This is a genomic window from Aliiruegeria lutimaris (genome assembly GCF_900099935.1).
Lineage (GTDB): Bacteria > Pseudomonadota > Alphaproteobacteria > Rhodobacterales > Rhodobacteraceae > Tropicimonas > Tropicimonas lutimaris.
In genome coordinates, this window is record NZ_FNEK01000008.1 from 55,036 (window position 1) to 110,103 (window position 55,068).

The following is a 55,068-nucleotide window of genomic DNA, read 5'->3' on the forward strand; positions in this document are numbered from 1 at the left end:
CGGGCCGGGCCTTCGAGGTCGTTGCGCTGGGTCTTCAGCCAGCCGGCGATGCGCTCCGGAGTGTCCATGTTGCAGGGGATCTCGGACATTTCCGGATTGTCCCTGCGGGACAACCTGCGGAAAACCTCGGGCGTGGAGACCTCCACTCCGGGATTGACCAGAACCGCCGGCAGGGGCGGCAAGCTGTCGATCGGCTCCAGCCGTTCGCCAATCCCACGCATGCGCACGGAGCGGCCTTCGAGACAGGCCGGGATATCGGCGCCAAGCCGCGCCACGGCTTCGAAGTCTGGGAGAGGACGCCGGAGCAGCCTTGCCAGCGCGCGCAGGCAAGCCGCGGCATCGGCGGAGCCGCCGCCAATGCCGGAAGCGGCGGGCAGATGCTTGTCGAGCGTGATGGTGGCCCGGGGCGCACCCATCAATGCCGCTGCTTTCAACACGAGGTTGCTGGCGTCGGTCGGAATGCCGGCGGCCCGCGGGCCGGTGACGGCGAAGGCGCATGCCTCCGAATCCTCTACAAGGATCCGGTCCCCTGTATCGGCAAAGACGACCATGGAATCGAGCAGGTGATAGCCGTCTTCGCGCCGTCCGGTAACATGCAGGGTCAGGTTGACCTTGGCCGGGGCGAACTCCTCAATGGGCGCCATTGGCCACGGCGAGAGGTTCGGACCCTTCTTCTTTCAGAACCCGGTCGAGACCGACTTCCAGCTTGCGGCGGATGCGTTCAGCATCTTCCGATTCGGGGTCGAAAGACAGCGCGCGGTGCCACTGGAACTCGGCTTCGATGTGCCGACCGACGGCCCAATAGGCATCGCCCAGGTGATCGTTCACGATCGGGTCCACGGCCATCAACTCGGTGGCCCGCTCAAGATGCTCCACGGCCTCTTCATAGCGGCCGAGGCGGTAGAAGACCCATCCCAGCGAATCGATGATGTACCCGCTGCCGGGAGAGGCGGCGACCGCCTCCTCGATCATCGCCAGCGCCTCGTCGAGATTGGTCTGCATCTCGACATAGGAGTAGCCGAGATAGTTCAGCACTTGCGGCTGACCCGGATTGAGCTCAAGCGCCTTGCGGAAATCGGGCTCGGCCAGCTCCCAACGCTTCTCGCGCTCGTGGGCGATCGCGCGTGCGTAATAGACGATCCACTGCCCGCGCTCCTCCTTGTCGAACAGTTCGATGGCGGCGTCATAGGCCTTGGAGGCGTCGTCATAGCGTTCCTCGGCGCGCAGGTTGTCGCCCAGCGTGACCTGCACGATAGGAATATTGCTATGCGTTTCGGCAAGCTGCTCCAGCACCTCGATGGCGGCCTCGTTCCGGCCGGAGGCGCGCAGGGCCGCGGCACGGCCGATCTCGGCAATATGGAAGCCTGCATCGTCGCGGGGTACCGCGTTGTAGGCCTGCGTGGCCAGCTCGTACTGTTCCTGTGCTTCCAGCAGATTGGCGCTGAGCAGGATGGCATCCACGTGATCGGGGCGCAGATACTCCGCGAGGCGGGTGTAGAGCAGCGTGTAGCTATCTGCGGCCTCCCCTTCGAGCGCGCCCGCGACGGTATAGAAGACCTCGGCCAGACCATCCTGAACGTTGCGGATCTGCGTGAAGGGCACGGTATCGCCGGCTTCGAGCTGGGCCATCAATTCCTCCAGGCCCGGGTCCAGATCCTGGTCCCAGCCAAGGCGAATCAACTGGATGGCGGCGCTGTTTCGGCCAAGCTGGCTGAGCACCTGCGCATGGGCGATGGCGCCCCGGCGTGTCAGCGGCAGAGGTTGCCCCTCGCGGCCCCCGAACACGTTGTCGGCGGCTTCGAAATCGCCTGCCAGCGCCAGGGCCAGCGCCTTGTGATAGAGTCCGAAGGCCGCCAGGCCGGTTGTCTCGGCGGCCTCGTCAAAGGCGGCAATCGCCTCGTCGACCTTGCCCAGCCCCATAAGGCCCCAACCACGCACCAGCCCGTCAACCAGCGGCCCGACGGTCAGCGGGCCGTCAAGGCCGGAGATCACGCCGTCGAAATTCTTGGCCTTCAGCTCGTGGCCCATCAGCACCATGTTCGCCATCTGGCTTTGGTAACCGAGGCTCTGCATGCGGCGTGCGATCGGCACGGCCTTTTCGATTTCGCCAATCCCGGTAAAGGCGAGCAGCGCGTTTTCCTGAAGTTCGGGATTGTCCCTGTCGCGGGCGAGGGCCCGGGTGAAATACTCGGCGGCTGCCCGGTAGTCGCTTTGGAAGCTCGCGTGGCGCGCCGCGAGATAGGCGCCGGAGAAGCCACGCTCCGGCTCTTGTGCGGAAACGGAAAGGGCCGTGCCGAAGGACAGGACCAATGCGAGCGGGAGGGTGCGGATTAGGGGCAAAGCTCGGCCTCGATTAAATCTCATGCCGGACAACCTAGCTTCGCAATCCAAATGAAACAATAAGGGGCGGCAAGCGCCGCCCCATTCTCCGCCTGTTATGACGGAAGTTTTACATGTTCGGGTAGTTCGGCCCGTCGCCGCCCTGCGGGCATGTCCAGGTGATGTTCTGCGTCGGATCCTTGATGTCGCAGGTCTTGCAGTGCACGCAGTTGGAGAAGTTGATGACGAATTTCGCCTCCGACCCCGCTTCTTCGACAAATTCGTAGACGCCCGCCGGGCAATAGCGCGCCGACGGGCCGCCGAACTTGGCGAGTTCGACCTTCACCGGCATTTCCGGATCGGCGAGCTTCAAATGGCAGGGCTGGCTTTCCTCGTGGCTGGTCATCGCGAAGGAGACGTTGGTCAGCCGGTCGAAGGAGAGCTTGCCATCGGGCTTGGGATAGTCGATCGGCTTGAACTTCGCCGCCTCGCCGGTGGCCTGCGCGTCGCTCTTGCCGTGCTTCATGGTGCCGAACGGGTTCCAGCCGACCATCGAGCCGAGCCACATGTCGAGCCCGCCGAAGCTGAGCCCGCCCAGCAGGCCGAACTTGGACCAGAGCGGTTTCACGTTGCGCACCGGCTTGAGATCCTTGCCGACCGGTCCGGTCCGAAGGCCCACGTTGTAATCGGTCAGCTCGTCGCCAGCGCGACCCGCTGCAATAGCGGCATGAGCGGCTTCGGCGGCCTCCTTGCCCGAATACATCGCGTTGTGGATGCCCTTGATCCGCGGCACGTTGATCAGGCCCGAGGAGCAGCCCAGCAGCGCCCCGCCGGGGAAACAGCTCTTCGGGATCGACTGGTAGCCGCCTTCGGAAATGGCGCGGGCGCCGTAGGCCACGCGCTTGCCGCCTTCCAGAAGCTCCTTGAGCATCGGGTGATGCTTGAAGCGCTGGAACTCCATGTAGGGGAAGAGATGCGGGTTGGCGTAGTTCAGGTGCACCACGAAACCGACGCAGACCTGATTGTTCTCCATGTGATAGATGAAGGAGCCGCCGCCTGCGTTCGAACCCAGCGGCCAGCCCATCGTGTGCGTCACCGTGCCCTCGCGGTGCTTGGCCGGGTCGATCTCCCAGATCTCCTTCATGCCGAGGCCGAACTTGGCTACGTCGCAATCGGCATCAAGCGCGTATTTGGCGATGATTTCCTTGGCCAGCGAGCCGCGCACGCCCTCGGAGATGAAGACGTATTTGCCGTTGAGTACCATGCCCGGCTCATAGGCCGGCCCCGGCGTGCCGTCGGCTTGCTTGCCAAACTCGCCGGCAACCACGCCCTTCACTTCGCCATTCTCGCCATAGACCAGTTCGGAGGCAGCCATGCCGGCGAAAATCTCGACGCCCAACTCCTCGGCCTGTTCCGCCATCCAGCGGCAGACATTGCCGAGACTGACGATGTAGCAGTGATGGTTGTTCATCAGCGGCGGCATCATCATGTTGGGCAGCCGGATCTCGCCCGCCTCGCCCAGCATGTAGAACTCGTCCTTCTTGACCTTTGTCGTGATCGGCGCGTCCCGGTCTCGCCAGTCCGGGATCAGCGCGTCGAGCCCGCCGGGGTCCATGACCGCGCCCGAAACGATATGCGCACCGACCTCGGAGCCTTTCTCCAGCACAACCACTTCCAGATCGGGATCGAGCTGCTTGAGCCGGATGGCCGCCGACAGGCCGGACGGACCTGCTCCGACGATGACGACGTCGCAATCCATCTCTTCGCGTTCGATTTCGCTCATGGCTCTCCCCGATTCTTGCTCTTTTGCGCTGCAAAACTTGCTGTCGGCCTTGCCTAACGGAGAAAAAATATGGGCGTCAATCCAAACAGAGCAGCATGAATGACGCAGCGCGGCGCTACGCTGCGTACAAAAGTCGTCCGGCCTTTCGAGTCGCGCGAAACCCCGCCGCGCCGCATCTCGCTCAAAAGTGCGTGCAAATCGGGCGATCTTTCGGTGAATCTCCTGTAAACGCGGCGAAGCCGAACCGTTCCGCACCGTCGCCGGCTGGCGCAATCTGCCCGGCGCCAGTCTGAAAATTGGCTTCCTTGCTTGTTTCCCGGGCACTTTGGCGGCATTGGAGAGGGCAATTCGCCAAAACAGCAGAGTCAACCGATCATGCCTCATTATCGTTCCAGAAAATCCACCCATGGGCGCAACATGGCCGGAGCACGTGGCCTTTGGCGCGCGACCGGCATGCAGGATGGTGATTTCGGCAAGCCGATCATTGCCGTGGTCAACAGCTTCACCCAGTTCGTTCCGGGCCATGTGCACCTGAAGGATCTCGGCCAGATGGTCGCGCGGGAAATCGAGGCCGCGGGCGGTGTCGCCAAGGAATTCAACACGATTGCCGTCGATGACGGCATCGCCATGGGCCATGACGGGATGCTCTACTCGCTTCCCTCGCGCGAGCTGATCGCGGATTCGGTCGAGTACATGGTCAACGCGCATTGCGCTGATGCGATGGTCTGCATCTCCAACTGCGACAAGATCACCCCGGGCATGCTGATGGCGGCGATGCGGCTCAACATCCCGGCGATCTTCGTCTCGGGCGGCCCGATGGAGGCCGGCAAAATCGACATTGCCGATCTGGACATGACCAAGATCGACCTCGTGGACGCGATGGTTGCCGCGGCGGACGACAAGTTCACCGACGAGCAGGTCCAGCATATCGAGGAAAACGCCTGCCCGACCTGCGGTTCCTGCTCGGGCATGTTCACCGCCAACTCGATGAACTGTCTCGCCGAGGCGCTTGGCCTCGCGCTGCCGGGCAACGGCTCGACGCTGGCCACCCATGCAGACCGCAAGGGGCTGTTCCTCGAGGCGGGTCGCAAGATCGTCGATATCACCAAGCGCCATTACGAGGGCGAGGAGAAGGGCCTGCTGCCGCGCGAGATCGCGACCTTCGACGCCTTCGAGAACGCCATGGCGCTCGATATCGCCATGGGCGGCTCGACCAACACGGTGCTGCACCTGCTGGCCATCGCCTATGAGGGCAAGGTCGATTTCACCATGGCCGACATGGACCGCCTGTCGCGCAAGGTGCCATGCCTGTGCAAGGTCGCGCCCAATATCCACAACGTCCACATGGAGGACGTGCACCGCGCCGGCGGCATCTTCTCGATCCTCGGCGAGTTGCATCGCGGCGGGCTGCTGCACACGGACGTACCGACCGTGCATTCCTCCACCATGGGCGAGGCCATCGCCAAATGGGACATCAAGATCGCCAACAACCCGGAGGCGGAGCAGCTCTTCCGCGCGGCCCCCGGCGGCGTGCGCACCACGGTCGCCTTCAGCCAGTCCAACCGCTTCAAGGAACTGGATACGGACCGCGAGGGTGGTGTGATCCGCTCGGTCGAGCATGCCTTCACCAAGGAGGGCGGCCTGGCGGTGCTCTCCGGCAATATCGCCGAGAATGGCTGCATCGTGAAAACCGCGGGGGTGGATGCGAACATCCTGAAATTCTCCGGCCCGGCTCGTGTCTTCGAGAGCCAGGACGCGGCGGTCAACGGCATCCTCACCAAGCAGGTCCAGGAGGGGGAAGTCGTGGTCATCCGCTACGAAGGCCCGCAAGGAGGCCCCGGGATGCAGGAGATGCTCTATCCGACCTCCTACCTGAAATCCAAAGGGCTGGGGAAGAAATGCGCCCTGCTGACCGATGGTCGCTTCTCGGGCGGCACCTCGGGGCTCTCCATCGGCCATGTCTCTCCGGAGGCCGCCGAGGGTGGGCTGATCGGGCTGGTGGAAACCGGCGACCTGATCGAGATCGACATTCCGAACCGCGGCATCAACCTCGCCGTCTCTGACGAGGTGCTGGCCGAACGCCGCGCGGCCAAGGGCGCGCTGCCCTGGACGCCGGCCGAACCGCGCACGCGGGCCGTGTCCACCGCGCTCAAGGCCTATGCGATGCTGGCCAGCTCGGCGGCCAAGGGCGGGGTGCGTATCCTGCCGGACTGACCGGTGCGTGCCTCTTCACAGATCGGCGGCCGTCCCTCGGGGCGGCCGTTTTTCTTTCTGAAGAGGCCGCTGGATTCCATGCAATGGCGTGACAGTCCCGGCAAGGCGTGGCCGGGATTTCCGTCTGATGTTGCCTTGCCCTTGACATTCGGTCGCACGCTTGGGTTAAGGGCGTTCAACCCAATCCCCACAATCCAGACCGTGCAGGGACAGCAATGGAAAAGATACCGATGACCCGCGCGGGCTTTGCCGCGCTGGACGCAGAACTGAAATCGCTGAAGACGACAGATCGCCCGGCCATCATCCGGGCCATCGCGGAAGCGCGTGAACATGGCGATCTGTCCGAGAACGCCGAGTACCATTCCGCGCGCGAGAAGCAGAGCTTCATCGAGGGCCGGATCAAGGAACTCGAATCGGTGATTTCGCGCGCCAATGTCATCGACCCGAAGACGCTGTCCGGATCCATCAAGTTCGGCGCCACCGTGACCATCGTCGACGAGGACACGGACGAGGAAAAGACCTACCAGATCGTGGGCGAACCCGAGGCAGACCTCGAAAGGGGCCTTCTGAACATCAAGTCGCCCATCGCGCGGGCCCTGATCGGAAAAGATGAGGGTGACAGCATCGAAGTGCGGACACCGGGCGGTGAAAAGAGTTATGAGGTTCTCAGCATCAAGTATGTCTGAGCAAGGGGCCGTGCCCATATGAGTAACCCTTCGCGCAAGCCCAATATTGGCGATGCAACGCGACCGCCTCCCGAAAAGGGAGGTCTCCAGGCTGCCGACTGGATCGCGCTGATTCTCAGCATGGTCTGGTTCGCCGGTGTCGCCGTGTTCTTTCTCGTGCTGCCCGAGCCGCAGGCGGATGGCGGGCTGGATCCGGCGCGCCTTGTCATGACCATCCTGGCGATCGTCATGCCGGTGGCGCTGATCTGGGTCGGGGCGATGGCGGTGCGTTCCGCCCGATTGATGCGCCAGGAAAGCAACCGGCTGCAGGCGGCAATCGACGCGATGCGCCATGCCTATGTCAGCCAGGCGCCGCAGGGCGCCAGCGGCGTGCGCCTGCCGTTGGAGCAGAAGCTGGACGAGATTGCCCGCGCGCAGAAAAAGACCGAGGCAGCGCTGGCCCACCTGACGTCGGTGAATACGCGGGCGGCGGCAGCCATGGCCAAGGACCCGGAACGCGCGGCTCTCACCGCACCGAAGAAGACTGAAACGGCGCAGGACAGCGCCCAGCCGGCGCTTGCGCTCGGAACCCCGGTCGAGGCGCTGGTGGAGCCGATCTCCTCGGAGGATTTCATCCGGGCGCTGAATTTCCCCGATGACGAACGCGACAAGGAAGGTTTCCGGGCACTGCGCCTGGCGCTCAAGGACCGCTCCTCCTCGGCCCTAATCCGCTCGGCGCAGGATATCCTGACGCTGCTGGCAGAGGACGGGATCTACATGGACGACCTGACCCCCGATCGCGCCCGGCCCGAGATCTGGCGCCGTTTTGCCGAGGGCGAACGCGGCCGGACCATTGCCAGCCTTGGCGGCATCCGGGACCGCTCCAGCCTTGCCCTGACGGCGGGACGGATGCGTCAGGATCCGGTGTTCCGCGACTGCGCGCACCATTTCCTGCGCAAGTTCGACACCACGTTTTCGTCCTTCGGCAAGGACGCCAGTGACGCGGAGATCGCGGCCTTCGCCGATACCCGCAGCGCGCGGGCCTTTATGCTGATCGGGCGGGTCTCGGGAACCTTCGACTGAGCCTAGCGAAGCGTCAGGCACATCGTCGTGGCGTGATGAAACCCGAAAATCCGCGAAAGCCAGCCCAATTCGATCCGTTCCGTCGGTGAGAAGCCGTAGCGCTCGTAAAGCGCACGGGCGCGGATATTGGCGTCGATCACGTCGAGGCGGATCTCAGCCATGTCGTTCCACCGCGCCTGCGCCACGACAGCGTCGATCAGGCTGCTTCCGACACCCTGACCTCGCGCCTCGGCGGCAACGAAGAGCCCGTCCAGAAGCATCTGCTTTTCGGAAATCGGGCGCTCCAGCATATCCAGCAGGCTACCGCGCCAGGCCGCGCCGAGCAGGCCATAGACCCTTGCCATGTCCTGAAATCCGGCGGTCAAAAGCCCACCCCGATAGGTCTTGAAGCCGGCGATTCCGAGCAGCTCCCCCTGTTCCGACAGGGCGCTGAGCGCATGGGAGGGGTCGAGCGCGTGCTCGATGAAGGCAAGTGCCTTTCGCTCTGGCGCGAGCACCCGTCCGAGCTTGCCCGAGAACGCCTCCCAGAACAGGTAGGCGACCCTGTCTCTTTGGTCCTCAGGAAACCCGGTTTCTATTCGCATCAACAGCTCCGCTGACGGTCACAGCTTTCAGGAGCGAGACTGGCCCGCCAGCTTTTCAGGTGCAACCTCCGGAATTCCGGACGGTGCCCGGAACCCGGCGATCAGCAGCCCGCCGCGATCGGACTCGAAACCGGTGATTTCGACCAGTTTCTCTTGCTCCGCGTAACAATGACCCCGACAGAAAGCCTGTCGCAGCGAACGATACGGTGCATCCGAATGAACCCGTGTCAGTTTCCGGCGCCGCCGACGATACCGGCGGGATGGTTGGCTGAGCGCGAATCCGGTCCGTGCAGGACCACGATATCCTTGCGCGCCTCGGGCGAGTCCACAATGTCGGAGCGGTCATCCGCACTGTCGTCGTAGTAACGCCGGATGGTCACGCCGGGATACTCATCAAAGAAGCGCATGGTCGATTTCGGAAAAGGAGACCGCGGCGCATTCTCGAAGCCCGGAACGTCGCGCAGGATGGTACCGATCGAGGTGGTGCAGAGCGCATTTGGAACGGCTCCGCGCGACTGCACGCGGGCGAGGATCATCTCCGCCTGTTGAGGTGTCACCTGAATATCGTGGCGGATCACGCGATAGGTTTCCCGGGCGTGATAATCGATGAAGAAATCCACCATGTTGTCCGTGATGCCGTAATGCACGTCGGCACGTTGCGGCGCGTAGGGATGGTGGAAGGTGCCCGCGGGGTTGAAGATCACCCGTTGCGAGGCGTTCACCATGAGGGCGCTATGGGCACCCTCGTTGGAGCGGTTGTTGACCATGGTAAACAGCGTCACCGTCGGCGGCTCGTCGGCACGATAGGCCGCTTTCGCCACTGCTTCGTCGCTGGCCCAGGGGCCGGGGTCGCCACAGGCGGCCAAGATCAAGGGCAGGCAGAGTGCCAGCATAAATCGCTTCATGGGGCGGCCCCCGGAATTTGTTGTGAGAATGTGCTCGGCGTCAGCCGTTGACCAGACCGATAAAGAGCAGCAGCAGAATGCTGATGATCGCGCCCTTGGTCACCATGCTGATGAACCCGTCGAAGGTCTTTTCCTGCACGGAAATATCCATGCTGCCCTGCTTGTGCGTCTCTTCCGACATCGATTTGTCTCCCTGTCACTGTCCTGTCGCCCGATCTGCATAACCCAGTTTCCGGAACGTGTTAAGGCCGTCCAAAACGATTGTGAAGGGGCAGGCGGCATGCCGTTGCCGCCCTGCCGCTTGGCCCTTGCGCGTTTGCGTCAGTCTTCCGTGTCGAGTTCCTGGGCCAGGCGGAAACCGATCCGTCGTGCCTCTACAACTTCCGGCTGCTTGCGCAGCGCGCGCAGGATCACGTTGAGCTGGCTGACATGCTGGATGAGCTGGGTGCGGGTGCCGTCGGCGTCCGCGCCGTAGAAGGTGACGATGTCCGGGTCGAAATAGCCGATCCCCTCGATGCGCAGCACCCCTGCGCTGGCACCGGTGAAGCCCATGGCGATCTCGTGGTCGCTGTCCAGATGTTCCTCGAAATTCTTGATATAGAGGATCAGCCGCTCATAAGCCCATTTGGCCGGGCTTTTCTGTGCCACCGCCTTGCGGACATTCTCCGGGATCGGTTCGATCTCGACACTACGGGTGTTCGGGTCTGCGTGCACCGCGCGGGCGCAGGGCGTGTCCTGCTCGTGTTCCGTCATCTCCGCTCCTCCTGTGCGGCGTTGCGCTCAGAGGCGTCGCCACAGCCAGGCGCCATCCTCCCGGCGCTCCCGCGTGACCAGCCTCTCGTTCAGCAGATGATTGAGGTGCCCGACGGATTCCACAAGGGCCAGCCCGTATTCTGTCAGGCCAATCTCCCGCTTGAAGAGCGGTTTGAAGCAGTCATGCGCGGTACGCGGCTCCGAAAGATGCTCCAAAAGCCGCTCCAAGGCGCCGTGGTGATTCTGGATCAACTGCACCATGCGCGCCGGCAGGCCGGTATAGGGCAGCTTGTGGCCGGGCAGTACGAAATGGTCTTCGCGGGCGAAAGCGGCGAGCCGTTCACAGCTTTCCAGCCAGTCGCCCACCGGGTCCGCTGCCGGCTCGGTCGGGTAGACGCCGAGATTGGGCGATATCGAGGGCAGGAGCTGGTCGCCGCACAGGACGAGATTGTCGTCCCTGCTCCAGAAGGTCGCGTGCTCGGCGGCATGTCCGTTGCCCATATGGATGTCCCAGTCCCGACCACCGATACGAATCGTGTCGCCTTCGACCAGCCGGGTGAAACCGAGCGGTATCGGGTAGACGCAATCGGAAAAGTTGAAAGGCCGGTCGGCAACGCGGCTCTCATAGATGAGTGGGTCCATCCCGGCCGCGCGATAAAAGGCCAGTGTCTCCTCCGGCCAGGTTTCCTGAACATCCAGCGTCAGCATCCGGGCATAGAGCCAGGTCGTGCGGCTCGTGGCCAGTTCTGCGCCGTGCTCGGACTGAAACCACCCCGCGAGCCCCACATGGTCCGGGTGGTGATGGGTCACGATCACCCGATTGACCGGCTTGCCGCCAAGCGGGCCGGCCATCAAGTCTCGCCAGATCGCGCGAATGGGCGCGCTGGACCAGCCGGTATCGACAACAGTCCAGCCATCGCCATCATCGAGCGCGAAGATATTGACGTGATCGAGGGCCATCGGCAGCGGCAGGCGCATCCAGAGCACGCCCTCGGCGATCTCGATTGCCTCGCCCGTTCCCGGCGCGGTGTCGTGCGGATAGCGCAAAGGGGCGTGGTTCCGTTTCAGCATCGATCAGACCGCTTCCAGTTCTTCGACGCTCATCGCGTAGAGCCCGTCGGCGCCGTCGCGCTGCTGGGCGATCAGCGATTCATGCTCCGGCAGGATGCGCTTGATGAAGAAGCGTGCGAGCTTGGTGCGCGGCCCTGCGCCGCCCTCGGCCATGGCCGCCATCAGGTGGTAATGCGCGCCGAGCACGCGGGCGAAGGCGCGCAGATAGGCAACACAGCCGGCAAAACGGTCCTGCATCTCCTGCTCCACCAGCCATTCCGTTGCCTCGCGGAAATTCTCGGCGGCGTTGAAGACCGGCTTGGCAAGCTCGGGCAGCGTGCCGCGCGCGGTTTCGGCGAAGGCCTCAACCTCGTCGAGCAGCGCATAGGCGGCGGCGCCGCCATCCATCATCTTGCGCGCCACGAGATCCATCGCCTGGATGCCGTTCGTGCCTTCGTAGATCTGGGCAACGCGGACATCGCGGGCGAACTGGGCCGCGCCGGTCTCCTCGATGCACCCCATTCCGCCATGGACCTGTACGCCCAACTGCGCGACCTCGTGGCCGATATCGGTGCCGTGCGCCTTGGAGATCGGGGTGAGCAGCGCAGCGCGCGCAGTCCATTCCTCGTCGCCGGTCGCGTGACCCATGTCGATGGCAACGGCATTGGCCAGCGCGATGGCGCGGGCGGCAAAGGTTTCGGCCTTCATCGTCATCAACATGCGGCGCACATCGGGGAACTCGATGATCATGCCGGTGCCGCCGACCCGGCCCTGCTTGCGCTCCCGCGCGTATTCGATGGCCTTCTGGGTCGCCGCTTCCGCGATACCGATGCCCTGCGCGGCCACGCCGAGCCGGGCGTTGTTCATCATCGTGAACATCGCTGCCATGCCACCATGCTCCTCGCCCACGAGCCAGCCCTTGGCGCCGTTGAACTCCATGACACAGGTGGGCGAGCCGTGAATGCCGAGCTTGTGCTCGACGGAGACGACCTTGAGGCTGTTGGCGACGCCCGGAACGCCGGTCTCGTCCGGCAGATCGCGCGGCACCATGAAGAGCGAGATGCCCTTGGTGCCGGGCTTGCCATCGGGCAGGCGGGCGAGAACGAGGTGGCAGACATTGCTGACGAAATCGCAATCGCCCCAGGTGATGAAGATCTTCTGTCCGGTAATCGCGTAAGTGCCGTCCTCGTTGCGCTCGGCCCGGCTGACAAGCGCGCCCACATCCGAGCCCGCACCGCTCTCGGTCAGGTTCATCGTGCCGGACCACTCGCCGGAGATCAGCTTGGGCAGGTAGAGTTCCTTGAGCTCGTCGCTGGCATGGGCCGCGAGCGCCTCGATCTGGCCCTGCGTCAGCAGCGGGTTGAGTTGCAACGAAAGGTTGGCGGAGGACATCATGTCGTTGATCGCCGTTTGCAGTGCCACCGGCAGCCCCATGCCGCCATGCTCCACCGGCGCCGACACACAGACCCAGCCGCCTTCCGCGATCGCCCGGTAGGCTTCGGCGAAACCCGGCGCAGCGCGCACGCGGCCGTTCTCCAGCACCGAGTGGTGCTCGTCCCCGGCGCGGTTACCCGGGGCGATGATCTCGGCACAGAGCTTGCCGGCCTCCGACAGGATGGCCTCGGTCATGTCCCGGTCGGCATCGGCGAACAGCTCCGTCGCGCGGAGCTGGTCAAGGCCGACGATTTTTTCGAGGAGGAACTGGATATCGGACAGGGGTGCTTTGAATGGCATTGGGGTCTCCTCACACTTGCAGCCTTGGCACGGCGCGGCCGAGGGCGTATCACCCGTGGCTCAGAATTCAGGTTAGCCGGTGCTGCATTGCGGCACAAAGACGGACGCAGCGTCACGAGATCGTATGAGCAAAGAAACCGAACGTCTCAAGCCCGATCCGGAGGGGATAGCACGTGCTTGCACGCTGCTGGAAGCCGGAGAACTGGTCGCCTTTCCGACGGAAACGGTCTACGGGCTGGGCGCCGATGCTCGGCAGGGCGAAGCGGTGGCACGGATTTTCGACGCCAAGGGGCGACCGCGTTTCAACCCGCTGATCGTGCATGTGGCAGATCTGGAGATGGCACGCCGATACGGTGCGTTCGGCACGGACGCGTTGGCGCTGGCCGACGCGTTCTGGCCCGGGCCGCTGACGCTGGTCGTTCCGATTCGGCCGGAGGCGGGCTTGTCCGAACTGGTGTCTGCCGGTCTGGACACTGTCGGCATCCGGGTGCCGCGCGGCGAGGTGGCCCAGGCGCTGCTGCGCCGGTTCGACGGGCCGGTGGCCGCGCCCTCGGCGAATCTTTCTGGCAAGATCAGCCCTACCCGCGCGGAACATGTGCTGGACGGGCTGGACGGCCGGATCGCGGCGGTGCTCGACGGCGGGCCCGCCGAAGTAGGCGTGGAGTCGACGATCATCGGGTGTTTCGATCATCCCCGCATGCTGCGTCCGGGCGGGCTTCCGGCCGAGATCGCAGAGCAGGCGCTCGGCCGCCCGCTGGCACATGCGCCTGTGGGCGATACGCCGAATGCGCCCGGCCAGTTAAGCTCCCACTACGCGCCCGACGCGGCGGTGCGGCTGGATGCGCGCGCGGCGCATCCGGGGGAGACGCTTATCGGCTTCGGGCCGGGATGCGATGGGGCGGCGCTGAACCTGTCGCGCTCCGCTGACCTCGTGGAGGCCGCTGCGAACCTGTTCCAATATCTGCGGGAGGCCGACAAACTCGGCCAGCCGATCGCTGTCGCCCCGATTCCGCATCACGGTCTCGGGGTTGCGATCAATGACCGGCTGAAACGCGCAGCCCATCCGAGATAATTCCGGGGCGGGGGCGCTCCCGCCCACGACCTGCGCGCTGCCGCGCTTGTCCGCGGTTGGGGGTGGCCGCGCCTGCGGCGCGGTGATCTGGATGGAAACCGGGTCCGGCCGGGAGAAGGCGCCGTGCCAGTGCCGATGATAGCTCAGGTGGCGCTTCGTTTGTCCATGTCCAGAGAGACGTCGTTGGGCTCAGAACCCTGCAGGAGTTCCGAGGCCAGGGACGTTTTCTCCAAACCAAGAAAGCCGAGCGCTTCGGAAAGCGATCCGAACAGACATACGTTCATCCTGTCGCTTTGAGAGCAAACGGTCTCGAATATCCTGGCGATACCGAAAGCCGTCTCATCATCGGCGTAGAGCGCGATTTTGAAAGGACTGTCCTGCGTGCTGTGGCGCTCGATCAGGCGGTCGCGCAGGGCCATGATATCGGCCAGCCCCATCCCCGTCCCGGTCAGGCCACGAAAATCCAACAGGGTCGGGATGCCGTGATAGAACCCGCTCACCAAAGGCCCCTTCGTATACTGCTCCCGGGCGTCCTCCAGAGAGAGGTATCCGTAGAAACGAACATGCTGGAGGTCCGGAGATTGATAGATCACAGAAGAAGCGGTCATGGGCACCAGGGCGTAATGGGCGGTTTCCCGCCGACTACATCCGATCTCGCGTGGAGAGGTAACTACGCCGATAACAGTTCTGCGCCGGTGTTGCCCGAAGGACAGCAATTCCAGCTCCACAGAATTATTTGTTAAGCTTTATTAATGACTTGTTGTCCGGATTCCGGTTATGAGCCTTCGCCTGCGAGCCGATTCAGGATGGCGAGGGCGCTCTCGCTGTCCCAATGCGCGTCCCCGATGAGCCGGCCGACCTCCGCACCTTCCGGATTCACGATCACCGTCACTGGCAGGCCCATCACGCCCATCTGGCGGGCGAGTTGCTGCTGCGGATCGCGGTAGAGAGGAAGGTTGTCCACGCCGATCTCGTCAAAGAATTTCCGGATCGCGGGGACATGGTTGCGCCCCGTGGCAACGGTGACCACTTCGACCGGTTTGCCCTCCATCGCGGTCTGGAGGTTGGCCAGCGTCGGCATTTCCTTGCGGCAGGGGGCACACCAGGTGGCCCAGAAATTCACCACCAGCCAGTTGCCTGCGTGATCGGAGAGGCTCTTGGGCGCATCGGAGAGGTCGACGATCCCGACATCCGGAATCGGGCGCGGCTCCTCGTGCAACACAAGCTTTTTCATGTCGCCTTCGCGCAACGCGGCCACGTCCGCCATGTCGGCCAGCGCCGGATTTGCCAAGAGCGCGAGGCCCGTATAGACCATCGCGGCCAACAAGTTCTTCATAGACTATCCTTTCGGGGTCCAGATCATGACCGATGCCAAACAACAGGCCGCCAACCAGATGTGGGGCGGACGCTTTTCCACCGGGGTCGATGCTATCATGGAGGCGATCAACGCCTCGATCGATTTCGACCGCCGACTGGCCCGACAGGATGTCGAGGGCTCCCGCGCCCACGCCGCGATGCTGGCAGCGCAGGGCATCATCTCGGATATAGACGCGGAGGCCATTCGGGAAGGCCTTCTCACGGTCTTGTCAGAAATCGAAAGCGGCAATTTCGAATTTTCCAAGGCGCTGGAGGACATTCACATGAATGTCGAGGCGCGCTTGAAAGCGCTGATCGGCGAACCAGCCGGGCGTCTGCACACGGCGCGGAGCCGCAACGATCAAGTCGCGACCGATTTCAAGCTTTGGGTGCGGGACCAGTATGATGCCGCGATATCCGGGGTGGAGGCGCTGCAAAAGGCGCTGGTCGGGCAGGCCGAGGCCGGGGCCGACTGGGTCATGCCCGGCTTCACGCACCTGCAGGTGGCGCAGCCGGTGACATGGGGCCACCACATGCTGGCTTATGTCGAGATGCTGGGCCGCGACGCGAGCCGCCTGCGCGATGCGCGCGCGCGGATGAACGAATGTCCCTTGGGGGCGGCTGCGCTGGCAGGCACCTCCTTCCCGATCGACCGCCACATGACGGCGGAAGCGCTCGGCTTCGACCGGCCGGCGGCGAATTCGCTCGACGCGGTGGCGGACCGGGATTTCGCGCTGGAATTCCTCTCCTGCGCCTCGATCTGTGCGATGCATCTGAGCCGGCTGGCCGAAGAGCTGGTGATCTGGTCCTCGGCTCAGTTCCGTTTCGTGACGCTCTCGGACGCCTTCTCTACCGGCTCTTCGATCATGCCGCAGAAGAAGAACCCCGATGCCGCCGAGCTGATCCGGGCCAAGATCGGCCGGATCATGGGCGCAATGGTGGGGCTTTTCACGGTGATGAAGGGGCTGCCGCTGACCTATTCCAAGGACATGCAGGAGGACAAGGAACAGGTTTTCGACGCGGCTGACAGCCTGATGCTGGCGCTGGCGGCGATGACCGGGATGGTGACGGATATGTCCGCCAACCGGGCCGAGCTGGAAGTGGCGGCGGCGAGCGGTTTTTCAACCGCGACCGATCTGGCCGACTGGCTTGTTCGCGAGTTGGGCTTGCCGTTCCGCGATGCGCATCACGTGACCGGTTCGCTGGTTGCCATGGCCGAGGGGCAGGGCTGTGACCTTCCTGAGCTGACACTGGAGCAGATGAAGTCGGTGCATGAGGGCATTACAGAGGGCGTTTTCTCCGTTCTCGGCGTGCAGAACTCGGTTGCCAGCCGCAAATCCTATGGTGGGACCTCGCCTAAGCGGGTGCGCGAGCAGGTTGCGCTTTGGCAGGAGCGTCTTGGGTGAAGGCGGTCGCCGCGATTTTCCTGCTGGTGGTGCTGGCCGGTTGTGCGCCGCCGCGCGCGTATCCAACGGGTGGTGTCGCGGTGAACACTGCCGGAAATACCTCGGCCGTTGCCGGCGTGAATACCGGTCGGGTGGCCGTCGGGGCGAATACGAATGGCGATGTCGGCGTTGCCGTCAACGTCGTGGACCGGCCGAATGTGGACGTGACGGTTGGAACCGGAGGGTCTTCGGTGGCGGTGGGCAATGGGCCGGTTCGTGTCGGGGTCGGCACCGGTGGCAGAAGAGGATTGGCATTATGGTTCTGACTAGATTGGTTGTTGGGCTGGTCCTGCTGGGATTCGTGGCGGGGTGCGGCGCGGATGGAGCGCCTTTGCCGCCCGATGATCGGGAACGACCGCAGTCGGGGATAACCCTCTCTGGCAAGATGCAAGTCGGCGTGGCTAGCGGACCGGACGGCACGCGCACCGTGAGCCGAATCACCAACTGAGCATCGGGCGCGTGGTGGCGGTCTAGTTGATCAGGCCGTCATGTCCCATGAGCAGGTCGGCTTCGAGCGTGAGCGCGTCGAGATCGGCCTGAAGCTTCAGGCGCATCGCTTCGCGGGTCTCGGGATCGATTCTCTTGGGGATCTCCACGTCCCATTTGCGATACATCATCACCCCGCGCCCGCCGGGTTTCGGCAGCATCAGGTCGTCCCAGCTGTTGATGGTGCGGTATTTCTCGACCGAGTTTGTATAGAGCCAGATCGGCGCGCCGGTGAGCCGGGCCCAGTCGATCGGCATCGCCTTGGCGATGCGCTTGGGGCCCTCGGGGCCGTCGATGGCAAATCCGATGGTGGTGCCGGCGCGCATCATGCGCGCGACTTGCAGCGAGGCGCCGGTGTTGTTCTTGCGGTCCTTCATCGGCATCGTGTCGAGGCCGAAATTGCGCATAATCCGGCCAACGATGCGGCCGGGAATGGCGGCGGAGGTGATGACGCAATAGGGCGACCAGGCCGGGTCCCAGCCGCGGGCGGCCATGGCTAGCCGGCCGTGCCAGAGCGCGAAGATGATCGGCTTGCCGCCGGCGACGGCCTCGATCACGTCGTCGCGGCCGTGAAATTCCCAGTCCGTACGCTGATAGACCTTTTCGAGATGGCGCGAGATCAGCCGGGCAGCCGTGCCGGAGACGGCGTCGCTCATGGCCGCCGTTTCGAGCTTCTTGCGGATTTTCTTCTCGATGGACGCCATCAGGCCAGCTCCCCGTTCTCCGGATGATTGTCTGGCAGCGGCAGGCGGTTGCGACAAGGCTTTCGGGCGGCCACCGCCGGCACCTGTTACCAAAATGCGGCGCGTTCCGCGCCACGCCTTCTGCCTCGCCCCTTGCGGGGCTCAGGCGGTGCTGGTGGAGGGGACTGCCGGATTGCCCTGCGCTGCGGCTGTGGTAAGAGCGTCGCTTGACTCAACTGGCCCGGAGTGTGGCGCATGGATCATTTTCTGTATCGCGACGGTGCGCTATTCGCCGAGGACGTGCCGGTCAGCGAGATCGCGGCCAGCGTGGGTACGCCGTTCTACTGCTATTCAACCGCCACGCTGACGCGGCATTTCCGGCTGTTCGACGAGGCGCTGGAGCCGCTCGATCACCTCGTATGTTTCGCGATGAAATCCAATTCCAACCAGGCGATCCTGAAGACACTTGCCGAACTGGGTGCAGGCATGGACGTGGTCTCGGGCGGGGAATATGCGCGGGCGAAGGCGGCGGGCGTGCCGGGCGACAAGATCGTGTTTTCCGGGGTCGGCAAGACCGCGACGGAGATGCGCGCCGCGCTTGAAGGCGGCATCCGGCAGTTCAACGTCGAGAGCGAGCCGGAGATGGAGTTGCTCAACGCTGTGGCGCTTTCCATGGGCGTGGTGGCGCCGGTGGCGATCCGGATCAACCCGGACGTCGATGCCCGCACCCATGCCAAGATCGCGACCGGCAAGTCCGAAAACAAGTTCGGTATTCCGATCGCGCGCGCCAGGAAGGTTTACGCCCGTGCCGCGTCCCTGCCCGGTCTGGAGGTGACGGGGATCGATGTGCATATCGGCTCGCAACTGACCGAGCTGGAGCCGTTCGAGCAGGCCTACAAGAAGGTGGCCGAGCTGACGGAGGCGCTGCGGGACGAGGGGCACGAAATCCGGCGGCTCGATCTGGGCGGCGGGCTTGGCATTCCCTATACGCGCAGCAACGAGGCGCCGCCGCTTCCGAGCGAATATGGCGACTTGATCAAGCGCACGCTCGGCCATCTGGGCTGCGAGGTGGAGATCGAGCCGGGGCGGCTGATCTCCGGCAATGCGGGGATCATGGTCAGTGCGGTGATCTATGTGAAAAACGGCGAAGGGCGGGATTTCCTGATCGTCGACGGGGCGATGAACGATCTCGTGCGCCCCTCCATGTACGATGCTCACCACGATATCATCCCGGTGAAGGAGCCCGAGCCGGGCACTGCACAGGCGCCCATCGATATCGTCGGCCCGGTCTGCGAGAGCGGTGATACCTTTGCGAAACAACGCCATATGCCGCCGCTGGTCTCGGGCGACCTGGTGGCCTTCCGCTCTGCCGGGGCCTATGGCGCGGTGATGTCCTCGGAATACAATTCGCGTCCGCTGATTCCCGAAGTTTTGGTGAACGGGGATCAATTCGCCGTCATCCGGCCACGTCCGACCTTTGACGAAATGATCTCGCGCGATAACATTCCCGAGTGGCTCTTGTAACAAAGCCACCCTCTGGCCTGCGGAGTGCGGGCTGCCGAAAGGATCGGGATGGCCCGGGAAACGGCCCGAAACGAAGCGCTTGAGAGGCTCAACCGCCCGCTGCGCCTGACCCGGTTGGGGATGGCGGCAGAGCGATTCACCCGGTGTTTCTGGCCGGTCTGGTCGATCCTGTTTGCTGTCTTTGCTGTGCTCATGCTCGGCCTGCACGAGACCGCGCCGGTGGAGGCCGTCTGGATCGGGGCGCTTCTGTCGGGCTCCGCGCTGCTGGTTTTCCTGTTTCGTGGGCTGCGCTGGTTCCGCTGGCCGAGCCGTGCGGAAGCCTGGGAACGGCTGGACTCGACGCTGCCGGGGCGCCCGCTTCAGGCGCTCAGCGACGACCAGGCGATAGGTTCGGGTGATGCGGCCTCCGAAGCCGTCTGGGCCGCGCACCTGGAACGTATGGCGGCGCGGGCGGCCAAGGCGCGTCGGGTCGCGCCCGATCTGCGGATTTCTGGCCGCGACCCTTATGCGCTACGCTACGTGGCCCTGACCGCGCTGGTGACGGCGCTTCTTTTCGGCTCTGTCTGGAAGATTTCCACCGTCGGGCAGGCCGTGGCGCCGGGCGCTGGCGGTAGTGTCGCGGCTGGCCCGTCCTGGGAAGGGTGGATCGAGCCGCCCGCCTATACCGGCAAGCCGAGCCTCTATCTCGCCGATATCGCGCCGGGGCCGCTGGACGTGCCGCGCGGTAGTCGCGTGTCGCTGCGCCTTTACGGCGAAGTTGGCGCGCTGTCGGTGGACGAGACGATTTCGGGGCGCGCTGGCAATGAGATCGAGCCGGCGACGGCCGCGGCGCAGGGCTTTGACGTGATGCAAGGCGGGCGGCTGGCGATCAACGGGCCGGGCGGGCGCGAATGGGCGGTGTCCATCGCGCCGGACAGGCCTCCGAGCGTGGAGCCTGATGGCGAGGTCGAACGCGAAGCCAGCGGGCGCATGAGCCAGAAATTCCGCGCGCGCGACGATTACGGCGTGACGGCCGGGCGCGGCGTGATTGCGCTCGACACGGCCGAAGTGGTGCGCCGCTTCGGCCTTGTGGTCGATCCAGATCCCCGCGAGCCGATCGAGATCGATCTGCCGATGACGATCAGCGGCGACCGGAGCGATTTCACCGAGACGCTGGTGGAGGATTTCTCCAAGCATCCCTGGGTTGGGTTGCCCGTCACGCTGACGCTCATGGTCTCCGATGCCTCCGGGCAGGAGGGCAGCTCCGTACCGATGCAGATGGCACTGCCGGGCAAGCGCTTTTTCGATCCGCTGGCGGCGGCGATCATCGAACAGCGGCGGGACCTGCTCTGGTCGCGCAGCAATGGCAAGCGGGTGGCGCAGGTGATCCGGGCCGTGACCCACCGCCCGGACGAGATCATCCGAGATGGCAGCACCTATCTGCCGTTGCGGGTTGCGCTGCGGCGGCTCGAGGCGGGCGTTGCGGCGGCCGGAGGGCTCTCAACGGAGATTCAAGAAGAGATCGCCGAGGCGCTCTGGGACATCGCGGTGAAGCTGGAGGACGGCAATCTCGCGGATGCCGCCGAACGGCTGCGGCGAGCACAGGACCGGCTGGCCGAGGCGATGCGGAATGGCGCGACGAACGAGGAGATTGCGGAGCTGATGGATGAGCTGCGCCAGGCCATGCAGGACTACATGCGCCAGCTCGCGCAGCAGCAGGACCCGAACCAGCAGCCGCAGATGTCGGAGAACACGCAGACGATCACCGGCGACCAGCTGCAGCAGCTTCTCGACCGGCTCCAGCAGTTGATGGAGGAGGGGCGCACCGCCGAGGCGATGCAGCTTCTCGAACAACTCCGCCAGATGATGGAGAACATGCAGGTCACGCAGGGTCAGCAAGGCCAGCAGGGGCAGAACCCGGGCGATCAGGCGATGCAGGGCCTCTCTGAAACCTTGCGCGACCAGCAGGGCCTTTCGGACGAAGCCTTCCGCGACCTTCAGGAGCAGTTCAATCCCGGTCAGCAGCCCCAGACGGGCGAGAGCGGCCAGAACCAGGGCAGCCAGGGCGATATGGGCCAGGGCCGCGATCACGAGGGCCAGCAGGGTCAGGGTCAAGCGCAGGGGCAGCAGGATCCCGAAGGCCAGCCGCGGGCCGGAGAGAATGGGCAGCCCGATGCCCGGACGCTGGCCGAGCGTCAGCGGCAGTTGCAGCGTCGGTTGGACGATCTGCGCCAGAACCTGCCCGGGGCCGGTACCGAGCCGGGCGACGCCGCACGCGAGGCGCTGCGGCGGGGGAGCGATGAAATGGGCCGCGCCGAGGAGTCGCTCGAGAACAACCAGTTGGCGGAAGCGCTCGACAGCCAGGCCCGCGCCATGGAAGCGATCCGCGACGGCATGCGCAGCCTTGGCGAGGCGATGGCGCAGCAACAGCAGAGCGGCCAGGGCCAGCAGACCGGGCAAGCCAACAGCAATAGCCAGCGCGACCCGCTCGGGCGCGAGGCGGGCACCTCCGGCAGCTTCGGCAGCGAGGACAGCCTGTTGCAGGGCGATGACATCTATCGCAAAGCGCGGGATTTGCTCGACGAAATCCGACGCCGGTCCGGGGAGCGGGAGCGGCCGCAACTGGAGCTGGATTACCTGCGGCGGTTGCTGGATCGGTTCTAATCCCATTTCACGACGCTATCACAGTGTGGTGACAGGTGGCCGCAATTTCACGGAAGACTTGGTATGTTCCTCTGCATGGAGGAGGACACCCAATGATGACACGACGCGCCACACTCGCGCTATTTGCCGCCGCGCCCCTAGCCGGCGCTCTGATTCCGCGTGCGGCACTGGCCCGCGAACCCGAGATTTTCCAGAACCCGATTGCAATCAATGGCACGGACCCCGTGGGGTATTTCCAAGAAGGCAAGCCGGTGGCGGGATCACCTGCGCACAAGGCAATGCGGCGAGGGGCGGACTGGCATTTCTCGAATGCCGGGAACGCAGAGGCTTTCTTGGCTGATCCGGAAAGATATACCCCGGTTTTCGGTGGGTACTGCGCCTATGCGGCGTCGCTCGGCTATCTCGCACCGACTATCCCGGAGGCCTGGACGATTCATGACGGAAAGCTCTATCTGAACGCCTCGTTGCGGGCGCGTGAGCTGTGGATGCAGGATATTCCTGGAAATATCGCCGCCGGTCTCAAGAACTGGCCGGGTATTCTTGGCTAGTGAAAGATATGCGGTCTCGCGTTACCGCACCCGCGCGACCACGTAATCGGCCAGATCCGTGAGCATCCCGCGGATGTCGCTCTCCGGTAGCGTCGCGAGCGCGGATTTGGCCCGGTCGGCCCAGACAAGCGCTTGCTGTCGCGTGGCTTCCATCGTGCCGTGATGGGAAATGAGGGCGAGCGCGTGGTCGAGGTCGCCGTCATTCTGGTCACCCTTCTCGATCACACGCCTCCAGAAGGCGCGCTGTTCGGCGTCGGCGGCCGCCACCGCCTTGATCACCGGCATGGTCAGTTTGCGTTCGCGGAAATCGTCGCCGACATTCTTGCCCGTCGCAGAGGAATCTCCACCATAATCCAGCAGGTCATCCACGATCTGGAAACTGATGCCGAGCGCATCGCCATAATCGCGCAGCGCCTGAACCTGCGCCTCCTCGGCGCGGGCGACAACGCCGCCGACCTCGCAGGCCGCGGCAAAGAGCGCGGCGGTCTTGCCGCGGATCACCTGCAGGTAGATCTCCTCGGTGGTCGCCAGGTCCTGCGCCGCCGTCATCTGCAGCACCTCGCCCTCGGCGATCACCGCGGAGGCATTGGCGAGGATGTCCATCACTCGCAGGCTGTCCGTCTCCACCATCAACTGGAAGGAGCGGGCAAAGAGGTAGTCGCCCACCAGCACCGAGGACTTGTTGTCCCAAAGCAGGTTCGCCGTGGGGCGCCCACGCCGCTGTCCGCTTTCGTCGACCACGTCGTCATGCAGCAGCGTGGCCGTGTGGATGAACTCCACCGTTGCGGCCAGCTTGACGTGATTGTCGCCCTCGTAGCCACACATCCGCGCCGCCGCGAGCGTCAGCATTGGCCGCAGCCGCTTGCCGCCGGCCTCGACGAGATGCGCCGTCACTTCCGGAATGCGCGGCGCATGTTCGGACGCCATCCGCGTGCGGATCAGGTCGTTTACGCGCCCCATATCTCCCGCCAGAACGGCGGCGAGGCGGTCATGTGGTTTCTGGCTGGCGTCGTCCAGGCTCATCACGGTCTCGTAACCCTGCTCGACAAGGCGGTGGGCCTTCTCGTAAGTCTGCTGCATGAAAGAGGTTCTGCGCACAAACGACCCCACCGTGATCGCCTTCGCGAAATCCCTCTTGGATGGCGAGGATATAGACTGCTTCGAAATGGACGTCCATATGAGCGTCCTCGAAGGTTCGATCGGGATCCTGCCACGCCGCCTGATGGTGCGCGACGAGGACCTGTTCCTCGCCCGCGCGGCCTTGCGGGACAATGATATCCACGTAACGGAGGACAGGTGAGGTGACCGACCCGGCTCTCCGGCGTGACGACTACCTCGGCGGACGCCTTTCGTTATGGCAACCGGCCAAGGGGTACCGCGCGGGGATCGATCCGGTGTTGCTGGCCTCCGCCTGTCCCGCGAAGCCGGGACAGAGCGTGCTTGAGCTTGGCTGCGGCGTCGGAACCGCCGCGCTCTGCCTGGCGACGCGCGTTCCCGACCTCGTTCTCGTGGGAGTCGAACGTCAGCCCGAGATGGCTTCTCTCGCCCGGCGAAACGCCGCCGAATGTGGCGCGCACCTGGAAATTGTCGAGGCAGACCTCACGCAACTGCCGCCGGAGCTTCGCCAACGTAGTTTCGATCACGTGATCGCCAACCCGCCCTATTTCCAGCGCGACCGCTCGCACAGCTCGCCCCACGGCGCGCGCGAAGCTGCCATGGGCGAGGAAACCGCGCTGGCCGACTGGGTTGCCGTGGCTGCCCGGCGGCTTGCGCCCAAGGGCTGGCTGACCATGATCCACCGACCGGAGCGACTTGGCGATATCCTTTGCTGTCTCGCGGGGCTTGGCTCGGTCCAGATCCAGCCGTTGTTGCCACGGGAAGGCCGGGACGCGAACCTGATTCTCCTGCGGGCACGCAAGGGCGGCAAGGCACCGCTACGGCTGCATGCGCCGGTCATCCTCCACCAGGGACGGATGCATGAATTCGACGGGGAGGATTATCGGCCGGAGATTTCACGCCTGTTGCGCGATGGCGCCCCATTTCCCGGCCTTGGCGCGGCTATATAGGTAATTTTGGGAATGTTTTACAGGGCGGATGTAAAATATTCATCAGCGAGGTCGGTTCGACGTGACAACACCGAAAAATCGTGGTGCACTTGAGTCGTACACAGACCTTGAGAGGAGAAGTAGGCCATGTCCGAGTCCGCCCGCGTTGAAGAGCTCCGCAAGAAGCACGCCTCGCTTTCGGCTAAAGTGGAAGAGATTCAAGCTGCCCCCGGCTCCGACGACCTCGAGATTGTAGAACTCAAGAAGCAGAAACTTCGAATAAAAGAGGAAATCACGCGTCTTACGACCGCGTAACGTTTCGGGGGCGGGTGCTGGCCCAAGCAGCCAGCGCAGCGCCCCCGGTAATAAGCGCCGCCGCCAGCAAGAGCTTGGGCGTCGGCGCCGCCAGACCGGCGAGAATGAGCGCCAGGGTCGACAGCAATGGCGCCGCGTAGCTTGCTACACCCAGAAGCTGGATATCTCCCTGCTTCACCCCGATATCCCAGACATAGAATGCCAGTCCGACCGGCCCCAGCCCGAGCGCCATGACGCTTGCCCAGCCGAGTACCGTCGCGGGCAACACGGTTTGTTCCATGGCGAAATGGGCGAGCGCGGAGAGGGCCGCCGTTGCGAGGCAAAAGATCGCCACCGTTTCGGTCGGCGCATGCCCGAGACGGCGAGAAATGACCGAGTAGCCTGACCAGAAGAACGCGCAGGCGAGTGCCAGCGCGTAGCCGGCCCAGGCGTTGCCGCCGAAGCTCTGCCCGTCGCCCAGGATGATGAGCGCGGCGCCGGCAAAGCCGAGAGCCCCTCCCGCGAGGTGGCCGGCTCTGAGCCGTTCCCCCGGCAGAAGTCCGGACATCAGCACGATCAGTAGCGGCCAGAGATAGGCAATAAGGCTGGCCTGTGCGGGGGGCGCGAGGCGCAGTGCCGAGAAATAGAAGAAATGGTAGCCGAACAGGCCGACCGTGCCGAAAGCATAGATTTTCCAGCTAATTCCGCGCAGGCGATGGGCGCCCCCGCCGACGATTGTCCAGATGATTCCGATTGCGCCGCCAATGGCGAAGCTCATTGCGGTCAATTGCAATGGCGGCACCGGGACGCTGCCGACGGTGAACAGTGCCAGCAGAGCCCAGAGGAGGACGGCGACGAAGCCGATGGCGGTTGCGCGCGAACGTGTCATGGCGAGCGATGTGTTCGAAGCGCGCGATAGTGTCAATCTTAGACATTTCCTTCGGTTCAAATCCGGCCTTGGGGAGCCTTGGAAAGGAAATCTGAACCGGTATTGCCGACATTTCCGGCAATGCGGTGCTCTCAGAACGAGGCGTGAATGTTCCCTGTTGCCCTAATCCCCGCTTTGGCGCTTGTGCTGGCTTTCTGCGTTCCGCAAGGCGTATTGGCCGAGGCGATGCCCAGACAGCGCGCGGGATCGGTCTTCGGCGGGGCGGGCGCCATTGTTCCGGTCGTCCATCGGCAAGCTTCCGGCAATGCGGGCCAGAACGCCGCGTCCCTGTTTTCCGGGCGCGATGGAACCAGCTTGTTCGCATTGGTACCAAAACCCGCGGGAAGCCCGGTGGCGCGCGGGTTGGTCGTACCCCTGGGCGGCTGGGACGCGCTGCGGAAATCATCGGCAGGCAAGGTTCTGCAGCTGATTGCCCAGGCGGAGGCCGGGGCCGCAGGTTATGACGCTGTCCAACTCGCCGCCAAGATCCGCCCGCCACGGCGTCCGACCCGGATGACGATCGGAGAAATCTATGCCTGGATCGAGCAGACCCCTGGCCAGCAACACGCGATCGGCCGCTACCAGTTCATTCCCAAGACGCTCCGTCGGCTGGTCCGCGAATTGGGTGTCGGAGAGGACAAGCTGTTCTCACCGAACCTGCAGGATGCCCTTGCCATGAAGCTTCTGGAGGAGGCCGGTTTTGGCGAGTTCCAGCAAAGCGAGATCTCCCGGCACCAGTTCATGAACAATCTTGCCCGGATCTGGGCCGGCCTGCCGACCTCGTCGGGCAAGTCGCATTACCACGGGCTTTCCGGAAACCGGGCCACGATGAGCTGGGCACGTTTCGACGCCCAGATGGCGAAGATCTTTCCAGGATGAAATTTGGGAAGGGCGGGGCACTTGCCGCCCGTTGTCGCGACCAGGCAATCCCCGGTTGGACAGGGTCTACTTTCGTTCAGGGGCAAGGAATGCCTTGCCGAATGGAGATGGGTCAGGTTTGAAGGAGACATTGCGGATGCCGCCAGTTCCAAACCTGCCGGCATCGCTTTGAAATGAATGACGAGGACGATGGTTGATATGGCGCGGAAGGCTCTCATTACCGGCGTAACGGGGCAGGATGGCTCTTACCTGGCAGAATTCCTTCTGGAGAAAGGCTACGAGGTTCATGGCATCAAGCGGCGGGCCTCGCTCTTCAACACCCAGCGGGTCGATCACATCTACCAGGATCCGCATGTCAACAATGCGAATTTCATCCTGCATTACGGGGATCTGACCGACACCTCAAACCTGACCCGGATCATTTCGGAGGTTAAGCCCGACGAGATCTACAATCTCGGGGCGCAAAGCCATGTGGCGGTGAGCTTCGAGGCGCCCGAATATACCGCCGATGTTGACGCCATCGGCACGTTGCGCCTGCTGGAAGCGATCCGCTTCCTCGGGCTGGAGAAGAAGACGCGTTTCTACCAGGCTTCGACCTCGGAGCTCTACGGCCTCGTGCAGGAGACGCCGCAGCGCGAGACGACGCCCTTCTATCCGCGCTCGCCCTACGCGGTGGCCAAGATGTATGCCTACTGGATCACGGTGAACTACCGCGAGGCCTACGGGATGTATGCCTGCAACGGGATCCTGTTCAACCACGAGTCCCCGCGCCGTGGCGAGACCTTCGTGACGCGCAAGATCACCCGCGGGCTGGCCAATATCGCTCAGGGGCTGGAGGATTGCCTCTACATGGGCAATATCGACGCGCTGCGCGACTGGGGCCATGCCAAGGATTATGTCCGTATGCAGTGGATGATGCTGCAGCAGGAGGCGCCGGAGGATTTCGTCATCGCCACGGGGCGGCAATTCTCGGTGCGGGATTTCATCATCTGGACCGCGCGCGGACTGGGGCTCGAAATCCGTTTCGAAGGCGAGGGCGTTGACGAGATCGGCATCGTCGCTTCCGTCACCGGAGAAGACGCGCCATCGGTGAAGTCCGGGGAAATCATCCTGCGGATCGACCCGCGCTACTTCCGCCCCGCTGAGGTGGAGACGCTGCTGGGCGATCCGGCCAAAGCCAAGGAAAAGCTCGGCTGGGTACCCGAGATCACGGCGCAGGAAATGTGTGCGGAAATGGTCGCGGAAGACCTGCAAACCGCGAAGCGCCACGCGCTGCTCAAGGCGCATGGCTATGACCTGCCGATGAGTCTGGAAAACGGATAGGCACGATGAAGATCTATGTGGCAGGCCATCGCGGCATGGTTGGCGGAGCTATCCTTCGCCGGCTGGAGGCGCGCCAGCAAGCAGGCGAAGCATTGGAGATTGTCACCCGCAGTTCATCCGAACTGGACCTGACCGACCAAGCGGCCGTGCGCGACTTCCTGCAGGCCGAGCGCCCCGACCAGGTCGTGCTGGCAGCGGCCCGCGTGGGTGGGATTCTCGCCAACAACACCTATCCGGCGAATTTCATCTACGAGAACCTGATGATCGAGTGCAACGTGATCCATCAGGCCTTTCAGGCGGGCGTGCGAAAGCTGCTGCAACTCGGATCGAGCTGTATCTACCCGCGCGCCGTGCCGCAGCCGATGCGCGAGGATGCGCTTCTGACCGGCACGCTTGAGCCCACCAACGAACCCTATGCCATCGCCAAGATCGCCGGCATCAAGCTCTGCGAGAGCTACAACCGCCAGCATGGCACCGATTACCGATCGGTCATGCCGACCAACCTTTACGGGCCGGGCGACAATTTCCACCCCGAAAACAGCCACGTGATGCCGGCGCTGATGCGGCGCTTCCACGAAGCCGCGCAGCGCGGCGACAAGGAGGTGGTCGTCTGGGGCTCGGGAACACCGATGCGGGAGTTCCTGCATGTCGACGACATGGCCGAGGCCTCGCTCTACGTGCTCGATCTCGATGCGGAAACGTACCAGCGAGAGACCCAGCCGATGCTGAGCCATATCAATGTCGGCTCTGGCACCGATGTCACCATCCGGCGGCTTGCGGAGCTTGTGGCGGAGGCGACGGGGTTTCAGGGCGAACTGGTCTTCGATGCCAGCAAGCCGGACGGAACCATGCGAAAGCTCATGGATGTCAGCCGCCTCGAACGGCTCGGCTGGAAAGCCTCCATACCGCTCGATGAAGGTATTCGCGATACCTACGCCTGGTTCTTGGAACATCAGGACAGCTTCCGCGCGAAGTAACCCGGCGAAAGCTTCTGCGCCGCCTAGAGATGCTTCGCGAAGGCCTTCAGGACCTGCTCATAGACGCCGCGCTTGAACGGGACGATATTTTCGACCAACTCTTCGGCCGGAAGCCAGCGCCATTCGGAAAACTCCGGATGGTCGGTTTCAATCTGCACCTGTTCGTCTGTCCCCAGGAAGCGCAGCAGCATCCATTTCTGCTCCTGCCCACGATACTTGCCCTTCCAGACCTTGCCGAGCAGATGATCGGGCAGGTCATAACGCACCCAATCTTCGGTTTCGGCGACGACCTCGACCAAATCCTCGGTTACCCCGGTTTCCTCCCACAATTCGCGCAAGGCAGCCTCGCGCCAACCCTCGCCCTTGTCGATGCCGCCTTGCGGCATCTGCCAGGCAGGCACATCGCTGTCGAGCCGCTGGCCGACAAAGACATGGTTCTGCGCATTGATCAGCATGACGCCGACACAGGGGCGATACGGGAGTTTGGACGGGTCCTTGGTCATGGCGGCTTTATCCAGACGGAGGCGCCGACAGGCAAGCGGAGACTTGGGGAGAAGCGGCAGGCGGCAGAGGGTGTTGCGCGCGAAAATCGGCGGGGTTCCCGCTTCCGGGCTTTACCCGAGGGAAGTTTCGTGCGGAGATAGTTGGATTAACCAAAAGGGGGGTCTGCATGCCTGTAATTTCTGATGATGGAATCTCGATATCGAGAACGGATGGCGCGCGGCAGCTCGTGATTCTGTCGCATGGCGGATGGAAGGCTAAGGGCCAGTTCAAGACCTGGTCCGGCGACGGCTGGCTGACGCCGCCCGCGGGGACGGTCATCCATTTCTACACGGTCGACAACCAGTTCACGATTGGCAACCGTGTCTTTACGGAGGTCTTCGCAGATCCGGATGCCGCCTATGACGGGACGTTGGATCCCGGCCGCTTCCCGCACCAGCAGCAGATCATGGGCGGCCAGGGCTGCAAGGATTATGCGCTCTATATCGATGACCGCCCCGCTGCCGGAAATTTCTGGCGCAATCACACGTCACAGACGGCGCCCGATTACGATCCGGATGTCGATCTGGCGACGATCACCGTGGATGGTCACAAGCGCCATTTCTCGAAAGTGATCGCGCTCGCGGCCGCCAATGGCATCAATTACGACCGCATCCACTGCGCATTCTGCCGGGTAAATCGCTGACCCGCATTTGAAAAACCCGGCACGATCGCCAGAGGAGTTTACAAAAAAAGGACCCGCGCAATGCGCGGGTCCACCTGTCTTTGACGGCAGCCTGGAGCTGCTTTTTTGAACTTACTTGGCCGGGTCGAGAGCCGAGAGGCCCTTAAGGATGTCGATGGCATAGGCCAGCTGGTAATCCTCCTGGCGCAAAGCGGCGGCGTCCTCGGCCTTCTGGCGCTCTTCCTCGATCTGGCGGCGCTCGTCTTCCGTCAGGCTGTCATTGTCGAGGCTGCCGCGCAGGTCCGCCTCGGAGCGGGAGAATCGATCGTTCTCTTCCTCATCTTCCTTCTCCGCATTTGGGTCGCGGCGCGGTTGCTCGACGATGATATCGGGCGAGACGCCGAGCGCCTGGATCGACCGGCCCGACGGCGTGTAGTACCGTGCCGTGGTCAGCCGCATCGCCCCGTCGCCCTTGAGCGGCATGACGGTCTGCACCGAGCCCTTGCCGAAGCTCTTGGTGCCGATAACGATGGCGCGGCGATGGTCCTGAAGCGCGCCGGCAACGATCTCGGAAGCCGAGGCGGAGCCACCATTGATCAGGATCACGATCGGCTTGCCCTCCGCCAGGTCGCCTTCGGCGGCATTGTAGCGATCGCCATCCTGAGGGTCGCGCCCGCGGGTGGAAACGATCTCGCCCTTGTCGAGGAAAGCGTCGGAGACCTTGATCGCCTGTGTCAGCAGCCCGCCGGGGTTGTTGCGCAGGTCGAGCACGAACCCGTTGACCTTGTCCATGCCACCGAGCTCCTCGACAGCCTCCTTCAGGCCGTCCTCAAGATTGGGATAGGTCTGGTCGTTGAAGGTGGTCACGCGCAAGACGACCGTATCACCCTGGGTGCGGGTGCGCACGGCGGTGAGCTTGATCGTGTCGCGGACGATGGTGACATCGAACGGCTCGTCCGCGCCTTCGCGCACGACGGTGATGACGATCTCGGAGCCGACCGGGCCGCGCATCAGGTCCACTGCCTCATCCAGCGTCAGGCCGAGAACGCTCTCGCCATCGACATGGGTGATGAAATCGCCCGCTTCGATCCCCGCCTCGTCGGCGGGCGTGTCGTCGATGGGCGAGACGACCTTCACGAAGCCCTCTTCCTGCGTCACCTCGATCCCGAGGCCGCCGAAGGAGCCGCGGGTCTGCACCCGCATGTCGTCGGCATCGTCCGGCGAGAGGTAGCTCGAATGCGGATCGAGCGAGATCAGCATGCCGTTGATCGCGGCCTCGATCAGTTCCTTCTCGTCGACTTCCTCGACATATTGCGCACGGATACGCTCGAAGATGTCCCCGAACAGGTCCAGCTGTTCATAGATCGAGCTGTTCTTCTCTGCTTCCTGGGCGAGTAGCGGGCCCGCGACCTGGGTGGTCAGCACCCCGCCGGCCACGATGCCGCCAATCGCGGCCATGACGAACTTCTTCATGCGGTCTTCAATCTCCCTTGGTCGGGGCAAACCATTCTGCCGGATCCACCGGAAGCTCGCCCTGTCTCAATTCCATATAAAGCGTTTCGCTCCGCTCAGTGCCACCACCAACTTGGTTTCCGGCGAGAAACTCTTCATCGGCGGCACCACCCATAAGGCCAAGGGCGTCTCCGGCCTGAACGACTCCACCGGGGCTACCATAGACAATTCCCATGCCGGCTAGCACCAGCAGAATCTCATCCGCGGGCTCAAGGATGATCACGTTTCCGTAGTCTAGCAGCGGACCGACATAGCGGATCGTACCGTCCCAGGGGGCGGTGACGAGCGCACCGGGGCGTGTGGCCAGCAGAAGGCCGGGGCGCGCGACGCCCGCGGCGTCGGCCTCGTTGAACCCGCGCAGAAGGACGGATTGCACCGGCAGGGGCAGAGTGCCTTTCTGTTCCTCGAAACCGGTGACATCGGCAATGCCGGGACCGATCTGTTTCAGGCCGGTGGCAAAGTCATCCAGCGACTCGGCGGTCTGGGTCAGTTGCCGCATCCGCTCCGGGTCCGCGGTGAAGCGCATCGGCAGGTCCGTGCGATCGGCCATGGCCTGGGAAAGGGCTGTTCGGGCGTCCTGTGCGCCCCGCATGCCCGCCATAAGCGAGTCACTGGCGCTCTCCTGCAAGGCGCGCAACACGGCGAGTTTCTGCAACTCCGTGCGCAACGCATCGGCTTCGGCCATGAGTTCCGGGGTGATCTCGCTCATCATCATCCCGGAACGCGCCGTGCCGAGCGGGCCGGAAGGGTGCAACAGCAGAAGCGGCGCCGGGGAGCGTTCTATCGCGGTGAGCGCGCCCAGCAGGCGGGCGACGTCTTCCTCTCGCGCGGCGAGCACCGTAGTCTGCACGCGTTCCTCGCTTGCGGCCTGGCGCATGCCGGCCCTGAGCGCCGAGAGGCCCTCCTCGTAGGCCTGAACCGTTGCGGTGAGCGCACGGACCCTGTCGCGGGCGCCCTCGGCCGCTTCGAGCGAACGGGCAGCGTCCGTCAACTGGGACGCCGCCCGTTCGGCGAGGTCTGACAGATCTGTCTGGGCGCTTGCCGCACCGGCAAGCATCAGCGATGCGGCGAGCAGACAGATCTTCCTCATTTCTCGATCAGGCTCACACCGGTCATCTCGGCGGGCTGCGCAAGACCCATCAGTTCGAGGATCGACGGCGCCACATCGGCCAGCCGGCCGTCATGCAGCTTCGCGCCCTCGGGGCCGTTGAACAGGATCACCGGGACGAGGTTCGTGGTGTGGGCGGTGTGCGGGCCGCCATCCTCGGCGAACATGGTCTCGCAGTTGCCATGGTCGGCAATCACGATCATCGCGCCGCCAACCTTTTCCAGCGCTTTCGTCACGGCGGTCAGGCCGGCATCGACGGCTTCGCAGGCGGCCTTGGCGGCTTCGAGCGAGCCGGTATGGCCGACCATGTCCGGGTTTGCATAGTTAGTCACGATCAGGTCGTACCCCTTCTCGATCGCCTCGACGAATTTCGCCGTCACCTCGGGGGCCGACATTTCCGGCTGCAGGTCATAGGTGGCGACCTTGGGCGATTTCGGCATGAAGCGGTCCTCGCCCGGATAGGGCGTCTCGACGCCACCGTTGAGGAAGAAGGTCACGTGGGGATATTTTTCGGTCTCGGCGAGACGGAACTGCGTCTTGCCCTGTTTGGAGACCCATTCGCCCAGCGTGTTGATGATCTCCTGCGAGGGGAAGATCACGTCCATGTATTCGTTGTGCTGGTCGGAATACTCCACGATGCCACAGATCGCGCCCCATGCGGGCCGGGCGGAGGCGTCGAATTCGGCAAAGTCCGGATCGGCCAGCGCGGCGAGGATCTCGCGGGCACGGTCGGCGCGGAAGTTCAGGAACAGCAGGCCGTCGCCATCCTTGGGCTGGACGTAACCCGCGATCTTGGTGGCGCCGATGAACTCGTCCGTTTCGCCGCGTTCATAGGCAGCTTTGCAGGCTGCCGCACCGGTTTCGGCTTCGAACTCGGCTTTCCCCGAGACGAAGAGGTCGAAGCCCTTCTGCACCCGCTCCCAGCGGTTGTCGCGGTCCATGGCCCAGTAGCGGCCAACGACGCCACCGACCTTCGCGCCCTCGGGCAGGTCGGCTTCGAATTTCGCCACCTGTCCGGCGCCCGATTTCGGCGCCACGTCGCGGCCATCGGTCAGCGCGATGATCTGTACCGGAACGCCGGCCTCGGCGATCACGCGGGCGGCTTCCACGATATGGTCCTGGTGCGAGTGCACACCGCCTGGCGAGACGAGGCCGCTCAGATGCGCGGTGCCACCGGTTTGCTTGAGCTTGGCGATAAAGCCCTGCAGGGCTTCCTTCTTGGCGAAGGAGCCATCCTCGATGGAGAGGTCGATCTGGCCGAGATCCATGGCGACGACGCGGCCCGCGCCGATATTGGTGTGACCGACTTCCGAGTTGCCCATCTGGCCGGTCGGCAAGCCGACATCGTTGCCGAAGGTGATCAGCGTTGCAGTTGGGCAGCTCGACATCATCTTGTCGAAGGTGGGGGTGTTGGCGAGGACCGGCGAGTTGCCCTCTTCTTCCGGCGGCTTGGTGCCAATGCCCCAGCCATCGAGGATGCACAGAACGACAGGTTTGGGAATGCTCATCGGGAGGTCTCCTTGGTTGCCGCTTTCCTAGTGCTGTTAGCGCATGAATGGAACAGATAGAGCGCCGCAGAGCGGGCAATTCGATGTTTCGTGGTGCGCATGGCTGGAAACGCTACGTGCTTGAACGATCTTCCCATGGGATGATCGTGCCTCCGGCGGGAGTATTTGTACCAACGAGAAGATGTTCTGCCTTTCGCCGCTTCGGATCGTTACGAGCGGTGGTACGGCGCCCCTGCGAGTATTGAGACCGCGCGGTAGACCTGTTCCGACAGCATCACCCGAGCCAGCATATGCGGCCAGACCATCTTGCCGAAGGACAAGGCCATGTCAGCACGTTTGACAAAGGCCGGGTCGAGCCCGTCGGCGCCGCCGATCACGAAGGCGAGGTCCTGGCGGCCGGTGTCGCGCCAGGACGCGATGCGGCTTGCGAAGTCGGGAGAGGAGAGGAGCTTGCCGCGTTCGTCCAGGGCAACAATGGTTGCGCCCTTCGGCAGGGCCCTTTCCAGCAGCGCGGCCTCGCCCGCTTTCGTCCCGCCCTTGCGCTCGTCGATCTCGATTACGGACACCGACGAGATCCCGAGCGGACGGCCGCTACGTTCCGCGCGCTGGCGGTAGTCCGAAATCAACTCCGCCTCGGGGCCCGACCGCAAGCGGCCGACGGCCACGATATGAAGGCGCATCAGGCCTGGCTGCCAGCCTTGCCGGTGCCGCCCGCGGGCAGCCACATCTTTTCGAGCTGGTAGAACTCGCGCACCTCGGGCCGGAAGACATGGACGATCACGTCGCCCGCGTCGATCAGCACCCAGTCGCCGGCATCCTTGCCCTCGACCTTGGAAGAGATGCCGAAATCGGCCTTGAGCCGCTCGACGAGCTTTTCCGAGATCGCCGCGACCTGGCGGGACGAACGGCCCGAGCAGACGACCATGTGGTCGGCCATCTCCGACTTGCCGCGCAGGTCGATCGTGACCACTTCCTCGGCCTTGTCTTCAGCGAGAGACGAAAGAATGCGTTCCAGCAGCGCGTCCGCGCCTGCAGATTCGAACTCGGATGGCATCGGGGATGCCTCTTCTGCCGCCGTTTGCGTGGCGGCTTCCGCATGGTGAGTCAGGACAGTATCCTCCTGGTTGCGCGCCGCCATTGCCCGGGCGCTGGGCGTATCTTCACGATAGCACTGCTTTGGTGACGTCTCAACGACGGCGCCAATTCTCTGCGAAATCGTGCCAGAAACGCTTTCGTGTGACGCGAAAACACCCATTTCAGCGATTTTCCGAGACAAAACCGAACCGAGTCGATTCTGTTCCCGGTTGCTCCAGATTGACAGCGTCCGCTTCAAAGGCGATGGCCGCCAGCAGCAGGGCGGAGATCAGGCCGATATGTACATTGCTATAGACCCGACGCATCGGATGCCTCTCATTCCTTTGGATTTCGGGAAGACGAAAGGGCATAAAAACGTTTGCACCGAAGAAATCAAGGTCTCCGACAGCCTGACGCAAAAAAACTTCGGAGTGATCAGTCGACCTTTTGAGCCGGTATCTCGTCGGGTAACATGCGAAGGTCGCGGCGTGGGAAGGGGATGTTGATCCCGTTTTCCTTGAACGCATCCCAGAGCGCGAGGAAGACATCTCCGCGCACATTTGTCAGCCCTTTCGTCGGATCTGTGATCCAGAAACGAAGGACGTAATCGACCGAGCTGTCGCCGAAGCCGGTGATGTGGCAGACGGGGCTCTTGCTCGACAGCACGCGCGGGACGCTCTTGGCCGCGGCGATGGCGGTGCGGCGCACAAGGTAGGGGTCGTCCTCGTAATCGGTGCCGAAATGGATATCCAGCCGGACGAATTCGTCGGAATGGCTCCAGTTGACGACTTGGCTGGTGATCAGGTCCTCGTTCGGAATCAGGTATTCGCGGCCGTCGCGGGTGACCACGGAGACGTATCGCGCGCCGAGCGACTGGATCCAGCCGAAGGTGTCGCCGAGCGAGATCACGTCCCCGGGTTTCACCGATTGATCCATCAGGATGATGGCGCCGGAGACGATGTTGGAGACGATCTTCTGCAGCCCGAAGCCGATGCCGACGCCGATGGCTCCGGAGAGCACCGTGAAGCCAGACGGGTCGAAGCCAACCGCGCGCAGCCCGAGGAAGACCGCCGAGACATAGAGAAAGGCTTGCAGCAGCTTGGAGAGCAACTCGCCCATGCTCGGGGAGATGTCTTCGTTTCCCCGCAGGCTACGCGCGCCGGCGCGCGACAGAACCCGGGCCACGAACAGCAGCGCGCCGGTAATGACGATTGCCTGGAGCACGTTCAGAAGCGACAGCCGGAAATCCTGGATCTCGATGGAGAGCGAATCCAGCAGTTGGGCGAACTCGTCGAGCATCCCGGTGAAATGCAGCGTCGCGAAGATCCACGCGCCCCAGTTCACGATCCGCCGCATGAATGGATTGGCGATGAACCGGGTCGTGATCCCGATTACGAGCCAGGCAAAGGCAATCGTTCCGGCCACGACGATCATGTAGCTTCGGGACGGGAACAGCTCCATCACATCGCGCATGACGAAGACGGTCAGCCAGCAGAGAAGGCAGAAGGTTATCAGCGCCACCCGCCGCTGCAGCATGACGAACATGCGCAACTGCGTCTTGCTTCGCCCTTCCAGTTGCCGGATCCGGTCACGGATCCGGTCCGCAAGCAGGATCCGCACCAGTTGGGAGAGCAGAATCAGCACCGCGATGATGCCCAGTTGCAGCAGCCGGGACGGCAGCAGCAGAAGGCGACCCGACGTCTCGAGTTGCTGAGCGAAGGTCAGTAGTTCTTCCAGAAAGGCACGGATATCCTGCTCCATACCGCAGGATTGCCCGCGAAACCGGGCAGAGGCAATGCCCAAGCTCTTGCGATAAGGGGCAAGTGGTTGTAGCGGAATGCGCATGGCAAAGAATTTTGACATGGATGACCACGCGCGCCTGCCTTGGCGCTTCCACGGTCTGAAGGCCCGTGTAACCGGCCTCCAATGAGGCGCGCCCGGCGTTGCTTGTTGCAGCGCCCCTTCCCATGTCCAATTCAAATACCCGAACCGGGAGAGACCCCCACATGACTGGCAAGACGCTTTACGACAAGATCTGGGACGCGCATGTCGCCCATGAAGCCGAGGACGGCACCTGTCTGCTCTATATCGACCGTCACCTCGTGCACGAAGTGACTAGCCCCCAGGCTTTTGAAGGGCTGCGCATGGCGGGCCGCAAGGTGCGCGCGCCGGAGAAGACCATCGCCGTTCCGGACCACAACGTTCCCACGACGCTTGATCGCGAAGAAGGCATCAAGAACGAGGAGAGCCGCATCCAGGTGGAGGCGCTCGACACGAACGCCAAGGAATTCGGCATCAACTACTACCCGGTGGACGACATCCGCCAGGGCATCGTCCACATCGTCGGCCCCGAGCAGGGCTGGACACTGCCGGGCATGACCGTGGTTTGTGGTGACAGCCACACCGCTACCCATGGCGCTTTCGGTGCTCTGGCCCACGGCATCGGCACCTCCGAGGTCGAGCATGTTCTGGCCACGCAGACGCTGATCCAGAAGAAGTCCAAGAACATGAAGGTGGAGATCACCGGCAAGCTGAGCCCCGGCGTGACCGCCAAGGACATCACGCTCGCGGTGATCGGCAAGACCGGCACCGCCGGCGGCACCGGCTACGTGATCGAGTATTGCGGCGAGGCGATCCGCGATCTGTCCATGGAAGGCCGCATGACCGTCTGCAACATGGCGATCGAGGGTGGCGCGCGTGCCGGCCTGATCGCGCCGGACGAGACCACCTTCGAATACGTCAAGGGCCGCCCCCATGCGCCGAAGGGCGCGCAGTGGGAAGCCGCGCTCAACTGGTGGAAGACGCTCTATACCGATGAAGATGCCGTCTTCGACAAGGTCGTCACCCTTAAGGGCGAGGATATCGCGCCGGTCGTGACCTGGGGTACCTCGCCCGAGGATGTGCTGCCGATCACCGGCGTTGTGCCCAGCCCCGAGGATTTCACCGGTGGCAAGGTCGATGCCGCGCGCCGGTCTCTGGAGTATATGGGCCTGAAGCCCGGCACCCCGCTTTCCGAGGTCGCCATCGATGCCGTCTTCATCGGCTCCTGCACCAATGGCCGGATCGAGGACCTGCGCGCCGCGGCCGAGATCGTGAAGGGCAAGAAGATCGCCGAGGGCGTTCGCGGCATGGTCGTTCCGGGCTCCGGCCTCGTGCGGGCCCAGGCCGAGGAAGAAGGCCTGGCCGAGATCTTCGAGGCGGCCGGTTTCGAGTGGCGCCTTGCGGGCTGCTCGATGTGCCTGGCCATGAACCCCGATCAGCTCGCGCCGGGAGAGCGCTGCGCCTCGACCTCCAACCGGAACTTCGAAGGCCGCCAGGGCTTCAAGGGCCGCACGCATCTGATGAGTCCCGCCATGGCTGCCGCTGCCGCCATAAATGGTAAGCTTACAGATGTGCGGGAAGTAATGTAGGCTCGCGGACAAATGAGTAGGCGTGCCGTGTCCAAGGTGGGTTTCATGAGCGAATGGACCAGATGGCTGGTCGCAGGGCTGTTGTCGATTGCTCTTGGGGCCCTTGCCTTGGGCAACGCCGTGGCGGTGTCCATCGGGATTGTCTGGGTGACGGGCTCGATGCTGCTGCTGGCGGGCGGCGTTCAGATGATCCTCGGCTTCTCCGATACCGGCCTTGGCAACAAGGTCCTGTCGATGATGCTCGGATCACTGATCGCGGTGCTCGGCATCTCCTTCATGCGCAATCCGCTTAAAGGAACGATGTCCATCACGGCCGTCATTACCTTTGTCATCGCCTTTGCGGGCGTGCTGCGCCTCTTCTGGGCCTTCCGTATGCGACAGACCGGGTATTACTGGATGATGCTGATCTCCGGTTCGCTCTCGATCCTGCTCGCCGGGTTCATCCTGGCGAATTTCCTGCAGGCAAGCGAACGGCTGCTCGGCATCCTTCTCGGAATCGAGCTGATCTTTAACGGTGGGGCCCTCTCCGTTCTTGCGCTTTTCCTGCGCGCCCATACCGACGAGTATTGATGCAAATCGTGGCCCCGCCGGGCCGCGCAAACCAGATCTGAGCCGCCGGGGGCGTCCCCCGAAGACGGCAAGAGGACGACGAAATGGACAAGTTCACAACTTTGACGGGCATCGCCGCCCCCCTTCCGCTGATCAATGTCGATACCGACATGATCATTCCCAAGCAGTTCCTGAAGACGATCAAACGCTCCGGGCTCGGCGTGAACCTCTTCGACGAGATGCGCTACGATTCCGATGGCAACGAAGTCGAAGACTTCGTTCTGAACAAGCCGGCCCATCGCGACGCGAAGATCCTCGTTTCGGGCGACAATTTCGGCTGCGGCTCTTCGCGCGAGCACGCCCCCTGGGCGATCAAGGATTTTGGCATCTCCTGCGTCATCGCGCCGAGCTTCGCCGATATCTTCTTCAACAACTGCTTCAAGAACGGCATCCTGCCGATCGCGCTGCCGCAGGAAGATGTCGACAAGCTGATGGATGACGCCGAGCGCGGCTCCAACGCGATCATCACCGTCGATCTGGAAAGTCAGACCATCACCGGTCCGGATGGCGGCGAGATCCATTTCGAGGTTGACGCCTTCAAGAAGCATTGCCTGCTCAATGGCCTCGACGATATCGGGCTGACGCTGGAAAAGGTCGCTTCCATTGACGTCTTCGAAGAGAAGGCCGCACAGGCGCGCCCCTGGGTCTGAACCAGTCGTCAGTTTCCACAAGAACACGAGAGAGGGGCCATGGCGCCCCTCTTTTTTTGTTGGGGCGCATCGCTCGCAAGCCCGAAAAACAGCCAGTCGGGACCGCGCCGGCTGCCTGAAGGGATGGCTTCTCCGTTTTTTTTCTCGAATGTCGCAGGCCTGCCGTGCCCAGGACCGACGGCTGTCGCCAGAAGGCCGGCGAAAACTGCTTTTTCGTTTCGAGACAACGGAATAGGTGCTGCAATCGGCAAGCTCGCCAGGGCACGTGCCGCGGATCGACCACAAGATATTGTGTCGTCTGGAGGCCGATTTTGCGCGTTGCCATCATTTGTCCTTAAACTTGATGCAAAGGCGCACCATTTCGCCCGCAATTCGGCCCGAAAGGCTTTGTTAACCTAGACTTGTACTTGTGAGGCGGGGGCGAAACCGGCAATTGTTTCGGAAAAGATGGGGCATCGCGTCCAATTGGACGCATCCACGCCGGAACAAGGGCACGGCAACGCATCGTGACCGTCCGGGATGGAGGTATCGAGCAGTGTTCTCGAAGCTTACGAGCGCGACAGTGCGGGCTATTCTTGTGGCGGTAGTGATCCTGCTGCCATCTTTGCTTGTGCCCGGTGTACGAGACGACGCACCGCAGATCATGGTTTTGATCGCGCTGGCCTGTGCCGTGCTGACATTCTCCGAATATTCCACCGTCTATCCCAGCCTGGTCGAGTTCCGGGATGCGCCGCCTTTCAATCGCATCCGCTACCTGTCCCTGTTCATGACGCTGTTCTTCCTCTCTGCCCTGGTGCGCGGTCAGACCGACCCGAGCGGGCTGACGATGTTCATGGAAGCCCTTGGCGGGATCGTGGGGCTCGCGCTTGATTTCCCTTATAGCCCGGTCCGGCTTGTCCTGCTTTCGCTTCCGGAGGGGACACCCGTCGAGCAACTCGCCTCCGTGCGGACGTCGGCCGGGATGGCTTATTTCATCTCGCTGATGGCGATCACCTTCTTCTACCTGATCCTAAAGCTGAAGAACTGGCCCTCGCGGTCTGGCGCCTTCAATGTCTGGATCAACCTGCCGACTTTCGACCCGACCGCCGGTGGCGACGTGGTGAACCGGCTCAACCGGGACGCGCGTGTTAACCTTGCCTTAGGGTTTCTGCTGCCATTCCTGATCCCGGCGATCGGCAAGGCCGCGACCTCGCTTTTCGGCGAGGCGGCGATCTCCGAGCCGCAGACATTGATCTGGATGGTGTCGTTATGGGCCTTCCTGCCACTGAGTCTTTTCATGCGCGGTATCGCCATGTCGCGCGTGGCCGACATGATCACCGAGATGCGCAAGCGGACCTCCGAGCCGATCACCGCGCGACCGCAGGCCTTCGTTACCTGATCGCGGCTTTCCTGCTTGGCGTCCTGACGGTTGGCGCGGCGATGGCCGAGACCGTCCGGATTGCGAGCTATTCGCCCGAATTGACCCGCAAGGGGCCGGGGTTGCTGCTGCGCGATATCCTCAAGGGCGAGGATGAGCAGATCGACGCCTTTATTTCGGTCGTTGCGGAGCTGTCGCCGGATATCCTTCTGCTGACGGGTTTCGACTACGACGCAGGCAACGTGGCGCTGCGCACACTGACGGAGCGCCTCGCAGAGGCTGGCGCCGACTATCCGCATCTTTTCAGCTTGCTTCCAAATAGCGGCATGGCCACGAAGCTCGACATGGACGGCAATGGCCGCACGGGTGAGCCGCGCGATGCGCAGGGTTATGGGCGCTTTTCCGGACACGGCGGCATGGCCCTTCTGAGCCGTTTTCCCGTCATAGAGGAGGAGGTTCGGGATTTCTCGGAACTCCTGTGGAAGGATCTTCCCGGCGCGCACCTGCCCGCAACTGGCGGCGTCCCTTTCCCCTCCGAAGAGGCGTTTGCCATCCAGCGCCTGTCCAGCACCGGCCATTGGGTGGTGCCGATCCGCTGGCCCGGACGCGCGGCGCTGTCCTTGCTGGCGATGTCGGCCACGCCGCCGGTCTTCGACGGGCTGGAATACCGCAACGGGCTGCGCAATGCCGATGAAATTCGCCTCTGGCGGGTCTTCCTGGACGGCGGTCTTGGCGAGCCGGTGCCACAGCAGGCTTTCGTGATCCTTGGCAACATGAACCTCGATCCGAACGACGGGGATGGGCGGCGCGAGGCCATGGCGGCCCTGCTTGCCGATCCGCGCCTGCAGGACCCGCTTCCGGCAAGTCCCGGCGCGCGGGCAGCCGCCGATCCCGCGCATTCGGGCGGTCCCGGTTTGGATACGGCGGAATGGTCGCCCGCAGCTGAGGGGGGCGCGGGCAATCTCAGGGTGGATTACTTGCTGCCGTCGGCTGACCTGGAGGTTGTGACGAGCGGTGTGCATTGGCCCGCAGCCGGAGGGGTGCAGGAGCTGGCGCGGAATGCCTCCCGCCACCGGATGGTCTGGGTCGACATCTCCATCCCGTGAGAAACGTGTCCCGGGGCGGTTTTTCGGCCCCCGCGCCGATCTTCCACACCTTCGGGCGTGGCGTGCTTCTTGATTCCTCGTGGCGGCGCGGGTAACCCCGCCCGGACACATCTTGCAAGGATTTAAGACTCATGAGCACCCCATCCCTCCTGATCCTGCCCGGCGACGGCATCGGCCCCGAAGTCATGACCGAGGTGCGCAAGATCATCGACTGGTACGGCGCCAAGCGCGACCTGCAATTCGACGTGAGCGAAGACCTTGTCGGCGGCATCGCCTATGACAAGCATGGCGTGCCGCTGACCGACGAGACAATGGCCAAGGCGCAGGAGGCGGACGCCGTCCTGCTCGGTGCCGTGGGTGGCCCGCAATATGACAATCTCGACTTCTCGCTGAAGCCCGAGCGCGGCTTGCTGCGCCTGCGCAAGGAGATGGATCTCTTTTCCAACCTGCGTCCCGCCCAGTGCTTCGACGCGCTGGCCGATTTCTCCTCGCTCAAGCGCGACGTGGTTGCCGGCCTCGACATCATGATCGTCCGCGAGCTGACCTCGGGCGTCTATTTCGGTGAGCCGCGCGGTGTTTCCGTGAATGCCAATGGCGAGCGCGAGGGCGTGAACACGCAGCGCTACACCGAGAGCGAGATCGCCCGCGTCGCTCGCTCCGCCTTCGAGCTGGCCAAGCGCCGCGGCAACAAGGTCTGCTCGATGGAGAAGGCCAATGTGATGGAATCGGGCGTGCTCTGGCGCGAGGTCGTGCAAGAGGTGCATGACAAGGAATACCCCGAGGTCGAGCTTTCGCACATGTATGCCGACGCGGGCGGGATGCAGCTCTGCCGCTGGCCCAAGCAGTTTGACGTCATCGTGACCGACAACCTCTTTGGCGACCTGCTCTCGGACGTTGCCGCGATGCTGACCGGTTCTCTCGGCATGCTGCCGTCGGCCAGCCTCGGCGCGCCGATGGAAAATGGCCGCCCGAAGGCGCTCTACGAGCCGGTGCATGGCTCCGCTCCGGATATCGCCGGCCAGGGCAAGGCCAACCCGATCGCCTGTATCCTCAGCTTCGCCATGGCGCTGCGCTATTCCTTCGACCAGGGCGCCGAGGCCGACCGTCTCGAAGCCGCGGTCGAGAAGGTGCTGGCCGAAGGTCTGCGCACCGCGGACCTGATGGGCCCGGAAGGCGGCACCCCGGTCTCGACCTCCCAGATGGGCGACGCGATCGTCGCTGCGCTCGACGCCTCGCTCTGAGCCAGGCCCCGCGCCAGGCGCGCGGAACAGCATCGGGCCCCTCCGACGGATCGGAGGGGCCCTTTTTCGTGGCGGGAACGCGCCTACGACCGAAAAAACCTTCCCAAAAGAGGAAAGCGCCCCCTTTTCACATCGCCGGAACCGCAGTAACGCTGAAAATATCCCCGGTAGTACCAGAGTCGGGCTCGTTCCCATGCAAAACAATACCAAAGGCGCGCTTACGGCGCTGTTGGCCTTCGGGCTGTTCTCAACCCACGATGTCGTCGTCAAATATCTTGGCGCGAGTTATTCGACCTTCCAGATCGTCTTCTTCAGCGTCCTGCTGGGCTTCCCGTTGGCGACGCTGATGCTGATGCATGACAACAGGCCGGGCAACCTGCGCCCGCGCCATCCGTGGTGGACGGCCATTCGGACCTTGGCGGTGATGACGACCGGAGCCTGCGGCTTCTATGCCATTACCGAGGTTCCGTTGGCGCAATTCTACGCGATCATCTTTGCCATGCCGCTGCTGATCACGTTGCTGTCGATCCCGCTCCTGGGAGAGAAGGTCGGCCTGCACCGCGCCGGCGCTGTTCTGGCGGGGCTTGTGGGGGTGTTCATTGTTCTGCGGCCCGGTTCTGCCGAGCTGACCCTCGGCCATGCCTCGGCGCTCATTGCCGCCTTCAGTGGCGCGCTGTCTTCGGTCATCGTGCGCAAGGTCGGCCACGAGGAGCGCAGTGTCGTGCTGCTGCTCTATCCGATGGTGGCCAACGTGATCGTGATGGGGGCGATCCTGCCCTTCGTGTACGTTCCCCTGACCGGAATCGACCTTGCCGCGCAGGCGGTGATTGCCGTGCTCGCCTTCGGCGGCACCCTTGGGGTGATCCTCGCCTACAAGGCCGGCGAGGCGGTCATCGTCGCGCCCATGCAATATTCCCAGATCATCTGGGCGACCTTTTACGGCATGCTTCTGTTTGGCGAACGTCCCGACCTGCCGACGGCGATCGGGGCCGGCGTCATCATCGGCAGCGGGATCTATATCCTGATGCGCGAGAGCCGGAAACACAGCACGTCCAACCGTCCGGTTCTACGCACCCGGACACGTCACGAAACCGGGACCTTTCTGCGTGTCGGATCATTTCTGCGGCGCAAATCCGACATGCCCAAAAAAAACGGGAACGGACCAAAAGGATGACCGACAACCCTTGCCATTCCCGGAGAGGTTCTGTAATCGCCTGCGTCACGGTCGGAGTGTAGCTCAGCCTGGTAGAGCACTGTCTTCGGGAGGCAGGGGTCGGAGGTTCGAATCCTCTCACTCCGACCAATTATACAAGGGCCCCGCGGGGCCCTTTGTTGTTTTCGGGCCTATGCTGTTTCCGGCGTCGGCCACAGAAACAGGTTATTTATCAGTAATCAGTGGGGATCGGATGTCTTTTTATCTGCTTGTCCTCATGGGGGGGCACGGCTGAACGTGCCAACCTCACCCCGGGTCAGCCAACGGTCCTTCGGAGCAGGCGCTTCAGGCAGCCAGATGACCGGCACGGTCGGAATCACCCCCGCTTTGCCCGAGCTTTCAGGCCGTCGTCTGCTTCACTGCCAGATCACCCATATGGTGCTGGAACGTGCAGAGGCGGCCCGAGGGCGTGGGCGGCACCGGTTGACCGCGAAGATGGTTTGAGGCTTTTCTTCCCGGGCACACGGCACAGATCTGCAACCTGATGGAAACCTGTTGGCACGCGAGACAATCCCCCCCTTTCGTATCGGTAACCGGACGGCACGGACCCTGTTGTTGACCTTACAGGGCTTGGGTCAGGCGCCGACCGGACCTCTCGATGCCTTGGCGATCATTCGCAGGCTCGGGTTCGTGCAACTCGACACCATTCAGGTCGTCTCCCGCGCCCATCACCACATCCTGTGGAGCCGTAACCAGAATTACCGCGAACCGATGCTGGACAAGCTTCTTGCCCGGGACCGGAGCATTTTCGAGCATTTCACCCACGATGCCTCGGTCCTGCCGATGGAGTTCCTGCCGATGTGGCAGCGGCAGTTTCGCCGCAAGCGGGAGCAGCTCGACAAGGCTGGTTGGCTCAAGGGCCTGCCGGATGCCGAGGCGCGTTCGGCCATAAAGGCAAGAATTGCTGCCGAAGGTGCCCTCTCGACCAAGGCCTTTGAGACCAAAGCGGTCGATTCCGGCCAGATGTGGGCACGTCCACCGCACAAGCTGGCGCTCGACTACATGTGGTACAGCGGGGAACTGGCGACCTGCCACCGGATGAACTTCACCAAGGTCTACGATCTGGCCGAACGGGTGTTTCCAGCGCAGCTTCGCGAAGCCTGCGAAAGTGACCAGGCGCAAATCGACTGGCTCTGTTCGGAGGCGCTGGACCGCCTGGGATTCGCCAGCCCGGGCGAGATCCAGCGGTTCTGGGATGCCGTAAGCCGCGCCGAGGTGCTGGATTGGATCGACCGGACCGAAAGCCTCCATCCGGTCGAGATCGAGACAGCGGACGGCCAGTGGATCAAGGCTCTTGCACCTTCTGACATCGCGCAGCGCGTTGCCGCGCTGACGGCGGTCACTTCGAGGCTCCGCATTCTGAACCCGTTCGACCCGGTGATACGTGATCGGGACCGCCTGGGCCGACTTTTCGGCTTCGAGTACCGAAACGAGATGTTCGTTCCGGCCGCAAAACGCATCTGGGGATATTACGTGTTTCCGATCCTTGAAGGTCACCGGTTTGTGGGCCGTATCGAACTCAAGGGAAACCGCCGGGCCTCATCCCTCAATGTGCTCAACTTCTGGCCCGAGAACGGCGTCCGTTGGTCGTCAACAAGACGCGTCAAGCTCGATGCCGAACTGGCGCGCCTGGCGAAGCTCGTCGGCGTAGAGCGAGTCTCGTGGGAAAGCCAGGCGAGTTCGAACTGCGACCCTCGATAACGGCCAATGGCAGTTGGCAAACAGTGCGCCTTGTCAACCGGCCATGCGCTGAACTGGTCCGGCCAATACGGGTATATCAGCGAATGCAGGAGCGGCTCGCAATCTTCGCGCCAGCGACCCTGCTGATCATCCCGCTGACGCTTTTCGTGGTCTGGAAAATGCCGAGATGATGGGCGAGGTCTCAGCCGAACGGGCCTGCGTACGAACCGCAGCGAATGGCAGCTCTCCGACTCTCAGGCTGGCGCAGGTGTCCGGTCAGCTTGTTGGATTGTCCTGTTTGACTCACAGCCAGGGAGCGATATCCGCCTGATCCAGGAATGCCGTGAGCGGCGCGCGGCCTGCGTCCGACAGTATCCGGAAGGGCGCGCGGCAGGGGCCGCAATCGACACCAAGATGTTGAAGCGACAGTTTGATCCCTGGCATGACGCCGACCTCGAAAAGATGCCCGACATAGTCCCGCGAGATCTCCTGAAGCTCCCGCGCGCGGTCCATGTCGCCAGCTTCCATCGCCTTGTCCAGGGCGACATAGAGTTTACCGAAAACGTTGTATGTCGAGCCGATGCCACCATTCGCTCCGGATAGCGCGCCGGTCATGTAGGTTTCGTCGGAACCGAAAAAGATCGTGCTGTCGGAATGCCGGCTGCGCAGTTGCGAGAGCACGAACAGGTTCATGGAAGAGAACTTGATCCCGGCGACGCCCGGCAGACCCAGTATCGCGGAAAGCTCCGCCACCGAGGATTCGCGCCCGACGCGCCCGGGCACCTCGTAGACGATCAGCGGCAGGGACGTCGCGGAGGCGAGAGCCTTGTAATAGTGAAAGATCTCGTCGGGTGTGAACCGGTAGGAATGCGGCGGCAGCGCGGACAGGGCGTCGTATCCAAGGCTTTCCGCATTGCGGGCCAGGCGGATCGAATCCCGCAACGAAGGCTGGCCGACATGGGCAATCAGGGTGACATCGCTTGCCTTGGCGGCATCCTTCACGATGCCCTGCTGTTCGCACAACTCGTCCGTCGTCATCAGCCCGGACTCGGCGGTGCTTCCGCCGACATAGAGCCCCTTCAGCCCTTGCCGGAGCACATGGCTGACGATGTTTCTTTGCCGCTGCTCGTCCAGGTCCTCGTTGTCGGCAAAACCGGTGAGAAGCGCTGCATACATACCATCAAGACAGGCAGTCATCTGATTTTCCTTCAAAACTATTCGATCCACGGCGCTCGCGCAGTGAGGCTGGATCTTGATTCTCGCAGTATTTGGTAACTCAACAGATTAATTTGGTAAAGTAATGTTTGACAAAAAGAACTGCTTGGCTTTACCAAAGCAGCGAAAGAACCGAAGGCAGCGTTGGAGGGGCACGGTGATTCTCGGCTCGACAAGCAAGGGAACCAGCAAGGCAAAGGGGGCTGCCCTCGATATCGCGGCGACCCTGCAGGGGCGGATTCAATCCGGCGTACTGGCTCCGGGCGATCCGATGCCGACAGAGAGAACGCTGTGCGAAGAATTCAGCACCTCTCGTCCGACGGTTCGCGAGGCTCTGCTTCTTCTTCAGGGGCGGGGCTATGTCAGCCTCGAGACCGGCCGGCGCCCGCGTGCAGCCCTGCCGACGCTCGACGGCATCCTTGCCTCCGCAGCCGATCACATTTCGAACCTGCTTGGCGACGCGGAGGGCGGGGCGCATCTGGAGCAGATGCGCCAGTTCATCGAAGCCGCTGCGGCCCGAATCGCGGCCGGCAGGGCGAGCAGCATCCAACTGCACCAGATCAAGTCGGCCCTGGATCTGAACCGGGATGCCATCGATACAGACGGCTTTGCAGAAACCGACATCGCCTTTCACAGGGCGATCGTGACGGTCGTGGGCAACCCGATCATTCTCAAGCTTCACGACATGTTCGTCAGCTCAATGCTGGCGCACCGCCCCCGCCGCGCAGATGGCGGATCGGACGAAACTTCCTACCGGGAGCATCGCGCGATCTACGACGCCATCGTGGCGGGCGATGCGATGGCCGCTGCCGAACTGACGGACCAACATCTCATGCGGTCCTACCGATCCAGATTGGCGGGGGCACAAGAAGGTTAATCACGACGCGGCGCCCGGATCGGCGCGTCGCGAATGCACGGAACGATGAATCAGCAGTAGCGAGGAGAAAAGACATGCTGAACAAGTTTGTGGGGGGAGTTGTCGCGGGGCTGTTGTTGGCTGCTGCGGCGCAAGCCGAAACGGTCCTGACCTTCGGGACCCAGGAAAACGAGGCCTCCCCGATGTACCAGGGCATGCTTGCCATGGACGAGGCGCTCAAGGAAATCTCGGGCGGCGAGATGTCTCTCAAGATGTTCCCGTCGTCCACGCTCGGTGACTTCAAGGCGATGGTAGCCCAGACGCAGGCCGGTGAGCTTGATCTCGTGATGACCGGTTACCCGGACATGAGCTACATCATTCCCGAACTGAAGCTGATCGGCGCGCCCTATGTCGTGTCCGATTTCGACCACCTCAAGGAGCTGATCGCCGGCGAGTTCGGCCAGAAGATGGATGCAGCCTTTACCGAGCAGGGCGTGAAGGTGCTGGATGTCTGGTATCTGGGAACCCGGCACACGACCTCCAACAGGCCGATCAACTCGCTGGAAGACATGAAGGGCCTGCGCCTGCGGACACCGAACGTGCCCTTCCTGATCGCCTTTGCCGAGAACACCGGCGCCTCGCCCGCGCCGGTCGCCTTTGCCGAGGTCTATCTTGCGCTCCAGACCAACCAGGTCGATGCCGAAGAAAACCCACTACCGACCATCGAGGCGATGAAGTTCTACGAAGTGCAGAATCACATCGCGCTGACCGGTCATTTCGTGGCATCGTCGGCGATCCAGGTCGGCACCAAGACCTGGGACAAGCTCTCTGACGAGGAAAAGGGCTGGTTGCAGGAAGCCATCCTGAAGGGCGGCGAGGTCGCAACCAAGATCGTGACGGACAAGGAAGACAGCTTGATCGCTGACTTCGAAGCCAAGGGCCTGACGATCACCCGTCCGGATACCGGCCCGTTCCGCGACGCGATGCAGCCATATTACGATGAGCTCGAAGCCGAGTTCGGCGAGGGCAGCATCACCGCGCTGTTCAAGAAATAAGAACATGCGTGGCGCGCCCCTCCCGGCGCGCCACAGCATTTACGCTGGGCTCGGAGCAGGTTGATGTCAGGACATGGCAGGTACAGTATCGAGGGATATGCCGCGACGGTGCTGTTCCTCGGTTTGATTTTCGTGGTTTTGCTGCAGGTCTTCGGCCGTTCTGGCTTCCTGCCGGCGGCTGTCTGGACGGAGGAGTTGGCGCGGTGGATCTGGGTATGGATGGCCTTCATCGCAACGGGTGAGGCCGAGCGGCGCAATGTCCAGCTTCGGATGGGAATCCTCGCCGAAGTCCTGCTCGGGCGTTTCCGTTTCGTCCTCTTCACCCTGATCGATCTCGTCTATCTGGCGGTCACATGCCACCTGCTCTGGATCGGCTACCAGACCGTCCTGCGCACCTGGAACAACGAATCCGTCACGCTGCTGTTCTCCGATGCCGTGCTCTACGCCTCCTACCCGGTTGCAGCGCTCTTCGTCATCTGGCGCGTCGCCAGCCGCATCCGTTGGCAACTGATCCACCGAAGCCCCTTTGTCTTTGATCCGGAGGGCGAGCAATGACCCTGATCATCGTCTGTTCCGTCTGGCTCTTCATGGTCTTCGGTGGTGTGCCCATCGGGATCGCGATGATCCTCGTCTCGGTCGGATACTTCTATCATACGGGCATGGGCATGTCCTTTGCCGTGCAGCGGATGGTCGACGGGCTCAACTCCTTCCCGATGCTCGCCGTGCCGCTCTTCCTGCTTGCCGCCGCGATCCTCAACTCCGCTGGCATCACCAACCACCTGTTCGGTTTCGCCCGCGCCCTGGTCGGGCGCTTCACCGGCGGGCTGGGCCATGTGAACGTGCTCGCCTCGCTTTTCTTTTCCGGCATGTCCGGCTCGGCCGTGGCCGATGCGGGCGGCCTGGGGAAGATGGAAATCAAGGCGATGCGCGATGCGGGCTATGACGACGAGTTTTCCGGATCCGTCACAGCGGCCTCGTCGATGATCGGCCCGCTGGTGCCGCCTTCGATCACGATGGTGCTCTACGGCGTCATCTCCAACACCTCCATCGGTAAGCTGTTCCTCGGTGGCGTGGTGCCGGGCTTCCTCTGCGCGGGGGCGCTGATGGTCATGGTTCATGTCCTCGCCAAGCGGCGGAACTATCCGAAGGACCCAGTCCACAGCGCTGGAGAAGTCTGGCGACTCTTCCTGAAATCCTTCCCGGCGCTCCTGACCCCGATGGTCATCGTCGGCGGGATCTTCAGCGGGCTATTCTCGCCCACCGAAGCCGCGGCCGTGACCGTGCTCTATGCGATCGTCATCGACCTGGTGTTCTATCGCGAGTTGACCCTGCGCCGCTTCTTCGACGCGGTCTACGAAACCGCCGTGACCTCTGCCACCATCGGCACGATCATCGCTGGTGTCTCCGTGCTCGGCTTCGTTCTCGCCCGCGAGCAGGCGCCGCAACAGATCGCCAGTTTCTTCCTCGCCTTCGTGGACAGCCCCATCACCTTCCTGATCGCGGTCAACGTGATGATCTTCGTGCTCGGCGCCTTCATCGAGACGCTGGCGATCCTGCTGATCGTCGTGCCGATCCTCATTCCGCTGGCGCTCGGCTTCGGCATCGACCCGGTACATTTCGGCATCATCGTGGTGCTGAACCTGATGATCTCGACCCTGACACCGCCGATGGGGATGGCGCTCTTCGTCGTCGCACAGGTGGGGGAGATCGAATATCACAAGCTCGCCAAGGCCATCCTGCCCTGGCTCATTCCGCCGCTGATCGTCCTGGCGCTGGTATGTGCCTTCCCGATCCTGGCGACTGGCCTGCCCAACCTGATGCAATAGACCATGCAAGCACTCTCTCTCCTCAAAGGTGGCTTTGTTGCCTCCTGCCAGCCTGTCACTGGCGGCCCGATGGACAGCACCAATATCATCGTCGCCATGGCTCGTGCAGCCGTTGATGGCGGCGCAAGCGGCCTGCGTATCGAAGGCGTCGAGAACGTCCGGGCGGTGCGCGCCGCGGTCGCTGTTCCGATCATCGGCATCGTCAAGCGCGACCTGCCCGACACACCGGTCCGGATAACGCCCTACCTGGCGGACGCCGAGGCGCTGGTGGAAGCGGGGGCGGACATCATCGCCTATGACGGCACCGCGCGGCCGATGCCGGATTCGCGGAAAGCCATTGTCCGTACCATTCTCGATGGTGGCCGCATCGCCATGGCCGATTGCTCGACAGAAGCCGATGCGAGGACCGCCCTGGCCGATGGCGCGGGGATCATTGGCACCACCTTGTCGGGCTACACTGCCGAGACCCAAACGGATTCCGGCGCGCCCGATCTTGCGTTGGTGACAGCCTTCTCCCGCCTTGGCGGCTTCGTCATGGCTGAGGGACGTTACAACGCGCCGGACCTCGCGCGGCAGGCGATCGTGGCGGGGGCCGATTGCGTCACGGTGGGCAGCGCCATCACCCGCGTCGAACATATCGCGGCCTGGTTCGGCGCCGCCGTGAAAGCCGGCGCGAGGTAACCCGGATGCCGGCGCGCGACACTCTCTCCGGCGTGGCATTGGACCTGGGCGGCACAAAGCTGGCAGCGGCGCGGATCGCGCAGGGCGAGGTGGTCGCCCGCGCGCAGGTGGCTACGCGCGGATCCGCCTCTGCGGCCGAACAGGTAAGGGATATGCACGCACTCGCCCGCAAGGTCGGCCTGGACTCATCCGACCGGGTGGGGCTGGCGGTGGCCGGGCGGGTCGATGCAGGCGGCATCTGGCGCGCGGTCAACACGGAAACCCTCAGCAACCTCGACGATGTAGACTTGCGGCAGTTGGCGTCGGAGGTGTTCGCTCGATTCGTGACGGTGCTCAACGACGCACAGGCGGCCACGCTTGCGGAATTCCATTTCGGGTCCGGACAGGGCAGTGCCGCGATGGCCTATGTGACCGTCTCCACGGGCGTCGGCGGCGGTTTCGTGATTGGTGGCGTGCCAGTTCGCTCGCCAAACGGCCTGGCCGGGCACATCGGCTTCTCGACATCGCGGCTGGCCACCCGGAGATGCGGGAGCGGGCGCATGGGAACGGTCGAAAGCGTCGCCGCCGGGCGCGCGATTGCTGCTGAGGCGAGGCGGATGGGGTATCCTGTGGACGATGCCCGCGACGTCTTCGACGCATGGCGCGCGGGCGGCGAATGGGCCGGGCAGATCATCGACAGCTCGGCGGCGGCGGTTGCCGGGATGTGCGCCGACCTCGCCGCGATCCTCGGCATTGACAGGGTGGTGCTCGGCGGTGGAATTGGACTTGCGGAGGGCTATGCGGAACGCATCCGGCACCATCTGGATGCCGAGCCGCCCCTGTTCCGGCCGCAACTCGTTGGCGCTGAACTCGGGCAGGATGGCGTCCTGCTCGGGGCGCTGGTGCAACCGGATCGGAGCGAAAGCGACACATGAAAGTTCTCATTCACAATTCGGCCGAACTGGCCCAGCAGGCCGTTGCCGACATCCTGACTGCCCGCATCCTCGCCCACCCCGCATCGGTCATCGGGCTGGCGACCGGTGGCACGATGGAAGTGGTCTATGACAGGTTGATCCGCGCCATCGCGCGGGAAGCGGTTCCCGTGCGGGACCTCGTGACCTTCAACCTTGATGAATACTGGGGGCTCGCACCGGCGCATCCGGCCTCGTACCGCAGCTACATGAATGCCCGCCTCTTCGGCCCCGCCGGCATTCCGCTGGAACGGACTTTCCTGCCGGTTGCGGACGCGGCCGATCCCGCCGCGGAATCGGACGCCTACGAGCTAAGGATCCGGGAGGCGGGTGGCATTGATCTCCAGCTTCTCGGCATCGGGCAAAACGGCCATATCGGCTTCAACGAGCCCACCTCGAGCCTCGCGTCACGCACCCGGCTGAAGACCCTGACGCAGAGCACCCGCAAGGCCAACCAGCAATATTTCGGCGCAGATGAAGCGACGCCGGAATACGCGATAACCATGGGGATCGGCACGATTCTGGACGCGCGGGAATGTCTGCTGCTTGCAACGGGCAGCAACAAGGCGGAGGCGGTGAGCCGGATGATCGAGGGGCCCTTGGGCGCACATTGCCCCGCCTCGGCGCTGCAACTTCATCCGAAGGCAACGATCATTCTCGACGCTGATGCCGCCTCGGCGCTGGAACTCCGCGAATACTACCAACACGTCCACCCGGATGGCATCGACAGGCAGCCCACACATGGCTGAATGCCAGCCTTTCGGGCTGCTTGCCCGGACGCTCTATGACGGCATCGCGGACGAGCCTGAACAGGATATCCTGATCCGCATAGCGGGGGGACGGATCGAAAGCTTGCAGCCTGTCGAGGGTATCTCCGGCTGCCCCGGCAGCGTGATCGAAGCGGAAATCGTCACGCCGGGGTTCATCGACCTGCAGATCAACGGCGCCAATGACGTGCAATTCAACCACGCGCCGAATGTCTACGGCCTGAAGGCGATTGCCGAGGGCGCCCGCGCCGGAGGATGTGCGCATTTTCTTCCAACCTTCACGACGGCGCCGGGACGGGCATACCAGCAGGCCGTCGACGCGGTTCGCGACGCGATCTCCGAGGGCGTTCCGGGCATCCTGGGCATTCATCTCGAAGGCCCGTTCTTCTCTCGCAAGCGCCCGGGAATCCACCCGGCGGAGCATATCCGCGCCTTGGACGACGAAGATGTCGGGTATCTTTGCCAGGCCGCCAGGGCGGTGCCGATCCTGCTGACACTGGCGCCCGAATGTCAGCAGCGCCGGCACCTCCGGCAACTGTCCGCAGCCGGTGTCATCCTCTTCGCCGGGCACAGCGCCGCAACTGCGGAAGAGATGACAGCCGCACGCGCAGATGGCGTGGTTGGTGCGACGCATCTGTTCAACGCGATGTCCCAGACGCTCGGCCGCGAGCCGGGGATCGTGGGCGAGGTGCTGGGCACAGGGCAAGGGTTCGCGGGGACCATCGCCGACGGCATACATGTCCATCCCCTGAACCTCTCGCTTGCGGCACGCTCGCTGCCGGACGGGCTCTG

The 55,068-nt window shown here is 63.5% G+C and carries 56 protein-coding genes and 1 tRNA gene (2 of these 57 cut by a window edge); 34 read left to right on the plus strand and 23 right to left on the minus strand.

Annotation, left to right across the window (positions count from 1 at the left end):
- The 3 genes from BLR85_RS05745 to BLR85_RS05755 form a co-directional block, all read right to left on the minus strand.
- Positions 1-644: the 5' portion of a 4-(cytidine 5'-diphospho)-2-C-methyl-D-erythritol kinase gene (locus tag BLR85_RS05745; protein ID WP_093151376.1), read on the minus strand. 193 nt of this gene lie to the left of the window's left edge; 644 of the gene's 837 nt are visible here — the first part of the coding sequence; it begins with the start codon at positions 642-644; its stop codon lies beyond the left edge, outside the window.
- Positions 631-2,364: a tetratricopeptide repeat protein gene (locus tag BLR85_RS05750; RefSeq protein ID WP_093151381.1), complete on the minus strand. Its 1,734-nt coding sequence runs from the start codon at positions 2,362-2,364 to the stop codon at positions 631-633. The genes BLR85_RS05745 and BLR85_RS05750 overlap by 14 nt, the downstream gene beginning before the upstream one ends.
- 85 nt (positions 2,365-2,449) lie before the next feature.
- Positions 2,450-4,102 carry an electron transfer flavoprotein-ubiquinone oxidoreductase gene (locus tag BLR85_RS05755; protein ID WP_093151385.1) on the minus strand — a complete coding sequence of 551 codons (1,653 nt, stop codon included), beginning with the start codon at positions 4,100-4,102 and terminating at the stop codon, positions 2,450-2,452.
- A 375-nt stretch (positions 4,103-4,477) separates the two neighbouring features.
- Between BLR85_RS05755 and ilvD the strand changes: the two genes are divergently transcribed.
- The 3 genes from ilvD to BLR85_RS05770 all read left to right on the plus strand — a co-directional run bounded on the left by ilvD (position 4,478) and on the right by BLR85_RS05770 (position 8,064).
- Entirely contained in the window at positions 4,478-6,316 is a 1,839-nt protein-coding gene (gene ilvD, locus BLR85_RS05760; protein ID WP_093151388.1) for a dihydroxy-acid dehydratase, read from the plus strand.
- Positions 6,317-6,531: 215 nt separating this feature from the next.
- The gene (gene greA, locus BLR85_RS05765; RefSeq protein ID WP_093151392.1) at positions 6,532-7,002 is read left to right on the plus strand and encodes a transcription elongation factor GreA; all 471 of its coding nucleotides are present in this window, start codon (positions 6,532-6,534) and stop codon (positions 7,000-7,002) included.
- Between the two features lie 18 nt (positions 7,003-7,020).
- Positions 7,021-8,064, plus strand: a complete 1,044-nt coding sequence (locus tag BLR85_RS05770) for a hypothetical protein (protein ID WP_093151396.1) — start codon at positions 7,021-7,023, stop codon at positions 8,062-8,064.
- A 2-nt stretch (positions 8,065-8,066) separates the two neighbouring features.
- Here the strand turns inward: BLR85_RS05770 and BLR85_RS05775 are convergent, their stop codons facing one another.
- The 6 genes from BLR85_RS05775 to BLR85_RS05800 form a co-directional block, all read right to left on the minus strand.
- Positions 8,067-8,648: a GNAT family N-acetyltransferase gene (locus tag BLR85_RS05775; protein ID WP_093151400.1), complete on the minus strand. Its 582-nt coding sequence runs from the start codon at positions 8,646-8,648 to the stop codon at positions 8,067-8,069.
- Between the two features lie 227 nt (positions 8,649-8,875).
- On the minus strand, positions 8,876-9,553 hold the full coding sequence (locus BLR85_RS05780; RefSeq protein WP_212635020.1) for a hypothetical protein: 678 nt from the start codon (positions 9,551-9,553) through the stop codon (positions 8,876-8,878).
- A 40-nt stretch (positions 9,554-9,593) separates the two neighbouring features.
- Complete coding sequence (locus BLR85_RS05785; protein WP_093151405.1) at positions 9,594-9,734, minus strand: aa3-type cytochrome c oxidase subunit IV; 141 nt, start codon at positions 9,732-9,734, stop codon at positions 9,594-9,596.
- A 140-nt stretch (positions 9,735-9,874) separates the two neighbouring features.
- Complete coding sequence (locus BLR85_RS05790) at positions 9,875-10,306, minus strand: DUF6173 family protein (protein ID WP_212635021.1); 432 nt, start codon at positions 10,304-10,306, stop codon at positions 9,875-9,877.
- A gap of 27 nt (positions 10,307-10,333) precedes the next feature.
- Entirely contained in the window at positions 10,334-11,377 is a 1,044-nt protein-coding gene (locus BLR85_RS05795; protein ID WP_093151412.1) for an MBL fold metallo-hydrolase, read from the minus strand.
- Positions 11,378-11,380: 3 nt separating this feature from the next.
- The gene (locus tag BLR85_RS05800) at positions 11,381-13,090 is read right to left on the minus strand and encodes an acyl-CoA dehydrogenase (RefSeq protein ID WP_093151416.1); all 1,710 of its coding nucleotides are present in this window, start codon (positions 13,088-13,090) and stop codon (positions 11,381-11,383) included.
- A 124-nt stretch (positions 13,091-13,214) separates the two neighbouring features.
- Here BLR85_RS05800 and BLR85_RS05805 point away from each other — a divergent pair, with 124 nt between their 5' ends.
- Positions 13,215-14,162 (plus strand): L-threonylcarbamoyladenylate synthase, encoded by a 948-nt coding sequence (locus BLR85_RS05805; protein ID WP_093151419.1) that lies wholly within the window; start codon positions 13,215-13,217, stop codon positions 14,160-14,162.
- A 143-nt stretch (positions 14,163-14,305) separates the two neighbouring features.
- Here BLR85_RS05805 and BLR85_RS05810 read toward each other — a convergent pair whose 3' ends face one another.
- Entirely contained in the window at positions 14,306-14,878 is a 573-nt protein-coding gene (locus tag BLR85_RS05810) for a hypothetical protein (protein WP_139188313.1), read from the minus strand.
- 59 nt (positions 14,879-14,937) lie between these two features.
- On the minus strand, positions 14,938-15,498 hold the full coding sequence (locus BLR85_RS05815) for a TlpA family protein disulfide reductase (protein WP_093151426.1): 561 nt from the start codon (positions 15,496-15,498) through the stop codon (positions 14,938-14,940).
- Between the two features lie 25 nt (positions 15,499-15,523).
- On the opposite strand from BLR85_RS05815, the gene argH reads away from it, so the two are divergent.
- Together argH and BLR85_RS05825 are read left to right on the plus strand one after the other, a co-directional pair.
- Entirely contained in the window at positions 15,524-16,924 is a 1,401-nt protein-coding gene (gene argH / locus BLR85_RS05820) for an argininosuccinate lyase (RefSeq protein WP_093151429.1), read from the plus strand.
- Positions 16,921-17,229 carry a hypothetical protein gene (locus BLR85_RS05825; RefSeq protein ID WP_093151432.1) on the plus strand — a complete coding sequence of 103 codons (309 nt, stop codon included), beginning with the start codon at positions 16,921-16,923 and terminating at the stop codon, positions 17,227-17,229. Before argH ends, BLR85_RS05825 begins: the two co-directional genes overlap by 4 nt.
- Before the next feature lie 204 nt (positions 17,230-17,433).
- On the opposite strand, the gene BLR85_RS05830 is transcribed toward BLR85_RS05825, so the two are convergent.
- Positions 17,434-18,153, minus strand: coding sequence for a lysophospholipid acyltransferase family protein (locus BLR85_RS05830; RefSeq protein ID WP_093151435.1), 720 nt, complete (start codon positions 18,151-18,153; stop codon positions 17,434-17,436).
- A 234-nt stretch (positions 18,154-18,387) separates the two neighbouring features.
- Here BLR85_RS05830 and lysA point away from each other — a divergent pair, with 234 nt between their 5' ends.
- The 3 genes from lysA to BLR85_RS05845 all read left to right on the plus strand — a co-directional run bounded on the left by lysA (position 18,388) and on the right by BLR85_RS05845 (position 22,847).
- Positions 18,388-19,656, plus strand: a complete 1,269-nt coding sequence (lysA, locus tag BLR85_RS05835) for a diaminopimelate decarboxylase (RefSeq protein WP_093151438.1) — start codon at positions 18,388-18,390, stop codon at positions 19,654-19,656.
- A 48-nt stretch (positions 19,657-19,704) separates the two neighbouring features.
- Entirely contained in the window at positions 19,705-22,299 is a 2,595-nt protein-coding gene (locus BLR85_RS05840) for a TIGR02302 family protein (protein ID WP_093151442.1), read from the plus strand.
- A 92-nt stretch (positions 22,300-22,391) separates the two neighbouring features.
- Complete coding sequence (locus BLR85_RS05845) at positions 22,392-22,847, plus strand: YHS domain-containing (seleno)protein (RefSeq protein WP_093151445.1); 456 nt, start codon at positions 22,392-22,394, stop codon at positions 22,845-22,847.
- Positions 22,848-22,868: 21 nt separating this feature from the next.
- Here BLR85_RS05845 and BLR85_RS05850 read toward each other — a convergent pair whose 3' ends face one another.
- Positions 22,869-23,870, minus strand: coding sequence for a polyprenyl synthetase family protein (locus BLR85_RS05850; protein WP_093151589.1), 1,002 nt, complete (start codon positions 23,868-23,870; stop codon positions 22,869-22,871).
- A 55-nt stretch (positions 23,871-23,925) separates the two neighbouring features.
- On the opposite strand from BLR85_RS05850, the gene BLR85_RS05855 reads away from it, so the two are divergent.
- The 3 genes from BLR85_RS05855 to BLR85_RS05865 all read left to right on the plus strand — a co-directional run bounded on the left by BLR85_RS05855 (position 23,926) and on the right by BLR85_RS05865 (position 25,207).
- Entirely contained in the window at positions 23,926-24,147 is a 222-nt protein-coding gene (locus BLR85_RS05855) for a putative signal transducing protein (RefSeq protein ID WP_093151448.1), read from the plus strand.
- Between the two features lies 1 nt (position 24,148).
- On the plus strand, positions 24,149-24,913 hold the full coding sequence (locus tag BLR85_RS05860) for a tRNA1(Val) (adenine(37)-N6)-methyltransferase (RefSeq protein WP_093151451.1): 765 nt from the start codon (positions 24,149-24,151) through the stop codon (positions 24,911-24,913).
- Between the two features lie 126 nt (positions 24,914-25,039).
- Entirely contained in the window at positions 25,040-25,207 is a 168-nt protein-coding gene (locus tag BLR85_RS05865) for a YdcH family protein (RefSeq protein ID WP_093151455.1), read from the plus strand.
- Here BLR85_RS05865 and yddG read toward each other — a convergent pair.
- Positions 25,194-26,075, minus strand: coding sequence for an aromatic amino acid exporter YddG (gene yddG / locus BLR85_RS05870; protein ID WP_093151459.1), 882 nt, complete (start codon positions 26,073-26,075; stop codon positions 25,194-25,196). The two genes, BLR85_RS05865 and yddG, sit on opposite strands and share 14 nt — an antisense overlap.
- 147 nt (positions 26,076-26,222) lie before the next feature.
- On the opposite strand from yddG, the gene BLR85_RS05875 reads away from it, so the two are divergent.
- The 3 genes from BLR85_RS05875 to fcl all read left to right on the plus strand — a co-directional run bounded on the left by BLR85_RS05875 (position 26,223) and on the right by fcl (position 29,293).
- Positions 26,223-26,993, plus strand: a complete 771-nt coding sequence (locus BLR85_RS05875; protein WP_093151462.1) for a lysozyme family protein — start codon at positions 26,223-26,225, stop codon at positions 26,991-26,993.
- A 198-nt stretch (positions 26,994-27,191) separates the two neighbouring features.
- Entirely contained in the window at positions 27,192-28,316 is a 1,125-nt protein-coding gene (gmd, locus tag BLR85_RS05880; protein ID WP_093151592.1) for a GDP-mannose 4,6-dehydratase, read from the plus strand.
- Positions 28,317-28,321: 5 nt separating this feature from the next.
- Complete coding sequence (gene fcl / locus BLR85_RS05885) at positions 28,322-29,293, plus strand: GDP-L-fucose synthase (protein WP_093151465.1); 972 nt, start codon at positions 28,322-28,324, stop codon at positions 29,291-29,293.
- A gap of 23 nt (positions 29,294-29,316) precedes the next feature.
- Here the strand turns inward: fcl and BLR85_RS05890 are convergent, their stop codons facing one another.
- Complete coding sequence (locus tag BLR85_RS05890) at positions 29,317-29,796, minus strand: RNA pyrophosphohydrolase (RefSeq protein WP_093151469.1); 480 nt, start codon at positions 29,794-29,796, stop codon at positions 29,317-29,319.
- Positions 29,797-29,963: 167 nt separating this feature from the next.
- On the opposite strand from BLR85_RS05890, the gene BLR85_RS05895 reads away from it, so the two are divergent.
- Complete coding sequence (locus BLR85_RS05895) at positions 29,964-30,479, plus strand: putative adhesin (protein WP_093151472.1); 516 nt, start codon at positions 29,964-29,966, stop codon at positions 30,477-30,479.
- Positions 30,480-30,590: 111 nt separating this feature from the next.
- Here BLR85_RS05895 and BLR85_RS05900 read toward each other — a convergent pair whose 3' ends face one another.
- From BLR85_RS05900 to BLR85_RS05925, 7 genes are all read right to left on the minus strand, one after another.
- Positions 30,591-31,931, minus strand: a complete 1,341-nt coding sequence (locus BLR85_RS05900) for a S41 family peptidase (protein ID WP_093151475.1) — start codon at positions 31,929-31,931, stop codon at positions 30,591-30,593.
- A 7-nt stretch (positions 31,932-31,938) separates the two neighbouring features.
- Positions 31,939-33,060, minus strand: coding sequence for a murein hydrolase activator EnvC family protein (locus BLR85_RS05905; protein ID WP_093151478.1), 1,122 nt, complete (start codon positions 33,058-33,060; stop codon positions 31,939-31,941).
- A complete protein-coding gene (gene gpmI, locus BLR85_RS05910; RefSeq protein ID WP_093151481.1) occupies positions 33,057-34,586 on the minus strand; it encodes a 2,3-bisphosphoglycerate-independent phosphoglycerate mutase in 1,530 nt (509 codons plus the stop codon). Before gpmI ends, BLR85_RS05905 begins: the two co-directional genes overlap by 4 nt.
- A 209-nt stretch (positions 34,587-34,795) precedes the next feature.
- Positions 34,796-35,266: a 23S rRNA (pseudouridine(1915)-N(3))-methyltransferase RlmH gene (gene rlmH / locus BLR85_RS05915; protein ID WP_093151485.1), complete on the minus strand. Its 471-nt coding sequence runs from the start codon at positions 35,264-35,266 to the stop codon at positions 34,796-34,798.
- Complete coding sequence (gene rsfS, locus BLR85_RS05920; protein ID WP_093151596.1) at positions 35,266-35,640, minus strand: ribosome silencing factor; 375 nt, start codon at positions 35,638-35,640, stop codon at positions 35,266-35,268. Before rsfS ends, rlmH begins: the two co-directional genes overlap by 1 nt.
- A 202-nt stretch (positions 35,641-35,842) precedes the next feature.
- A complete protein-coding gene (locus tag BLR85_RS29020; RefSeq protein ID WP_170844461.1) occupies positions 35,843-35,986 on the minus strand; it encodes a hypothetical protein in 144 nt (47 codons plus the stop codon).
- A 109-nt stretch (positions 35,987-36,095) separates the two neighbouring features.
- Positions 36,096-37,523: a mechanosensitive ion channel family protein gene (locus BLR85_RS05925; protein WP_244520614.1), complete on the minus strand. Its 1,428-nt coding sequence runs from the start codon at positions 37,521-37,523 to the stop codon at positions 36,096-36,098.
- 143 nt (positions 37,524-37,666) lie between these two features.
- Between BLR85_RS05925 and leuC the strand changes: the two genes are divergently transcribed.
- From leuC to BLR85_RS05970, 10 genes are all read left to right on the plus strand, one after another.
- On the plus strand, positions 37,667-39,070 hold the full coding sequence (gene leuC, locus BLR85_RS05930) for a 3-isopropylmalate dehydratase large subunit (protein ID WP_093151495.1): 1,404 nt from the start codon (positions 37,667-37,669) through the stop codon (positions 39,068-39,070).
- Positions 39,071-39,115: 45 nt separating this feature from the next.
- Positions 39,116-39,640, plus strand: coding sequence for an HdeD family acid-resistance protein (locus BLR85_RS05935; protein ID WP_093151601.1), 525 nt, complete (start codon positions 39,116-39,118; stop codon positions 39,638-39,640).
- Positions 39,641-39,723: 83 nt separating this feature from the next.
- On the plus strand, positions 39,724-40,329 hold the full coding sequence (gene leuD / locus BLR85_RS05940) for a 3-isopropylmalate dehydratase small subunit (RefSeq protein ID WP_093151499.1): 606 nt from the start codon (positions 39,724-39,726) through the stop codon (positions 40,327-40,329).
- A 562-nt stretch (positions 40,330-40,891) separates the two neighbouring features.
- Positions 40,892-41,707 carry a hypothetical protein gene (locus BLR85_RS05945; RefSeq protein ID WP_244520615.1) on the plus strand — a complete coding sequence of 272 codons (816 nt, stop codon included), beginning with the start codon at positions 40,892-40,894 and terminating at the stop codon, positions 41,705-41,707.
- A 41-nt stretch (positions 41,708-41,748) separates the two neighbouring features.
- Positions 41,749-42,792, plus strand: a complete 1,044-nt coding sequence (locus tag BLR85_RS05950) for an endonuclease/exonuclease/phosphatase family protein (protein WP_244520616.1) — start codon at positions 41,749-41,751, stop codon at positions 42,790-42,792.
- A 131-nt stretch (positions 42,793-42,923) separates the two neighbouring features.
- On the plus strand, positions 42,924-44,033 hold the full coding sequence (leuB, locus tag BLR85_RS05955) for a 3-isopropylmalate dehydrogenase (protein WP_093151506.1): 1,110 nt from the start codon (positions 42,924-42,926) through the stop codon (positions 44,031-44,033).
- Between the two features lie 193 nt (positions 44,034-44,226).
- The gene (locus BLR85_RS05960) at positions 44,227-45,207 is read left to right on the plus strand and encodes a DMT family transporter (RefSeq protein ID WP_093151511.1); all 981 of its coding nucleotides are present in this window, start codon (positions 44,227-44,229) and stop codon (positions 45,205-45,207) included.
- A 52-nt stretch (positions 45,208-45,259) separates the two neighbouring features.
- Positions 45,260-45,336: transfer RNA gene (locus BLR85_RS05965), tRNA-Pro, on the plus strand.
- A gap of 207 nt (positions 45,337-45,543) precedes the next feature.
- On the plus strand, positions 45,544-45,690 hold the full coding sequence (locus BLR85_RS29025; RefSeq protein ID WP_170844462.1) for a hypothetical protein: 147 nt from the start codon (positions 45,544-45,546) through the stop codon (positions 45,688-45,690).
- Between the two features lie 51 nt (positions 45,691-45,741).
- Positions 45,742-46,947, plus strand: a complete 1,206-nt coding sequence (locus tag BLR85_RS05970) for a winged helix-turn-helix domain-containing protein (RefSeq protein ID WP_244520617.1) — start codon at positions 45,742-45,744, stop codon at positions 46,945-46,947.
- Between the two features lie 282 nt (positions 46,948-47,229).
- Here BLR85_RS05970 and BLR85_RS05975 read toward each other — a convergent pair whose 3' ends face one another.
- Positions 47,230-48,123: a dihydrodipicolinate synthase family protein gene (locus tag BLR85_RS05975; protein ID WP_093151517.1), complete on the minus strand. Its 894-nt coding sequence runs from the start codon at positions 48,121-48,123 to the stop codon at positions 47,230-47,232.
- A 175-nt stretch (positions 48,124-48,298) separates the two neighbouring features.
- Here BLR85_RS05975 and BLR85_RS05980 point away from each other — a divergent pair, with 175 nt between their 5' ends.
- The 8 genes from BLR85_RS05980 to nagA all read left to right on the plus strand — a co-directional run.
- Positions 48,299-49,018, plus strand: coding sequence for an FCD domain-containing protein (locus tag BLR85_RS05980; RefSeq protein WP_244520618.1), 720 nt, complete (start codon positions 48,299-48,301; stop codon positions 49,016-49,018).
- Between the two features lie 74 nt (positions 49,019-49,092).
- Positions 49,093-50,052, plus strand: coding sequence for a DctP family TRAP transporter solute-binding subunit (locus BLR85_RS05985; RefSeq protein ID WP_093151526.1), 960 nt, complete (start codon positions 49,093-49,095; stop codon positions 50,050-50,052).
- Positions 50,053-50,115: 63 nt separating this feature from the next.
- Complete coding sequence (locus BLR85_RS05990) at positions 50,116-50,607, plus strand: TRAP transporter small permease (protein WP_093151532.1); 492 nt, start codon at positions 50,116-50,118, stop codon at positions 50,605-50,607.
- A complete protein-coding gene (locus BLR85_RS05995; RefSeq protein ID WP_093151536.1) occupies positions 50,604-51,878 on the plus strand; it encodes a TRAP transporter large permease in 1,275 nt (424 codons plus the stop codon). Before BLR85_RS05990 ends, BLR85_RS05995 begins: the two co-directional genes overlap by 4 nt.
- A gap of 3 nt (positions 51,879-51,881) precedes the next feature.
- Positions 51,882-52,559 carry an N-acetylmannosamine-6-phosphate 2-epimerase gene (locus BLR85_RS06000; protein ID WP_093151541.1) on the plus strand — a complete coding sequence of 226 codons (678 nt, stop codon included), beginning with the start codon at positions 51,882-51,884 and terminating at the stop codon, positions 52,557-52,559.
- Positions 52,560-52,564: 5 nt separating this feature from the next.
- Entirely contained in the window at positions 52,565-53,473 is a 909-nt protein-coding gene (locus BLR85_RS06005) for an ROK family protein (RefSeq protein WP_093151545.1), read from the plus strand.
- Positions 53,470-54,258 carry a glucosamine-6-phosphate deaminase gene (nagB, locus tag BLR85_RS06010; protein ID WP_093151550.1) on the plus strand — a complete coding sequence of 263 codons (789 nt, stop codon included), beginning with the start codon at positions 53,470-53,472 and terminating at the stop codon, positions 54,256-54,258. Before BLR85_RS06005 ends, nagB begins: the two co-directional genes overlap by 4 nt.
- Positions 54,251-55,068, plus strand: partial view of an N-acetylglucosamine-6-phosphate deacetylase gene (gene nagA, locus BLR85_RS06015; RefSeq protein WP_170844463.1) — the 5' portion only. Its footprint extends 340 nt past the window's final position; 818 of the gene's 1,158 nt are visible here — the first part of the coding sequence; it begins with the start codon at positions 54,251-54,253; the stop codon falls past the right edge of the window. Before nagB ends, nagA begins: the two co-directional genes overlap by 8 nt.

What these genes read in the sequence shown, in the direction of transcription:
- BLR85_RS05830 (WP_093151435.1), bottom strand. Translation starts at nt 18,153, where the DNA reads ATGGCGTCCATCGAGAAGAAAATCCGCAAGAAGCTCGAAACGGCGGCC.
- fcl (WP_093151465.1), top strand. Translation starts at nt 28,322, where the DNA reads ATGAAGATCTATGTGGCAGGCCATCGCGGCATGGTTGGCGGAGCTATC.
- BLR85_RS29020 (WP_170844461.1), bottom strand. Translation starts at nt 35,986, where the DNA reads ATGCGTCGGGTCTATAGCAATGTACATATCGGCCTGATCTCCGCCCTG.
- leuC (WP_093151495.1), top strand. Translation starts at nt 37,667, where the DNA reads ATGACTGGCAAGACGCTTTACGACAAGATCTGGGACGCGCATGTCGCC.
- BLR85_RS05840 (WP_093151442.1), top strand. Translation starts at nt 19,705, where the DNA reads ATGGCCCGGGAAACGGCCCGAAACGAAGCGCTTGAGAGGCTCAACCGC.
- argH (WP_093151429.1), top strand. Translation starts at nt 15,524, where the DNA reads ATGACCGATGCCAAACAACAGGCCGCCAACCAGATGTGGGGCGGACGC.
- BLR85_RS05845 (WP_093151445.1), top strand. Translation starts at nt 22,392, where the DNA reads ATGATGACACGACGCGCCACACTCGCGCTATTTGCCGCCGCGCCCCTA.
- lysA (WP_093151438.1), top strand. Translation starts at nt 18,388, where the DNA reads ATGGATCATTTTCTGTATCGCGACGGTGCGCTATTCGCCGAGGACGTG.
- gmd (WP_093151592.1), top strand. Translation starts at nt 27,192, where the DNA reads ATGGCGCGGAAGGCTCTCATTACCGGCGTAACGGGGCAGGATGGCTCT.
- rsfS (WP_093151596.1), bottom strand. Translation starts at nt 35,640, where the DNA reads ATGCCATCCGAGTTCGAATCTGCAGGCGCGGACGCGCTGCTGGAACGC.
- BLR85_RS05990 (WP_093151532.1), top strand. Translation starts at nt 50,116, where the DNA reads ATGTCAGGACATGGCAGGTACAGTATCGAGGGATATGCCGCGACGGTG.
- leuD (WP_093151499.1), top strand. Translation starts at nt 39,724, where the DNA reads ATGGACAAGTTCACAACTTTGACGGGCATCGCCGCCCCCCTTCCGCTG.
- BLR85_RS05790 (WP_212635021.1), bottom strand. Translation starts at nt 10,306, where the DNA reads ATGACGGAACACGAGCAGGACACGCCCTGCGCCCGCGCGGTGCACGCA.
- leuB (WP_093151506.1), top strand. Translation starts at nt 42,924, where the DNA reads ATGAGCACCCCATCCCTCCTGATCCTGCCCGGCGACGGCATCGGCCCC.
- nagB (WP_093151550.1), top strand. Translation starts at nt 53,470, where the DNA reads ATGAAAGTTCTCATTCACAATTCGGCCGAACTGGCCCAGCAGGCCGTT.
- BLR85_RS29025 (WP_170844462.1), top strand. Translation starts at nt 45,544, where the DNA reads ATGACCGGCACGGTCGGAATCACCCCCGCTTTGCCCGAGCTTTCAGGC.
- BLR85_RS05805 (WP_093151419.1), top strand. Translation starts at nt 13,215, where the DNA reads ATGAGCAAAGAAACCGAACGTCTCAAGCCCGATCCGGAGGGGATAGCA.
- rlmH (WP_093151485.1), bottom strand. Translation starts at nt 35,266, where the DNA reads ATGCGCCTTCATATCGTGGCCGTCGGCCGCTTGCGGTCGGGCCCCGAG.
- BLR85_RS05890 (WP_093151469.1), bottom strand. Translation starts at nt 29,796, where the DNA reads ATGACCAAGGACCCGTCCAAACTCCCGTATCGCCCCTGTGTCGGCGTC.
- BLR85_RS05960 (WP_093151511.1), top strand. Translation starts at nt 44,227, where the DNA reads ATGCAAAACAATACCAAAGGCGCGCTTACGGCGCTGTTGGCCTTCGGG.
- yddG (WP_093151459.1), bottom strand. Translation starts at nt 26,075, where the DNA reads ATGACACGTTCGCGCGCAACCGCCATCGGCTTCGTCGCCGTCCTCCTC.
- BLR85_RS05905 (WP_093151478.1), bottom strand. Translation starts at nt 33,060, where the DNA reads ATGAGGAAGATCTGTCTGCTCGCCGCATCGCTGATGCTTGCCGGTGCG.
- BLR85_RS05800 (WP_093151416.1), bottom strand. Translation starts at nt 13,090, where the DNA reads ATGCCATTCAAAGCACCCCTGTCCGATATCCAGTTCCTCCTCGAAAAA.
- BLR85_RS05780 (WP_212635020.1), bottom strand. Translation starts at nt 9,553, where the DNA reads ATGAAGCGATTTATGCTGGCACTCTGCCTGCCCTTGATCTTGGCCGCC.
- BLR85_RS05875 (WP_093151462.1), top strand. Translation starts at nt 26,223, where the DNA reads ATGTTCCCTGTTGCCCTAATCCCCGCTTTGGCGCTTGTGCTGGCTTTC.
- BLR85_RS06005 (WP_093151545.1), top strand. Translation starts at nt 52,565, where the DNA reads ATGCCGGCGCGCGACACTCTCTCCGGCGTGGCATTGGACCTGGGCGGC.
- BLR85_RS05950 (WP_244520616.1), top strand. Translation starts at nt 41,749, where the DNA reads ATGGCCGAGACCGTCCGGATTGCGAGCTATTCGCCCGAATTGACCCGC.
- BLR85_RS05750 (WP_093151381.1), bottom strand. Translation starts at nt 2,364, where the DNA reads ATGAGATTTAATCGAGGCCGAGCTTTGCCCCTAATCCGCACCCTCCCG.
- ilvD (WP_093151388.1), top strand. Translation starts at nt 4,478, where the DNA reads ATGCCTCATTATCGTTCCAGAAAATCCACCCATGGGCGCAACATGGCC.
- BLR85_RS05975 (WP_093151517.1), bottom strand. Translation starts at nt 48,123, where the DNA reads ATGACTGCCTGTCTTGATGGTATGTATGCAGCGCTTCTCACCGGTTTT.
- BLR85_RS05795 (WP_093151412.1), bottom strand. Translation starts at nt 11,377, where the DNA reads ATGCTGAAACGGAACCACGCCCCTTTGCGCTATCCGCACGACACCGCG.
- BLR85_RS05995 (WP_093151536.1), top strand. Translation starts at nt 50,604, where the DNA reads ATGACCCTGATCATCGTCTGTTCCGTCTGGCTCTTCATGGTCTTCGGT.
- BLR85_RS05935 (WP_093151601.1), top strand. Translation starts at nt 39,116, where the DNA reads ATGAGCGAATGGACCAGATGGCTGGTCGCAGGGCTGTTGTCGATTGCT.
- BLR85_RS05925 (WP_244520614.1), bottom strand. Translation starts at nt 37,523, where the DNA reads ATGTCAAAATTCTTTGCCATGCGCATTCCGCTACAACCACTTGCCCCT.
- BLR85_RS05900 (WP_093151475.1), bottom strand. Translation starts at nt 31,931, where the DNA reads ATGAAGAAGTTCGTCATGGCCGCGATTGGCGGCATCGTGGCCGGCGGG.
- BLR85_RS05770 (WP_093151396.1), top strand. Translation starts at nt 7,021, where the DNA reads ATGAGTAACCCTTCGCGCAAGCCCAATATTGGCGATGCAACGCGACCG.
- BLR85_RS05895 (WP_093151472.1), top strand. Translation starts at nt 29,964, where the DNA reads ATGCCTGTAATTTCTGATGATGGAATCTCGATATCGAGAACGGATGGC.
- BLR85_RS05855 (WP_093151448.1), top strand. Translation starts at nt 23,926, where the DNA reads ATGAAAGAGGTTCTGCGCACAAACGACCCCACCGTGATCGCCTTCGCG.
- BLR85_RS06000 (WP_093151541.1), top strand. Translation starts at nt 51,882, where the DNA reads ATGCAAGCACTCTCTCTCCTCAAAGGTGGCTTTGTTGCCTCCTGCCAG.
- BLR85_RS05755 (WP_093151385.1), bottom strand. Translation starts at nt 4,102, where the DNA reads ATGAGCGAAATCGAACGCGAAGAGATGGATTGCGACGTCGTCATCGTC.
- gpmI (WP_093151481.1), bottom strand. Translation starts at nt 34,586, where the DNA reads ATGAGCATTCCCAAACCTGTCGTTCTGTGCATCCTCGATGGCTGGGGC.
- greA (WP_093151392.1), top strand. Translation starts at nt 6,532, where the DNA reads ATGGAAAAGATACCGATGACCCGCGCGGGCTTTGCCGCGCTGGACGCA.
- BLR85_RS05850 (WP_093151589.1), bottom strand. Translation starts at nt 23,870, where the DNA reads ATGAGCCTGGACGACGCCAGCCAGAAACCACATGACCGCCTCGCCGCC.
- BLR85_RS05785 (WP_093151405.1), bottom strand. Translation starts at nt 9,734, where the DNA reads ATGTCGGAAGAGACGCACAAGCAGGGCAGCATGGATATTTCCGTGCAG.
- BLR85_RS05815 (WP_093151426.1), bottom strand. Translation starts at nt 15,498, where the DNA reads ATGAAGAACTTGTTGGCCGCGATGGTCTATACGGGCCTCGCGCTCTTG.
- BLR85_RS05985 (WP_093151526.1), top strand. Translation starts at nt 49,093, where the DNA reads ATGCTGAACAAGTTTGTGGGGGGAGTTGTCGCGGGGCTGTTGTTGGCT.
- BLR85_RS05775 (WP_093151400.1), bottom strand. Translation starts at nt 8,648, where the DNA reads ATGCGAATAGAAACCGGGTTTCCTGAGGACCAAAGAGACAGGGTCGCC.
- BLR85_RS05865 (WP_093151455.1), top strand. Translation starts at nt 25,040, where the DNA reads ATGTCCGAGTCCGCCCGCGTTGAAGAGCTCCGCAAGAAGCACGCCTCG.